This window comes from Actinoplanes sp. NPDC049681, from assembly GCF_044465265.1.
GTDB lineage: Bacteria > Actinomycetota > Actinomycetes > Mycobacteriales > Micromonosporaceae > Actinoplanes.
In genome coordinates, this window is record NZ_JBITLP010000002.1 from 753,838 (window position 1) to 810,429 (window position 56,592).

The 56,592-nt window shown below is 72.6% G+C and carries 49 protein-coding genes (1 of these 49 only partly in view); 31 read left to right on the forward strand and 18 right to left on the reverse strand.

The window, feature by feature from the left end; all coding sequences use genetic code 11:
- Positions 1 to 211 precede the first annotated feature (211 nt).
- The 7 genes from ACIBO8_RS08945 to ACIBO8_RS08975 all read left to right on the forward strand — a co-directional run bounded on the left by ACIBO8_RS08945 (position 212) and on the right by ACIBO8_RS08975 (position 7,882).
- Positions 212 to 1,186, forward strand: coding sequence for a MurR/RpiR family transcriptional regulator (locus ACIBO8_RS08945; protein ID WP_396114763.1), 975 nt, complete (start codon positions 212 to 214; stop codon positions 1,184 to 1,186).
- A gap of 67 nt (positions 1,187 to 1,253) precedes the next feature.
- Positions 1,254 to 2,561 carry an extracellular solute-binding protein gene (locus ACIBO8_RS08950; RefSeq protein WP_396114545.1) on the forward strand — a complete coding sequence of 436 codons (1,308 nt, stop codon included), beginning with the start codon at positions 1,254 to 1,256 and terminating at the stop codon, positions 2,559 to 2,561.
- Between the two features lie 57 nt (positions 2,562 to 2,618).
- A complete protein-coding gene (locus tag ACIBO8_RS08955) occupies positions 2,619 to 3,599 on the forward strand; it encodes a carbohydrate ABC transporter permease (RefSeq protein ID WP_396114546.1) in 981 nt (326 codons plus the stop codon).
- Entirely contained in the window at positions 3,599 to 4,498 is a 900-nt protein-coding gene (locus ACIBO8_RS08960; protein ID WP_396114547.1) for a carbohydrate ABC transporter permease, read from the forward strand. The genes ACIBO8_RS08955 and ACIBO8_RS08960 overlap by 1 nt, the downstream gene beginning before the upstream one ends.
- 35 nt (positions 4,499 to 4,533) lie before the next feature.
- Positions 4,534 to 5,967: an N-acetylglucosamine/diacetylchitobiose ABC transporter substrate-binding protein gene (gene ngcE, locus ACIBO8_RS08965; protein WP_396114548.1), complete on the forward strand. Its 1,434-nt coding sequence runs from the start codon at positions 4,534 to 4,536 to the stop codon at positions 5,965 to 5,967.
- A gap of 51 nt (positions 5,968 to 6,018) precedes the next feature.
- Positions 6,019 to 6,930 carry a carbohydrate ABC transporter permease gene (locus ACIBO8_RS08970; RefSeq protein ID WP_396114549.1) on the forward strand — a complete coding sequence of 304 codons (912 nt, stop codon included), beginning with the start codon at positions 6,019 to 6,021 and terminating at the stop codon, positions 6,928 to 6,930.
- Between the two features lie 19 nt (positions 6,931 to 6,949).
- The gene (locus ACIBO8_RS08975) at positions 6,950 to 7,882 is read left to right on the forward strand and encodes a carbohydrate ABC transporter permease (RefSeq protein WP_396114550.1); all 933 of its coding nucleotides are present in this window, start codon (positions 6,950 to 6,952) and stop codon (positions 7,880 to 7,882) included.
- Positions 7,883 to 7,889: 7 nt separating this feature from the next.
- Here the strand turns inward: ACIBO8_RS08975 and ACIBO8_RS08980 are convergent, their stop codons facing one another.
- Together ACIBO8_RS08980 and ACIBO8_RS08985 are read right to left on the reverse strand one after the other, a co-directional pair.
- The gene (locus ACIBO8_RS08980; protein ID WP_396114551.1) at positions 7,890 to 8,264 is read right to left on the reverse strand and encodes a response regulator; all 375 of its coding nucleotides are present in this window, start codon (positions 8,262 to 8,264) and stop codon (positions 7,890 to 7,892) included.
- A 99-nt stretch (positions 8,265 to 8,363) separates the two neighbouring features.
- The gene (locus ACIBO8_RS08985; RefSeq protein ID WP_396114552.1) at positions 8,364 to 8,984 is read right to left on the reverse strand and encodes a hypothetical protein; all 621 of its coding nucleotides are present in this window, start codon (positions 8,982 to 8,984) and stop codon (positions 8,364 to 8,366) included.
- A gap of 62 nt (positions 8,985 to 9,046) precedes the next feature.
- On the opposite strand from ACIBO8_RS08985, the gene ACIBO8_RS08990 reads away from it, so the two are divergent.
- The 4 genes from ACIBO8_RS08990 to ACIBO8_RS09005 all read left to right on the forward strand — a co-directional run bounded on the left by ACIBO8_RS08990 (position 9,047) and on the right by ACIBO8_RS09005 (position 13,832).
- Positions 9,047 to 10,786, forward strand: a complete 1,740-nt coding sequence (locus ACIBO8_RS08990; RefSeq protein ID WP_396114553.1) for a bifunctional 3'-5' exonuclease/DNA polymerase — start codon at positions 9,047 to 9,049, stop codon at positions 10,784 to 10,786.
- Positions 10,787 to 10,874: 88 nt separating this feature from the next.
- On the forward strand, positions 10,875 to 11,369 hold the full coding sequence (locus tag ACIBO8_RS08995; RefSeq protein ID WP_396114554.1) for a GtrA family protein: 495 nt from the start codon (positions 10,875 to 10,877) through the stop codon (positions 11,367 to 11,369).
- On the forward strand, positions 11,366 to 13,294 hold the full coding sequence (locus tag ACIBO8_RS09000) for an amylo-alpha-1,6-glucosidase (RefSeq protein WP_396114555.1): 1,929 nt from the start codon (positions 11,366 to 11,368) through the stop codon (positions 13,292 to 13,294). Before ACIBO8_RS08995 ends, ACIBO8_RS09000 begins: the two co-directional genes overlap by 4 nt.
- Before the next feature lie 10 nt (positions 13,295 to 13,304).
- On the forward strand, positions 13,305 to 13,832 hold the full coding sequence (locus ACIBO8_RS09005; protein ID WP_396114556.1) for an NUDIX hydrolase: 528 nt from the start codon (positions 13,305 to 13,307) through the stop codon (positions 13,830 to 13,832).
- Here ACIBO8_RS09005 and ACIBO8_RS09010 read toward each other — a convergent pair.
- Both ACIBO8_RS09010 and ACIBO8_RS09015 read right to left on the reverse strand, forming a co-directional pair.
- The gene (locus ACIBO8_RS09010) at positions 13,793 to 14,479 is read right to left on the reverse strand and encodes a response regulator (RefSeq protein WP_396114557.1); all 687 of its coding nucleotides are present in this window, start codon (positions 14,477 to 14,479) and stop codon (positions 13,793 to 13,795) included. The two genes, ACIBO8_RS09005 and ACIBO8_RS09010, sit on opposite strands and share 40 nt — an antisense overlap.
- Positions 14,476 to 15,708, reverse strand: a complete 1,233-nt coding sequence (locus ACIBO8_RS09015) for a sensor histidine kinase (RefSeq protein WP_396114558.1) — start codon at positions 15,706 to 15,708, stop codon at positions 14,476 to 14,478. Before ACIBO8_RS09015 ends, ACIBO8_RS09010 begins: the two co-directional genes overlap by 4 nt.
- Positions 15,709 to 15,936: 228 nt before the next feature.
- Between ACIBO8_RS09015 and ACIBO8_RS09020 the strand changes: the two genes are divergently transcribed.
- The 7 genes from ACIBO8_RS09020 (at position 15,937) to ACIBO8_RS09050 (ending at position 26,432) form a co-directional block, all read left to right on the forward strand.
- Complete coding sequence (locus ACIBO8_RS09020) at positions 15,937 to 16,386, forward strand: DUF1707 domain-containing protein (protein ID WP_396114559.1); 450 nt, start codon at positions 15,937 to 15,939, stop codon at positions 16,384 to 16,386.
- Between the two features lie 94 nt (positions 16,387 to 16,480).
- Entirely contained in the window at positions 16,481 to 17,302 is an 822-nt protein-coding gene (locus ACIBO8_RS09025; RefSeq protein ID WP_396114560.1) for a metal-dependent hydrolase, read from the forward strand.
- A 123-nt stretch (positions 17,303 to 17,425) separates the two neighbouring features.
- Positions 17,426 to 20,056 carry an MGH1-like glycoside hydrolase domain-containing protein gene (locus ACIBO8_RS09030; protein WP_396114561.1) on the forward strand — a complete coding sequence of 877 codons (2,631 nt, stop codon included), beginning with the start codon at positions 17,426 to 17,428 and terminating at the stop codon, positions 20,054 to 20,056.
- A gap of 1,320 nt (positions 20,057 to 21,376) precedes the next feature.
- Entirely contained in the window at positions 21,377 to 21,562 is a 186-nt protein-coding gene (locus ACIBO8_RS09035) for a hypothetical protein (protein ID WP_396114562.1), read from the forward strand.
- 188 nt (positions 21,563 to 21,750) lie between these two features.
- Positions 21,751 to 22,581 carry an LLM class F420-dependent oxidoreductase gene (locus ACIBO8_RS09040; RefSeq protein ID WP_396114563.1) on the forward strand — a complete coding sequence of 277 codons (831 nt, stop codon included), beginning with the start codon at positions 21,751 to 21,753 and terminating at the stop codon, positions 22,579 to 22,581.
- A complete protein-coding gene (locus tag ACIBO8_RS09045) occupies positions 22,578 to 22,961 on the forward strand; it encodes a TIGR03668 family PPOX class F420-dependent oxidoreductase (RefSeq protein ID WP_396114564.1) in 384 nt (127 codons plus the stop codon). The genes ACIBO8_RS09040 and ACIBO8_RS09045 overlap by 4 nt, the downstream gene beginning before the upstream one ends.
- Positions 22,962 to 23,018: 57 nt before the next feature.
- Entirely contained in the window at positions 23,019 to 26,432 is a 3,414-nt protein-coding gene (locus ACIBO8_RS09050; protein WP_396114565.1) for an SCO7613 C-terminal domain-containing membrane protein, read from the forward strand.
- On the opposite strand, the gene ACIBO8_RS09055 is transcribed toward ACIBO8_RS09050, so the two are convergent.
- The 5 genes from ACIBO8_RS09055 to ACIBO8_RS09075 form a co-directional block, all read right to left on the reverse strand.
- Positions 26,429 to 28,801: an ATP-binding cassette domain-containing protein gene (locus ACIBO8_RS09055; RefSeq protein WP_396114566.1), complete on the reverse strand. Its 2,373-nt coding sequence runs from the start codon at positions 28,799 to 28,801 to the stop codon at positions 26,429 to 26,431. The two genes, ACIBO8_RS09050 and ACIBO8_RS09055, sit on opposite strands and share 4 nt — an antisense overlap.
- 56 nt (positions 28,802 to 28,857) lie before the next feature.
- Positions 28,858 to 29,127, reverse strand: coding sequence for a hypothetical protein (locus tag ACIBO8_RS09060; RefSeq protein WP_396114567.1), 270 nt, complete (start codon positions 29,125 to 29,127; stop codon positions 28,858 to 28,860).
- Between the two features lie 76 nt (positions 29,128 to 29,203).
- The gene (locus tag ACIBO8_RS09065; RefSeq protein ID WP_396114568.1) at positions 29,204 to 29,782 is read right to left on the reverse strand and encodes a DsbA family protein; all 579 of its coding nucleotides are present in this window, start codon (positions 29,780 to 29,782) and stop codon (positions 29,204 to 29,206) included.
- A gap of 21 nt (positions 29,783 to 29,803) precedes the next feature.
- The gene (locus tag ACIBO8_RS09070; RefSeq protein WP_396114569.1) at positions 29,804 to 30,826 is read right to left on the reverse strand and encodes an aldo/keto reductase; all 1,023 of its coding nucleotides are present in this window, start codon (positions 30,824 to 30,826) and stop codon (positions 29,804 to 29,806) included.
- Between the two features lie 19 nt (positions 30,827 to 30,845).
- The gene (locus tag ACIBO8_RS09075; RefSeq protein WP_396114570.1) at positions 30,846 to 32,465 is read right to left on the reverse strand and encodes a DHA2 family efflux MFS transporter permease subunit; all 1,620 of its coding nucleotides are present in this window, start codon (positions 32,463 to 32,465) and stop codon (positions 30,846 to 30,848) included.
- A gap of 341 nt (positions 32,466 to 32,806) precedes the next feature.
- On the opposite strand from ACIBO8_RS09075, the gene ACIBO8_RS09080 reads away from it, so the two are divergent.
- Positions 32,807 to 35,086 carry an ATP-binding protein gene (locus ACIBO8_RS09080; RefSeq protein WP_396114571.1) on the forward strand — a complete coding sequence of 760 codons (2,280 nt, stop codon included), beginning with the start codon at positions 32,807 to 32,809 and terminating at the stop codon, positions 35,084 to 35,086.
- Positions 35,087 to 35,094: 8 nt separating this feature from the next.
- Here ACIBO8_RS09080 and ACIBO8_RS09085 read toward each other — a convergent pair whose 3' ends face one another.
- Positions 35,095 to 35,277 (reverse strand): hypothetical protein, encoded by a 183-nt coding sequence (locus ACIBO8_RS09085; RefSeq protein WP_396114572.1) that lies wholly within the window; start codon positions 35,275 to 35,277, stop codon positions 35,095 to 35,097.
- A gap of 74 nt (positions 35,278 to 35,351) precedes the next feature.
- On the opposite strand from ACIBO8_RS09085, the gene ACIBO8_RS09090 reads away from it, so the two are divergent.
- Positions 35,352 to 35,594, forward strand: coding sequence for a hypothetical protein (locus tag ACIBO8_RS09090; RefSeq protein WP_396114573.1), 243 nt, complete (start codon positions 35,352 to 35,354; stop codon positions 35,592 to 35,594).
- Here ACIBO8_RS09090 and ACIBO8_RS09095 read toward each other — a convergent pair.
- From ACIBO8_RS09095 to ACIBO8_RS09105, 3 genes are all read right to left on the reverse strand, one after another.
- Positions 35,591 to 36,871 (reverse strand): reverse transcriptase family protein, encoded by a 1,281-nt coding sequence (locus ACIBO8_RS09095; protein ID WP_396114574.1) that lies wholly within the window; start codon positions 36,869 to 36,871, stop codon positions 35,591 to 35,593. The genes ACIBO8_RS09090 and ACIBO8_RS09095 overlap by 4 nt on opposite strands.
- A gap of 242 nt (positions 36,872 to 37,113) precedes the next feature.
- Positions 37,114 to 38,919: an anthranilate synthase family protein gene (locus ACIBO8_RS09100; protein ID WP_396114575.1), complete on the reverse strand. Its 1,806-nt coding sequence runs from the start codon at positions 38,917 to 38,919 to the stop codon at positions 37,114 to 37,116.
- Between the two features lie 157 nt (positions 38,920 to 39,076).
- Entirely contained in the window at positions 39,077 to 39,664 is a 588-nt protein-coding gene (locus ACIBO8_RS09105; RefSeq protein ID WP_396114576.1) for a hypothetical protein, read from the reverse strand.
- 226 nt (positions 39,665 to 39,890) lie between these two features.
- Here ACIBO8_RS09105 and yiaA point away from each other — a divergent pair, with 226 nt between their 5' ends.
- Entirely contained in the window at positions 39,891 to 40,352 is a 462-nt protein-coding gene (yiaA, locus tag ACIBO8_RS09110) for an inner membrane protein YiaA (protein ID WP_396114577.1), read from the forward strand.
- A gap of 4 nt (positions 40,353 to 40,356) precedes the next feature.
- On the opposite strand, the gene ACIBO8_RS09115 is transcribed toward yiaA, so the two are convergent.
- Positions 40,357 to 40,596 carry a hypothetical protein gene (locus ACIBO8_RS09115; protein WP_396114578.1) on the reverse strand — a complete coding sequence of 80 codons (240 nt, stop codon included), beginning with the start codon at positions 40,594 to 40,596 and terminating at the stop codon, positions 40,357 to 40,359.
- A gap of 153 nt (positions 40,597 to 40,749) precedes the next feature.
- On the opposite strand from ACIBO8_RS09115, the gene ACIBO8_RS09120 reads away from it, so the two are divergent.
- The 5 genes from ACIBO8_RS09120 (at position 40,750) to ACIBO8_RS09140 (ending at position 46,355) form a co-directional block, all read left to right on the forward strand.
- Positions 40,750 to 41,139, forward strand: coding sequence for a response regulator transcription factor (locus ACIBO8_RS09120; RefSeq protein ID WP_396114579.1), 390 nt, complete (start codon positions 40,750 to 40,752; stop codon positions 41,137 to 41,139).
- A gap of 15 nt (positions 41,140 to 41,154) precedes the next feature.
- Complete coding sequence (locus ACIBO8_RS09125) at positions 41,155 to 43,146, forward strand: ATP-binding protein (protein ID WP_396114580.1); 1,992 nt, start codon at positions 41,155 to 41,157, stop codon at positions 43,144 to 43,146.
- Between the two features lie 126 nt (positions 43,147 to 43,272).
- Complete coding sequence (locus ACIBO8_RS09130; RefSeq protein ID WP_396114581.1) at positions 43,273 to 44,313, forward strand: LacI family DNA-binding transcriptional regulator; 1,041 nt, start codon at positions 43,273 to 43,275, stop codon at positions 44,311 to 44,313.
- A 32-nt stretch (positions 44,314 to 44,345) separates the two neighbouring features.
- On the forward strand, positions 44,346 to 46,028 hold the full coding sequence (locus tag ACIBO8_RS09135; RefSeq protein ID WP_396114582.1) for a glycoside hydrolase family 13 protein: 1,683 nt from the start codon (positions 44,346 to 44,348) through the stop codon (positions 46,026 to 46,028).
- Positions 46,029 to 46,076: 48 nt separating this feature from the next.
- The gene (locus ACIBO8_RS09140) at positions 46,077 to 46,355 is read left to right on the forward strand and encodes an SCO0607 family lipoprotein (protein WP_396114583.1); all 279 of its coding nucleotides are present in this window, start codon (positions 46,077 to 46,079) and stop codon (positions 46,353 to 46,355) included.
- Positions 46,356 to 46,358: 3 nt separating this feature from the next.
- On the opposite strand, the gene ACIBO8_RS09145 is transcribed toward ACIBO8_RS09140, so the two are convergent.
- On the reverse strand, positions 46,359 to 47,567 hold the full coding sequence (locus ACIBO8_RS09145; RefSeq protein WP_396114584.1) for a pyridoxal phosphate-dependent aminotransferase: 1,209 nt from the start codon (positions 47,565 to 47,567) through the stop codon (positions 46,359 to 46,361).
- Positions 47,568 to 47,659: 92 nt separating this feature from the next.
- Between ACIBO8_RS09145 and ACIBO8_RS09150 the strand changes: the two genes are divergently transcribed.
- The gene (locus ACIBO8_RS09150) at positions 47,660 to 49,360 is read left to right on the forward strand and encodes a methyl-accepting chemotaxis protein (protein ID WP_396114585.1); all 1,701 of its coding nucleotides are present in this window, start codon (positions 47,660 to 47,662) and stop codon (positions 49,358 to 49,360) included.
- Between the two features lie 162 nt (positions 49,361 to 49,522).
- On the opposite strand, the gene ACIBO8_RS09155 is transcribed toward ACIBO8_RS09150, so the two are convergent.
- Entirely contained in the window at positions 49,523 to 51,229 is a 1,707-nt protein-coding gene (locus ACIBO8_RS09155; protein WP_396114586.1) for an ATP-binding protein, read from the reverse strand.
- Between the two features lie 141 nt (positions 51,230 to 51,370).
- Between ACIBO8_RS09155 and ACIBO8_RS09160 the strand changes: the two genes are divergently transcribed.
- The 3 genes from ACIBO8_RS09160 to ACIBO8_RS09170 are packed head-to-tail and all read left to right on the forward strand — an operon-like array spanning position 51,371 to position 54,314.
- The gene (locus ACIBO8_RS09160) at positions 51,371 to 51,745 is read left to right on the forward strand and encodes a response regulator transcription factor (RefSeq protein WP_396114587.1); all 375 of its coding nucleotides are present in this window, start codon (positions 51,371 to 51,373) and stop codon (positions 51,743 to 51,745) included.
- Positions 51,745 to 52,860, forward strand: coding sequence for a HEAT repeat domain-containing protein (locus ACIBO8_RS09165; protein WP_396114764.1), 1,116 nt, complete (start codon positions 51,745 to 51,747; stop codon positions 52,858 to 52,860). The genes ACIBO8_RS09160 and ACIBO8_RS09165 overlap by 1 nt, the downstream gene beginning before the upstream one ends.
- Complete coding sequence (locus ACIBO8_RS09170) at positions 52,857 to 54,314, forward strand: glycosyltransferase (protein ID WP_396114588.1); 1,458 nt, start codon at positions 52,857 to 52,859, stop codon at positions 54,312 to 54,314. Before ACIBO8_RS09165 ends, ACIBO8_RS09170 begins: the two co-directional genes overlap by 4 nt.
- On the opposite strand, the gene ACIBO8_RS09175 is transcribed toward ACIBO8_RS09170, so the two are convergent.
- Complete coding sequence (locus ACIBO8_RS09175; protein ID WP_396114589.1) at positions 54,282 to 54,944, reverse strand: DUF3159 domain-containing protein; 663 nt, start codon at positions 54,942 to 54,944, stop codon at positions 54,282 to 54,284. The genes ACIBO8_RS09170 and ACIBO8_RS09175 overlap by 33 nt on opposite strands.
- 105 nt (positions 54,945 to 55,049) lie before the next feature.
- On the opposite strand from ACIBO8_RS09175, the gene ACIBO8_RS09180 reads away from it, so the two are divergent.
- Positions 55,050 to 56,210, forward strand: coding sequence for a PP2C family protein-serine/threonine phosphatase (locus ACIBO8_RS09180; protein WP_396114590.1), 1,161 nt, complete (start codon positions 55,050 to 55,052; stop codon positions 56,208 to 56,210).
- On the opposite strand, the gene ACIBO8_RS09185 is transcribed toward ACIBO8_RS09180, so the two are convergent.
- Positions 56,196 to 56,592: the 3' portion of a MarR family winged helix-turn-helix transcriptional regulator gene (locus ACIBO8_RS09185; protein ID WP_396114591.1), read on the reverse strand. Its footprint extends 44 nt past the window's final position; the window shows 397 of its 441 coding nt (coding positions 45–441); its start codon lies off the right edge, out of view — the gene reads right to left on this strand; it ends in the stop codon at positions 56,196 to 56,198. The genes ACIBO8_RS09180 and ACIBO8_RS09185 overlap by 15 nt on opposite strands.

Below are 56,592 nucleotides of genomic sequence, written 5' to 3' on the forward strand. Positions count from 1 at the left end.
GCAAAACGGCCTAAATCCCCGCATGTGACTGCGGTCACGTCGTATCGGCCATATGGGGATCGACGCATGTCAACCGACAGTGACGCAATGCGCCGGTTACCCGTCGCTCCAGGTAACGGTTTGAAAACTTCACCCACAGGCTTGACAGCAGGGGGCCCGCAGTAAGAACTTTTACCGCGACAGTTAACACACCTTGATGAGAGGACGGCCCATGGTCGAGCCGGACGTGGACGGCACCGCCTCTACCGTGGTGGCCGACCCGCTGGTGCGCGATCAGGCGCCCACTCCCGCGGTCTCCAACGCGAGCGACGGCGTGCTGCTGCGCGTACGCACGCTCCTGCCGGAGTTCACCGGGGCGCTGCAGCGCGTCGCCGAGCAGGTCCTCACCGATCCGGCGGCGGCCTCGCGCGCCACGATCGTCGAGCTCGCCGAGCGCTCGGGCACCTCGCCCGCGACGGTCACCCGCTTCTGCCGGGCCATGGGCTTCGACGGGTACTCGGACCTGCGGCTGGGAATCGCCGCCGAGACCGGCCGGGCCCGTTCGGCCGGCTGGACCGTCGACATCGGACGCGAGATCCAGCCCAGCGACCCGCTGGAGCGCGTCCTCGCCCAGATCATGGCCGCGGACACCCGGGCCATGCACGACACCGCCGCGCTGCTCGACCTCGCGGAGGTGGAGCGGGCCGCGGTGGCGATCGCGGCCGCACCGCGGGTCAACATCTTCGGCGCCAGCGGCAGCGCCCTGGTCGGCGAGGAGATGCAGTTCAGCCTCCACCGCATCGGCGTCGCGGCGTGGGCCTGGACCGACGTGCACAACGGCCTGGCCAGCGCCGCACTGTCGCGCGCCGGCGACGTCGCGCTCGGCATCTCGCACTCCGGCGAGACCGGCGAGACGATCGAGCTGCTCGCCGAGGCCAGCAGCCACGGTGCTACCACCATCGCGCTGACCAGCTTCCCCCGTTCGCCGCTGGCCGAGCTGGCGGACATCGTCCTGCTCACCGCCACCCAGGCCACGACCTTCCGCCCCGACGCGCTCTCCGCGCGCCACCCCCAGCTGGTCGTTCTCGACCTGCTCTATGTCGCCGTCGCCCAGCGGACCCACGAACGTTCGCACGCGGCCTTCCAGCGCACCGCCCAAGCCGTCAGCGGCCACAAAGCCGTCAAGGACGGCAGTTCCGCCCCTTAGCAATGCCCCGCAACACCAGCTCCCCTCTCTCTCACCCCCAGATGTGAATTCTTTCCAGGAGGAAAGCGTGAAGCGCAGACTCGCGGTCACCGCGACGCTCGCCGCGACGCTGCTGGCCGCCGCCGCGTGCGGTTCGAGCAGCGACAGCAGCAACACCCCCAACGCCAACGCGTCCGTCAACGGCGCCGGCAAGACCATCAAGGTGTGGCTGATGGTCGACGCCCAGGGCGGCTGGCCCGAGGTCGTCAAGCAGGCCAACGACCGCTTCACCCAGGCCACCGGCGCCCAGGTCCAGGTGGACTACCAGCAGTGGCAGGACCACCTCGCCAAGCTCGACACCACCCTCGCCGGCAGCGAGGTGCCCGACGTGGTCGAGCTGGGCAACACCGAGATGCCGAAGTACGTCTTCAACGGCGCCTTCGCCCCGCTGGACAAGTCCCAGTTCGAGAACTCCGGCCAGTGGCTGACCGGTCTGTCCGCCCCCTGTGAGCTGGACGGCAAGACGTACTGCGTGCCGTACTACGCCGGCGCCCGCGTCCTGCTCTACAACACCGACCTGTTCAGCAAGGCCGGCCTCTCCGCGCCGAAGACGTACGACGACGTCGTGGCCGCGGCGAAGAAGCTCAAGGAGAAGAACGGCAGCGACAAGCAGTTCTCCGCCTTCTACATGCCGGGCAAGTACTGGTACGCCGCGATGGCGTGGGTGCACGGCTCGGGCGGCGACATCGCCAAGAAGGAAGGCGACAAGTGGACCGGCACCCTGTCGGAGCCGGCCGCGCAGGAAGGCCTGACCAAGTGGGCCGAGCTGGCCAAGAACTACTCCAGCGGTGACCCCACCAAGGACGAGGCCGACCAGGATCCGGTGTTCGCCCAGGGCAAGACCGGCATGCTCTACGCCAACGGCTGGGAGCTGGGCGCCGTCCAGGAGCAGCCCAAGGACCCCAACAACCCGGCCTCGGCCAAGGTCAAGACCAAGGTGAACGGCAAGGTCGCCTCGGCGCCGATGCCCGGCGTGCCGTCCTTCCTCGGCGGCTCCGACGTGGCCGTCACCGCCAAGAGCCCGAACGCCGACCTGGCCGCGAAGTGGGCGCAGATCTTCACCGACACCAAGTCGCAGGAGGGCCTGATCGCCAAGGGCGCGCTGCCCAACGCGACCAACCTGCTCGACAAGGCCGCCGCCGTGAAGGGCAACGAGGCGACCGCGCAGGCCGCCAAGGAGACCTGGTTCGTGCCGATGGCGCCGAAGTGGTCCGAGGTGGAGTCCGCCAACGTCCTGCAGGACATGCTGGTCAGCATCGCGACCGGCAAGTCCACCGTGGCCGACGCGACGAAGGCCGCCGACGCCAAGATCAACGAGATCCTGAACGCCTCCTGACGCACCGGTGCCGCCCGCTCTCACCGGCGGGCGGCACCCCTCACCGCAGGAAGAGAGGTGAAGAGACAGATGTCGGTCGTCGACTCCCCGCCGGCGCCTCCCGCGACGGCTCCGGCCGCGGCGGACGCCGGTCGCAAGCGCCGCAGGACCACCGGCGGCCGGGCCCCGTACGTCCTGGTGCTGCCCAGCCTGCTGCTGCTGGCCGCGCTGCTCGGATACCCGCTGGTGCGGATGGGTGTGCTCTCCTTCCAGCAGCTCGGGCTGCGGCAGCTCTTCGGCAACCTGCCGCCGGAGAACGTCGGGCTCGACAACTACACGCGGGTCCTCAACGACCCGGTCTTCTACCAGGTGCTCGCCCGTACGGTCGCCTTCACGGTGGTGTCGGTGGTGCTGACCGTGCTGCTGGGCCTCGGCGTCGCCCTGCTCATGCGCCGCGTCTGGTGGCCCGTACGGATCATCATGATCGTCGCGATGATGTTCGTCTGGGCCGTGCCGCAGCTGGTCGCGACCCAGACCTTCCGCTGGCTCGTCGACTCCGACTTCGGCGTCCTGAACTGGCTGATCGACCGCCTCCCGGGCGTCGACTTCGCGAACCACAGCTGGTTCGCCGACCCGATCCAGGGCTGGAGCGTGATCACCACGATCGTCGTGTGGGCGGGCATCCCGTTCATCGCGATCACCCTCAACGCCGGCCTCACCCAGGTGCCCAAGGAGCTGCTGGAAGCGGCCATGATCGACGGTGCCTCCGCCTGGCAGGCGCTGCGCCGGGTGACCCTGCCGATCCTCAAGCCGCTGCTCGTGATCGTCACGACCCTGTCGGTGATCTGGAACTTCGGCCTCTTCACCCAGGTGTGGGCCGTGCGCAACGGCCGGCCCGAGGCCGAGTACCAGGTGCTGGCGACGTGGTCCTACAGCCTGGCGTTCAAGAACAACAACTACGGGCTGGGCTCCGCGATCGCGATCATCTCCGTCCTGCTCATGCTCGGCGTGATGGTGTTCTACATGCGCCAGATGTTCAAGATCGGAGATGTGGACTGATGGTCGCCGTCGCACCGCAAACCGCCGTCCGCACGCGGCGCCGCCAGTCGCGCGAGTCCGACACGCCCACCGTGGGGCGCAGCACGGCCGGCACGATCGCGGCGAACCTGGCCGGGCTGCTCTTCGCGCTGGTCATGTTCTTCCCGATCTACTGGGTGGTGAACACGGCGTTCAAGCCGGCGCCCGAGATCCTCCAGTACGACCCGACGTTCTATCCGCACGGCTTCACGCTCGACAACTTCAGGTCGGCGTTCAACGCGCCGTTCTTCCAGCGTGACCTGGTCAACGGCGTACTGATCACGGTCGGCGCGGTGTTCGGCGCGCTGGTCGTCGGATTCCTGGCGGCGCTGGCCATCGCGCGGTTCCGGTTCTACGGCCGCAAGGCGATCATCCTCATCGTCCTGTCGGTCCAGATGGTGCCACTGGTCGCGGTCCTCATCCCGCTGTTCCTGATGCTGCAGGACTACAACCTCACGAACAGCCTGCTCGGCGTCACGCTGGTCTACATCGTGCTGATCCTGCCGTACACGGTGTGGACGCTGCGCGGCTTCGTCCAGGGTGTGCCCCGCGAGCTCGACGAGGCGGCGGCGATCGACGGCGCCAGCCGCTTCCAGATCTTCTGGCGGATCATCCTGCCGCTCACCGGTCCCGGTTTGGTGGCGACTTCGGTCTACGGCTTCATTCAGGCCTGGAACGAGTTCATCATCATCAACACCCTCAACGACCAGGCGAACCAGAACCTCATGGCCTGGCTGATGCAGAACCAGACGAGCAAGGGCACCTTCTGGGGTCCGCTCATGGCTGGGTCGATCATGACCGCGCTCCCGGTGGTCATCTTCTTCCTGATCGTCCAGCGCAACATCGCCACCGGCCTGACGGCGGGCGCCGTCAAGGGCTGACCCCGCACCGCACCAACACCCTGAGGAGAAAGTGCATGACCGAGATTTTCAAGCCCGAGGTGGACCGCCGGACGCTGCTGCGCCGCGCGGCCGCCGTCGGCCTGCTGGCCACGCCCGCCGTCAGCATGCTCAGCGCGTGCGTCGGCGGTGGCAAGGACGACGACACCACGTCCGACAAGCCCAAGGGCACGGTCTCGGCGACCAACCCGCTGGGCATCAAGGAGGACGAGCCGCTGGAGATCATCATCTTCAACGGCGGCCTCGGCACCAAGTACGCGACCGACGTCGACATCCCGTCGTACAACAAGCTCTTCCCGAATTCCAAGGTCACGTTCAACCAGACCGAGGAGATCTCCACGGTCGTGCAGCCGCGGTTCACCGCCGGCAACCCGCCGGACATGATCAACAACTCGGGCTCGAAGCTGATGGACCAGGGCGCCCTCGTCCAGGCCGGTCAGGTGCAGGACCTCACCGACCTGTTCGCCGCGCCGTCGGTGGACATCGCCGGCAAGACCGTCAAGGACACCCTGATCCCGGGCACCGTCGAGCAGGGCACGTTCAACGGCAAGCCGTACGTCCTGAACTACGCGTTCACGGTCTTCGGCCTCTGGTACTCGGGCAAGCTGTTCAAGGACAACGGCTGGACCGCGCCGACCACCTGGGCCGACTTCACCGCGCTGCTCGACAAGATGAAGGCCAAGGGCATCACCCCCTACGGGTACGCCGGTGCCAACGCGCCGTACTACCAGTACACGGTGATCCTCACCAGCGCCGCGAAGATCGGCGGCGCCGACATCCTCAAGAACATCGACAACCTCGAGGACGGCGCCTGGACCAACGACGCCGTCAAGCAGGCCGCCGCGGCGTGGGCCGAGGTCGGCGCCAAGTACTCGGACAAGGCGTTCCTGGGCCAGAAGCACACCGAGGTCCAGCTGAAGCAGAACCAGTACAAGGTCGGCCTCTACCCGTCCGGCTCCTGGCTGGAGAACGAGCAGGCCAAGGACACCCCGGACGGCTTCGACTACCAGCTGATGCCGCTGCCGAGCGTGACCTCCGCCGACAAGCTGCCCGTCACCGCGCTCTACGCCGCGGCCGGTGAGCAGTACTTCGTCGCCAGCAAGGGCAAGAACCCGCGCGGCGGCATGGAGTTCCTGCGCCACATGCTCTCCAAGGCCGGCGCCGTGGGCTTCACCCAGCTGACCAAGACCCTGACCGTCGTCGCGGGCGCCACCGACGGCATGGAGATCAGCCCCGGCCTGACCTCGGGCAACAAGGCCCTTTCCGCAGCCGGTGCGGACACCTTCAGCTTCCGCTTCGACACGTGGTACAAGAAGCTCGACGACGAGGTTCGGGCCGCCACGAACGAGCTGATGTACCAGGGCGGCAGCGCCGACAAGTTCTGCGAGCGGGTGCAGAAGGTCGCCGACGCGATCAAGAAGGACTCCTCCATCGAGAAGTTCCACCGCTGACCCTCGACCACTTGACGACGTAAACCGCGATCACGGACGGAGCACAGAACCATGAAGCACGGCAGGTACCCGTTCATCATCGGCTTCCTGATCGTGCCGTTGGCCATCTATGGGACGTTCGTGGTCGCGGCTTACCTTCAGGCCTTCCAGCTGTCGTTCACCAACTGGCGGGGCTTCTCGCCGGACGTGCACTACATCGGGTTCGAGAACTTCAACCGGCTCTTCCACGACGACACGTTCTGGAAGGCGATCCGGCACCACGTGGTGCTGCTGATCTTCCTTCCGCTGCTGACGATCGTCCTGGCGCTCTTCTTCGCCTTCCTGCTCAACGTGGGCGGCGGTTCGAAGGGTGGCCGTACCCGGGGGGTCTGGGGGTCGAAGGTCTACCGCGTGGTGTTCTTCTTCCCCCAGCTGCTCGCCCTCGCCCTGGTCGCCGTGATCTTCGCGCGGGTCTACTCGCCCGACGAGAGCGGCCTGATCAACGGCATGCTCCACCAGTTCGGCGCGGGCCCCATCCTGTTCCTCGCCGACAAGAACCTGGCCCTCTGGTCGATCCTGGCCGTGCTGGTCTGGCAGGCCGTCGGCTTCTACGTGGTGCTCTTCTCCGCGGGCATGGGATCCATCCCCACGGAGATCTACGAGGCGGCGGCGCTCGACGGCGCCACCCGCGGCACGCTCTTCTTCAAGGTCACGCTGCCGCTGCTGTGGAACACCCTGCAGGTCGCGTGGGTGTACCTCGGCATCGCCGCCTTCGACGCGTTCGCCCTGGTCAACGTCATGTCCGTGGACCGCGGCGGCCCGGACGGGGCGACCACCGTGCTGGGCCTCGAGATCTTCCGCAACATGCAGGACTACGCACAGTTCGGCTACGCCTCGGCGATGGGCGTCGTGCTGTTCTTCCTGACCATCACCTTCGCGGCGCTGACCCTGCGGGTCACCCGGCGCGACGCCGTCGAGCTCTGAGCCGTACCGGGAGCCTGAGATGACCAACCTGCGTACCGATATCTCCGCACCGCCGCCCGGCACCGTGCCGTACCCCGGTGCCCGGCACTCCGCCTCCGCGGCTCGCGAGAAGGGTGAGATCAAGCTCTTCAGCGGTTTCGCCCACGTCGCGCTGGCGATCTGGGGGATCCTCGTGATCGCCCCGCTGATCTGGGTGATCCTCGCGTCGTTCAAGAGCAACACCGAGATCTTCACCCACGCGCCGTTCAGCCTGCCGAGCCGGATCTCCTTCGAGACCTACAAGACGGCCTGGACCGAGGCGCACATCGGCCGCTACTTCCTCAACAGCGTCTTCGTGGTGGCGATGAGCACCGCCGGCACCATGATCTTCGGATCGATGGCCGCCTACGTGCTGGCCCGCTACAAGTTCTTCGGCAACCGCTTCATCTACTACCTGTTCGTGTCGGGCCTGGCGTTCCCGGTCTTCATGGCGATCGTGCCGCTGTTCCTGATCCTGCAGAACCTCGGCCTGCTCAACACGTACACCGGTCTGATCCTGGTCTACATCGCCTACTCGCTGCCGTTCACGGTGTTCTTCATGACGGCGTTCTTCAAGACGCTGCCGAACCACGTCGCGGAGGCGGCGATCGTCGACGGCGCCTCGCACACCCGGCTGTTCTTCCAGGTCATGCTGCCGATGGCCCGGTCCGGGCTGGTCAGCATCACGATCTTCAACATCGTCGGCCAGTGGAACCAGTACCTGCTGCCGGTCGCGATCATGCAGGGCCAGGGCGCGGACCAGAAGTGGGTCCTCACCCAGGGCATCGCGAACATCTCGGTGTCGGCGGGCTACCAGGCCAACTGGGCGGCGCTCTTCGCGGCGCTCACCCTCTCGATCCTGCCGATGATCATCGTGTACGCGTTCTTCCAGCGGCAGATCCAGTCCGGCCTCACCGCCGGCGCGACGAAGTAGTTCGTGGTTACGCGGCGATCAGGCCCATGTAGGCGAGCTTCTGCTTGATGGTCTCGGGCGCGAACGGCTTGAGGACGTACTCGTGCGCCCCGGCCGCGAGCGCCCGGACCATCTGGCTGTGCTCGCCCTCCGTGGTGACCATCATCATGCACATGTCCCGCAGCGGCGGCATCTTGCGGATGTGACGGATCAGCTCGAGGCCGTCCATCACCGGCATGTTCCAGTCGATCAGCGCGACGTCGGGCACCGTGGGGATCTCCACGAGCAGGTCGAGGGCCTCCTGCCCGTTGCTCGCCTCGTACGCCGCGAAGCCGAGCTGGCCCAGGACGCGCTGCAGGATCCGGCGCATCGTGCTCGAGTCGTCGACCACCAGTGCAAGCATTCGGGTCGCCTTTCGAAGTCGGGGGGCAACGGAGTCCCATCGGCCGGTCCTTCGGCTTCCTGAGCGGACCCGCCGGAGAATCACAGCGCGGCAGCCGGCTCAGCGGGCGCAGCTGCGCCGGGCCGCCTCCGACGCCATCTCGTGCTTGCCGGCCGGCTTCTCGTCGCAGTCGAGCACGCCCGTGACCGGGGTCGTCCACGACGAGACGGTGCCGGTGACGTCCACGGCGCCGCAGCGGTAGCGGAACGTCGCCTCCCGCGCGTACACGCCGCGGTACACCACGATGCGGCCGGGCCCGTCCACGCGGGTGATCTTGCCGCCGGTGCCGGGATCGGAGCCCAGCTCCGGGTACACCGAATCGGGGCTGATCTTGTGCAGGAAGGCGTCGTACACCAGCTGCCGCGGCACGTTCCCGGGGGCGACGACCTCCGCGGTGTAGCGGCGCACCGGCTCGAACTCCGGATCCAGGCGGCCGCCCTTCGGCGCGGTGATGGTGATCTCGCGCGCCACGGCGGTCAGCACCTCGCGCCTGCGGACCGGCCCGAAGTCGACGTCCGGGTCGTCACATACCGAGGCGCTCGCCGGGAGCGAGGTGGCGGCGGTCGACTGCGGGCCGGGGCTCGCCTGCCGGGCATCCGGCGCCGGATCGGGGTCGCAGCCGCTCAGGGCCGCTGCGGCGGTCAGCAGGGCGAGAGCGGCGGTCGTCGGGCGGAGCAGCACATTCTGATCATGGACTACGCGATGAGGGGCTTTCTGTCGTACCCCTGTTCCAGAATGACGGGGTGCTGGTAGCGGCGGTCTCCGACGACGGGAGCTGGCACGGCCCCGGACATCTCCAGGTCGTGCACCCCGACGGCACGCCCGCGTCCGGTCCGCAGCCCGTGGCCGACCTGCCGGCCGCGATCGCCGAGCGCGAGGCCGCCGGGCGGGAGGGCGCCGGGCGGGAGGGCGCCGGGCGTGAGGTTGCGGGGCGCCCACGCTGGATCTGGGCCGCCACCGCCGACTGCTATCCCGCGCTGCTGCGGGCCGGGGTGCGCGTCGCCCGCTGCCACGACGTCGAGCTCACCGAGGCGCTCCTGCTGGGCCACGCCGGGCGATGGGGTGAGCCGCGGTCGCTCGCCGCCTCCTACGCGCGGCTCACCGGCGGTCCGGTGCCGCCCGACCCGCCGCCCCGGCTGCCGCAACCGCCGGGCTTCGCCCAGGGCGCGCTCTTCGACGCCGCCACCGGTCCGCCGCCCGCCGCCGGCCCGGTGGTCCTCGAGATCCTGACCCGGGTGTACGCCGACCAGCAGCGTCGCATCGCGGCCACCGGACAGCCGGGCCGCTTCGGGCTGCTCGTCGCGGCGGAGTCCGCCGGGGCGCTGACCGGCGCCGAGATGGGCCACACCGGCCTGCCCTGGCGCGCCGACGTCCACGACGAGCTGCTTCGCGACCTGCTCGGGCCGCCTCAGCCGGTCGGTCCGCCCCGCCGCCTCGCCGAGCTGGCCGCCGAGGTCAACGCCGCGTTCGGCATGCACGGCCTGCACCCCGACTCCCCGGCCGAGGTGCTGCGCGCGTTCGCCCGGGCCGGCATCGACATCCCGAACACCCGGGCCTGGGTGCTGCGCCGGGTCGAGCACCCCGCGGTCAAGCCGCTGCTGGAATACAAGGAGCTCTACCGCATCTGGACGGCGCACGGCTGGGCCTGGCTCGACGCCTGGGTGAGCGAGGGACGCTTCCGCCCCGAGTACGTCCCCGGCGGCGTCGTCTCGGGCCGCTGGGCCACCCGCGGCGGCGGCGCCCTCCAGGTGCCCAAGGTCGTGCGCCGCGCCGTGATGGCCGACCCCGGCTGGCGCTTCGTCGTGGCCGACGCGGGCCAGCTCGAGCCCCGGGTGCTGGCCGCCGTCTCGGGAGACGCCCGCCTCGCCGCGGCCGGCATCGCCGACGACCTGTACGCGGCCCTCGCCGCGGACGCCTTCGGCGGCGACCGGGCCCGCGCCAAGGTAGCCCTGCTGGGCGCCATGTACGGCCAGACCGGCGGCGCCGCGATCCCGGCCCTGGCGGTGCTGCGCCAGAGCTACCCGACCGCCTTCGACTACGTGGAGGCGGCGGCGCGCACCGGCGAGGCGGGCGGCCTGGTCCGCTCCTGGCTGGGCCGCACCTGCCCACCGGCCTCGACGGCCTGGCGCGACGCGGGCCTGGACCCGCCGGAGGAGGCCGGGTCCGCCGAGGTGCCGCAGGGCGGGGCGTCCGGCCGCGCCCGGGGCCGCTTCACCCGCAACTTCGTCATCCAGGCGACGGCGGCCGAGTGGGCCCTCGTGCTGCTGGCCACGCTGCGTACGGCGCTGGAAGGGCTGCGCGCCGAGATCGTGCTGTTCGTCCACGACGAAGTGGGGGTGCACTGCCCGGAGGAGGAGACGGAGCAGGTCGTGGCGGCGGTGCGGGCCGGGGCGGCGCGGGCGGGGGAGCTGCTGTTCGGGCGTACGGAGGTGCGGTTCCCGCTGGATGTGTCGGTGGTCGAGTGCTACGCCGACGCCGCATGACGCGCCGTGGCCCCTCGCACGGGGGATGCCGGAGTGGCGCAGCCGAATAGCCGTCCCGCCGCCGTGCCGGGGACCTAGGCTGTCGCGGATGTGGTTGACGGGGCTGCTGCGCAGGCACGACGAGTCGGCGAAGTTCGTGATCGTCGGCGCCATCTGCTTCGTGGCGACGGCCGTCATCAACTACGCGCTCAAGTTGACCGTCCTGCGTGCGAAACCGGTCACCGCCCTGGCCATCGCCACGATCGTCGCGACCGTTCTCTCGTACTGGCTCAACCGGGAATGGTCGTTCCGGCGCCGCGGCGGCCGGGAGCGGCACCATGAGGCCGCATTGTTCTTCGCCGTGAGCGCGGTCGGCGTCGGGCTCACCGTGCTGCCGCTCGCCGTCTCCCGGTACGTGCTGCATCTGCGCGTTCCCGACGTGGGCCGCCCGGTGCAGGAGATCGCGGACTTCGTCAGCGGCATGGTGCTCGGCACGCTCATCGCCATGGGGTTCCGGTTGTGGGCGTTCCGCCGGTTCGTGTTCCCGCACCCGGAGGGCCGTGCCCCGGCGCGGGCGAAGGCGACGGGGCCGGGGGCCCGGTGAGCCGCTACGACGGGAGGACCATCGCGTTCGGTCCGCAGGTGTGCGGGCGCCTCGAGGAAGGGGCGGCCCGGGAGTGGCTGGTCGCCGACGGCCGGGGCGGGTATGCCATGGGGACGGTCAGCGGGCTGCGTACCCGGCGGTATCACGGGCTGCTGGTCGTGGCGGGGGACACGCCGGCCGTGCGGCGGCTCGGGCTCGTGTCGCTCGATCCGGTCGTCACGCTCGGGTCGGGGGCCGTGGTGCGCCTCGGCACGCACGAGTGGGCCGACGGCGCCGTCGCTCCGCGGGGGCACGAGCTGCTGTCCGGGTTCGAGCTGGTGGACGGGTTGCCGCGGTGGCGGTGGCGGATCGGCGATGTGGTGCTCGAGCGGGAGCTCGCGATGGCGTACGGCCGCAGCAGCGTCGCCGTCGTCCACCGGCTCCTCACGGGCGGGCCGGTCAGTCTGCGCCTGGAGGCGCTGTGCACGTGGCGTGACGTGCACGGGGAGCGGACCGCCGCCGGCCCCGCGCCCGAGGTCACCGAGGTCGACGGCGGGTGCGTGGTCGACGAGGCGTACCGGTTGCGGGGGCCCGGATTCCGCGGCGCGGGGCAGTGGTATCGCGGCGTGCGGCACCGCGAGGAGGCGGCGCGCGGGCTCGACCCCGTCGAGGACCTCTGGTACGCGGGGAGCTTCCACGCCGACCTGCGCCAGGCCGGTGCCACGGCGTCGGTGTCGGCGTGGGCGGACGACCTGACCGTCGCGCCGGAGCCGGCGGAGGAGGTCGTCAGCGGTGCGCGTACCCGTAACAGAGCGGTCGTGGCGGCGGCCGCACCCGCCGACGATGCGCAGGCCACGCTGGCGCTGGCAGCCGACTCCTTCGTGGTGCGGACGGCGGCCGGACCCGATGTGGTCGCCGGGTACCCGTGGTTCGGGGCCTGGTCGCGGGACACGATGATCAGCTACGAGGGGTTGTTCCTCGCCACCGGTCGGGAGGATCTGGGCCGGTCCCTGCTGCGGAGCTACGCGGGGACGCTGTCGCAGGGCATGCTCGCCAACACCGCCGACACCGGCAGCGTGGAATACAACACCGTGGACGGCACACTGTGGTTCCTGCATGCGGTGGGCCGGCACGTGGCGCTCACCGGGGACACCGATCTGGCCGCCGAGCTGCTGCCGGATCTGCGCGCGGTCGTCGACGCGCATCTGGCCGGCACCCGCTACGGCATCGGCGTCGACCCGGCCGACGGGTTGCTTCGGCAGGGCGCCGACGGTGAGGCGCTGACCTGGATGGACGCGCGGGTCGGCGGGGTGGCGGTGACGCCCCGGGCGGGCAAGCCCGTCGAGGTCAACGCACTGTGGGTCAACGGGCTCGCGATGGTCATCAAGCTGGCCTGGCAGGCGCGGACCAACGCCGGTGCGGCGACCCGGGCGCATCCCGCGGCGCTCGCCTCGTTCGCGCGGCGGTTCCCGGCCGGTGGGGGACTCCTGTACGACGTGGTGGACGGGCCTCGCGGCGACGATGCGACGCTGCGGCCCAATCAGCTGCTGGCCTGGTCGCTGCCGTACGCGCCGCTGCGCCCCGAGCCGGCGGCGCTGCAGACGATCGGGGCGGCACTGATGACGCCGCTGGGGCCGCGCAGTCTCGCGCCCGGGGCGCCCGGTTATCGCGGCAGCCATCGCGGCACGCCCGCGCAGCGGGACACGGCGTACCACACGGGTACGGTGTGGCCGTGGCTGACCGGGCCGTACGTGGCGGCCTGGCACCGGCTCGGGGTGTCGGCCGAGCAGACCCTCTCCGACGCCGACGGCCACCTCGGCGAGTACGGGCTGGGCTCGGTCTCCGAGACCGCGGACGGGGACGCGCCGCACGGCGCCACCGGGTGCCCGTTCCAGGCCTGGTCGGTCGCGGAGGGCCTGCGCGCCCGGCGGCTGGCGGGGCCGTAGGGTTCTCCGCGTGCCGGCATCCGACTACGTCAAGAACCTGCGCGCCCGGGTGGGCCACGATCTGATCATGTTCCCTACGGTCAGCGCCGTCGTGCTCAACGACCGCGGCGAGCTCCTGCTCGGGCAGCGCAGCGACAACCACCGGTGGTCGCTGATCGCGGGGCTGATGGATCCCGGGGAGCAGCCCGCCGAGGCCGTCGTCCGGGAGGTTTTCGAGGAGACCGCCGTCCAGGTCAAGGTGGAGCGCCTGGCCGGGGTGGCCCTGCACGAGGTCACCTATCCCAACGGCGACCGCTGCCACATGGTGAACACCTGGTTCCGGTGCCGGGCCACGGGCGGCGAGGCCCGGGTCAACGACGAGGAGTCGCTCGCGGTCGGCTGGTTCCCGCTGGACGCGTTGCCGGAGCTGAGCGCGTTCGCGCACCAGCGGATCCGTACGGCCCTCGACGACGGCGCCCCGGCCTGGTTCGCCCAGCCGGGGGAAACGGTCGACGGCGGTCAGGCCAGCCAGCCCGGGCGGATCAGCCCGGCCTCGTAGGCGAGCACCACCAGCTGCGCGCGATCGCGGGCGCCGAGCTTGACCATCGTGCGGCTGACGTGCGTCTTCGCCGTCGCCGGGCTGATCACCAGGCGCGCCGCGATCTCGTCGTTGGACAGTCCCTCGCCGACCAGCACCATCACCTCCCGTTCCCGCTCGGTGAGCTGCGCCAGCGTGCGTTCGACGGCCTCGGGCGGGGCGGCGGGGCGGCCCCGGCCGCCGGGCGTGGCGAACTCGCCGATCACCCGCCGCGTGACGCTCGGCGACAGCAGGGCGTCCCCGGCCGCCACGGCGCGGATGCCACGGAGCAGCTCGACGGGTTCGGTGTCTTTCACCAGGAAGCCGGACGCGCCCGTACGCAGCGCCTCGAACACGTACTCGTCAAGCTCGAACGTGGTGAGGATGACCACCCGGGTCGCGGCCAGGGCGGGTTCGGCCGCGATCCGGCGGGTCGCCTCCAAACCGTCCACGCCGGGCATGCGGACGTCCATGAGCACCACGTCGGGGCGGGTCTCCGCGGCCAGGCGCACGGCGGCGAGGCCGTCGCCGGCCTCGCCCACCACCTCGATGTCGGGTTCGGCGTCCAGCAGGGCCCGGAAGCCCGCGCGGACCAGGGCCTGGTCGTCGGCGAGCAGCACCTTGATCACGGTTCCCCCTCGGTGGCAGCGGCGGTGGGCAGCGTGGCCGCCACCAGGTATCCGCCCTCGGGCAGCGGGCCGGCGCTCAGCGTGCCGCCGAGGCTCTCGGCGCGGGCGCGCATGCCCGCGATCCCGGAGCCCGAGCCGGCGCCTGAGCCCGCCCGCGTGTCCGGCCCCCCGCCCACGGCGTCTGGTTCGGCGGCGGTGCCGTCGTTGCGGATGCGCAGGCGCAGCTCGGCCGGGGCGTACTCGATCGCGACCTCGGCGGAACCCGCGGCGGCGTGGCGGCGCACGTTGGTGAGGGCCTCCTGCACGATCCGGTACGCCGCCCGGTCGACCTCCGCCGGAAGCGGGCGCCGCTGCCCCGCCGTGGTGGTGCTGACCGGCAGGCCGGCGTCCGCGGTCAGGTCCTCGAGACGGTCGAGCCCCAGCGCCGGCTGCCGGGGCGCCGCCTCCTCCTCGGGGCGCAGGACGCCGAGCACCGCGCGTACCTCGCGGAGCGCCTCCGCGCTCGCCGTCTTGATCGCGGTCAGCGCCTCGCGGGCCTGCTCCGGCCGGTTGTCCATCAGGTGCAGGCCCACCCCGGCCTGCACGTTGATCAGCGACAGGTGGTGGCCCAGCACGTCGTGCAGCTCGCGGGCGATCCGCAACCGCTCGTCGGAGGCCTGGCGGCGCTCCTGCTCCTGCCGGGCGCGGGCCCGCTCGGCGTTGACCTTCGTCATCTCGGCGATGTACGCCGCCCGCGACCGTGCGGCGTTGCCGAGCACCATGGCCAGCCCCAGGCCGAGTGCGGCGAGCACGGCGTCCCGCACTCCCAGCCGGGCCGCCTCGGCGATCCCGAGCCGCTCGGGGAAGATCCCGATGACCGCGACGTACGCCGCGTAGAGCCCGGCCGCCACGGCGCCGGCCGGGCGCCCGCAGCCGGCCCGGACGGCGGTGAACAGCGCGACGGCCGGGGCGACCGCGTACGCCCAGGAGGGCGGGAACAACGTCGCGAGCCCGATGGTTGCCGCGCCGGCGACCGCCAGCACCGCGAGCGGGGCCTTGCGCCGCCAGGCGAGCGCGAGCGGGCCGATCAGCAGGAGGACCCACGCGACGGCCTGGGTGGGCTGGGGGAGGGCGGCCGCCTCCGCGCGGTTGCCGAAGACGTGGAAACACAGCGCCCCGATGAGGGCGCCCGGCCCTGAGCCGTGCCGGGGCGGCCGCCAGGGGCCCGGATACCGGCGGTGGTCTCGCACGGCACCGACGCTACGGCACCCCGGCCGGGCGGGGCATCGGCACGAGGTGGGGTCAGCCCCTGCGCCGCCCGGAGTAGCGGCGCCGGGCGGCGTACTCCCACAGGCGTACGCCGGTGACCGCGGGTGCGCCGCTGACCGCGTACCGAATGCTCCGCGGGGTTGACGCGGCCCGGCGCCGGCGCGACCACGCTGGAATGCAGCATCCGCCGCCCCGCCCAGGAGGAGACCATGAATCCGAACCCCGCCGCCCGGCTCCGCACCTCCGACTCCGAGCGCGAGCAGGTCGCCGAGATCCTGCGGGCCGCGATGGGCGAGGGCCGGCTCACCCTCGAGGAGGGTGAGGAAAGGCTCGGCCAGGTGTACGCGGCCAGATACCGCGACGAGCTGGCACCGCTCACCGCCGACCTGCCCGACGGCGGCCGCCGCGCGCTGGCCGAGACGCCGCTCGCCCGGGCCGCGACACGCCGGGACGTCCGCCGCCACGCCGGCTTCGTGGTGTTCCTGGCGGCGCTGCTCACCGGCCTTTGGGCGCTCTCCGGCGCGCCCTTCTTCTGGCCCGCGATCCCGCTCGCGTTCCTGGTCATGGGCCTGATGAGGCACGCCCGCCACGGCGCGGACGCCCGGATCCGCCATTACCGCCGGCATGTCGCGCCGTGGAACGCGCCGGACTATCGGTGATCATGGCCACTCCACAGTAGACGTGGCGGTCGTTGCCCACCCCACCCCGCGGTGCGACAGTAATCGCCCAAACGCCGGAGGGGTGGCAACAACCATGATGGGTCCGTCGCACGCGTTGTCGGGCGCATCGGTCTGGCTGGCGGGCAGCTGGGCGCTGGACCATTTCGCCGGGTACGGCCAGAGCCCGCTGGCGGTCGCGGTGGGCGCGACGGTCTGCGCGGGCGGCGCGCTCCTGCCCGACCTGGACCTGTCCGGCAAGGTCACCCGCAACCAGGGCGGCGCCACGGTGGCCCGCACGTTCGGAGTCTTCTCGCTGTTCGTCGCCGAGGTGGTCGAGAAGATCTCGCTGGGCATCTACACGGCGACGAAGCTCAGCCGCGACCCCCGCCGCACCAACGGGCACCGGACGTTCACCCACACCCTGCCCTTCGCCGGGCTGGTGGGCTGGGGCACGACCAGCGCCTGCGCCGCGTACGGGAAATGGGCCGTCGTCGCGATCGTCTTCTTCATGGCCGGCCTGGCCCTGCGCGGGCTCTTCGACGAATGGGCGGAACGCGCCGGCTGGCTCATCGTCACCCTGGCGTCGGGCGTGGTCGCCTGGTCGACGGGGGCGAGCCTGCCGGGCGACCGCGGCTACCCGATGCTGGGCTTCGCGGTCGGGGTGGGCTGCGTGGTCCACCTCTTCGGCGACATGATCACCAAGAACGGCGTACCGATCCTCTGGCCCGTCCCGACCGGCCGCCGGATGTGGCGGATGGTGGGGGTGCCCAACGGGATGGCCGTCAAGGTCGGCGGCCGGGGCGAGACACTGGTGCTGCGCTCGCTGTTCACGCTGGTGGCGGTCCTGGCGGTGCTGGGCATGTTCGCGCCGCACGTCTTCCAGAACCTCGACCTGGAGAAGTGGGCAGACGGGTAGGTCGGGCCCGGACCGCCGTTCCGGTAGTGGATCTCCCACGAGACACCTTCGGTTAGTGTTCGTAACACCGGGGCGCAACAGTCTCAGGAGCGGCCGGCGGGGGACGAAGGTCGAGGTGTGCGGGTGAGCGACGGCGGGGCGGCGGAGCGCGAGCGCCTGGCGCAGGCGGACTCCGGGGCGCAGCCGTGGCGAGCCTGGGGTCCCTACCTGGCCGAACGCGCCTGGGGCACCGTGCGCGAGGACTACAGCGAGCACGGCACCGCCTGGGACTACTTCCCGCACGATCACGCGCGTTCCCGGGCGTACCGGTGGAACGACGACGGCATGGCCGGCGTGTGCGACGACCGGCAGACGTTCTGCTTCGCCCTGGCGCTCTGGAACGGCGTCGATCCGATCCTCAAGGAGCGGATGTTCGGGCTCGGCGGCGACGGCGGCAACCACGGCGAGGACGTCAAGGAGTACTGGTGGTACCAGGACTCGACGCCCACGCATTCGTGGATGGGGTGGCGCTATCACTACCCGCAGAGCCCTTTTCCGTACGACGAGCTGGTCGCCGTCAACGGGCGGCGCTCGCGGGAGGAGCCCGAGTACGAGCTGGTCGACACCGGCATCTTCGACGAGGACCGGTTCTGGGCGGTGACCGTCGACTACGCCAAGGCCGGGCCGCGGGACATGTGCGTCGTCGTCACGGTCGCGAACCGTGGCCCGGACGAGGCGACCCTGCACGTGCTGCCGACGCTGTGGTTCCGCAACACGTGGTCGTGGGGGCTGGCGAACCGGCCCGTACCGGTGCTGACCGGCACGCCGGGCCGGATCAGCGGTGAGCATCGCAACCTCGGGCAGCTGACCCTGGCCGGCGAGGGCGACCCGCCGGCGCTGATGTGCGACAACGAGACGAACTCGCAGCGGTTGTGGGGGCTGCCGGGCACGAGCATGTTCCCCAAGGACGGCATCAACGACTTCGTCGTGGCAGGCGCGCCGACCGTCAACCCCGCCGGGACCGGCACGAAGGGTGCCCTGCACTACCGGGTCACGCTGGGGCCGGGGGAGAGTCGGCAGATTCGGCTGCGGCTGACCGAGAGCGACGAGCCGGTGGAGCCGGACCTCGGCGAGGGCTTCGCCGCGGTGGTGGAGGCGCGCCGGGCCGAGGCCGACGCCTACTTCGCCGAGCTCGTGCCCGCGGCGGCGTCCGCGGAGGAGGCGGCCGTCGCGCGGCAGGCGATCGCCGGGCTGATGTGGGGCAAGCAGTTCTACCACTTCGACGTCAAGCAGTGGTTGCACGGCGACCCCGGGTCGGCGCCCCCGCCGCCGGGCCGGCGCTACGGGCGCAACAACGCCTGGTGGCACATGAACAGCTTCGACGTCATCTCCATGCCGGACCCCTGGGAGTATCCCTGGTACGCGGCGTGGGACCTGGCGTTCCACTGCGTCACCATCGCCCGCGTCGACCCGGGCTTCGCCAAGGCGCAGTTGCTGCTCCTGCTGCGCGAGTGGTACATGCACCCCAACGGCCAGATCCCGGCGTACGAGTGGGCGTTCAGCGACGTGAACCCGCCCGTGCACGCGTGGGCGGCGCTGCGGGTGTTCGAGATCGACGGCGGGCGCGACCACGAATTCCTCGCCCGGGTCATGCAGAAGCTGCTGCTCAACTTCACATGGTGGGTCAACCGCAAGGACGTCGGCGGCTACAACGTCTTCGAGGGCGGCTTCCTCGGCCTGGACAACGTCGGCCCGTTCGACCGCTCGGCGGCGCTGCCGGTGGCCGGTGTCCTCGAGCAGTCGGACGGCACCGGCTGGATGGCGATGTACGCCCTCAACCTGCTCGACATGTCGATCCGCCTCGCGCTGCACGACCGCACGTACGAGGACATGGCGACGAAGTTCTTCGAGCACTTCGCGTACATCGCGGAGGCCGCGTACCGGCAGGGGCTCTGGGACGACGAGGACTGCTTCTTCTACGACGTGCTGCGCCTGCCGGACGGCCACAAGGTGCCGCTCAAGGCCCGTTCGATCGTCGGCCTGCTCCCGCTGGCGGCCACCACCCGGCTGAGCGCCGCCACCCTGCACCACCTGCCCGAGCTGGGCGCCCGGCTGCGCTGGCTGCTCGCCAACCAGCCCGACTACGCCGACGTGATCAGCGCCCGCCGGCTGTCGCCGCAGGGCCGCCAGCAGCGCCTGCTGTCGGTGGTGGGTCAGGACCAGCTGGTGCGGATCCTGGCCCGGATGCTCGATCCGGAGGAATTTCTTTCCCCGTACGGGCTGAGAACGCTGTCGCGCGCACACCTGGAGAAGCCCTTCACGGTGTCGCTGGGCGGCTCGGACTTCACGGTGGGGTACGAGCCGGCGGAGAGCACGAGCGGCCTGTTCGGCGGCAACTCCAACTGGCGCGGCCCGGTCTGGATGCCGGTCAACTACCTGTTGATCGAGGCGCTGCGCGAGTTCGCCGCGTTCTACGGCGACGACCTGCTGGTGGAGTACCCGACCGGCGCGCAGACGAAGATGCCGCTGAGCAAGGTCGCCGACGACCTGTCGCGGCGCCTGGTCTCGCTGTTCGTCCCCGACTCGTGGGGCCGTCGGCCTATCTACGGCGCGTGTGAACTCTTCCAGAACCATCCGGACTGGAAAGACCTCGTCGTGTTCCCGGAATACTTCCACGGCGACAACGGCGCGGGGCTGGGAGCCTGGCACCAGACCGGCTGGACCGCGCTGGTGGTCGACCTGATCCTGACCCTGCATCGTCCGGAAGACTCCTAGCCGGAACGCCGAGGTAGGTCAGGGCCGCGGCCGCGGAGGTCATTCTGGGCAGCGTCGTGAGGAAATGCCGCCACCGCATGCGGTCGCGCCGCCACTTCGCGAGAAAGGTGACGCAGAGCCGCGGGCTGATCGTCTCGAGGCTGCGCAGCGACGCGGCCAGGGCCTGCTCGGCCTCCTGCTCGCGATCCGCCAGCCGCGGTGCGGTCGGTACGCGCTTGTGGATGGCCGCGATGAGGTCACGCCGCTGGTGGATGAAGCCGGCCCAGAACCGGGCCGTCGCCGCTTGCGCCTCGCGTCCGTTGTCGAGCAGGGAGAACAGTCCCTCGGCCAGGCAGTCGCCGAACTCCTCCTGCCGGGCCCGGTCCGGGTCCGCGTACGGGTCGAAGGGCTGCTGCTCGCAGACGCCGCCCACCGCCACGCTCCCGATCCGGCGGCCGTTGAGCAGGAAGAACCAGTCCTCGTTGTAGATGTGCGGGAAGAACGAGGTGGTGCGGGCCGCGGGGATGAGCAGCGCGCCGCCCCCGACGAAGGTGCCCTGGACGCCGCCGGTCGCCCGGTTGGCGTGGCACACCACCGAGTTGTCCTCGAACCCGGTGTTCTCGAGCCCGACCGCGTCGTGGTGGTCGAGCAGGGCGGCCGCGCCGGCCAGCAGGTGCGGATCGACCTCGCGGATGTCGTCGTCGAGGAACAGGACGCGGCGCCATCCGAGCATCCGGCCGACGGCGAGGCCGAGGTTGCGCTTGCCGGCCGTGTCCGTGGTGCGCCGCACCGGCTGGTCCCTCAGCAGCTCCGTCGTGCGGAAGCGGGGGAGGAAGGACTCACCCCGGTAGTCCGCGGCGGTCATGGTGACGCCGGTGCCCCGTGCCCGGTCGAGCGCGGCCGCGGCGTCGGCCCGCCGGCTGCACAGCACCACGAGCGGGCAGCCGAACTCGATCGCCAGGCGGACGGCCTGGTCCAGCATCGACACCGCCCGCGCCGTCGGGACGATGATCGCGTCCAGGGCGGCCGCATCCGGCAGGACGACCTCGCGGACCAGCAGCTTCTCGTGGGAGGGATGCTGGCCCGGGATCAGGAGTGACGCATCGAGGCCGGATTCCGCTCGGTCTTGACGCGCCAGTCTCATCAGTCCTCCGGCCAGCGGTACAGCCGGACGGAGTCCAGCTTCCAATCGGGGGTGACAATCTCACCGGCGACGACTCTGACGCGGCACAGGATGCAGTACGTCTGCTGACGGGGTCGGTGACCACGTTAGCTCCTGATGCCGCAGTCGTACACGGCATCGCGGTGGGGACTCTCGCGCAAGGGGAGCAGGAACCATCCATGGTGCTCCTGCTCTGGCTGTCCCTGATCTTGTCGTTCGTCGCTCTCTGGCACGTCCGTCGTGCGATGGCGCCCATCGGAGTGCTGGTTCGTGGGGTGATGTCGGCACTGGTGGCCACGTTGACCCTGTTCGGACTGATCGGACTCCTGGTGTGGCTTCTTGCCGTGTCGGCACTGCGTAACTAGGTACATCGGCACCGCGGCCCCGGCCGTCTCGCACGATCGGGGCCGCCTTGCCCGATGGACAGCCGAGCAGTGATCCTCGGCGCCGCCCGGTCTTCAGGCCGGTGTGACGGGTCAGGCCGACGTGACGACGTCGGTCCCCCGACTCGCGAGCGCCTCGGCCGGCCCGGATCCCGCTCTAGACTCGGGGGATGGAGTTCGGTGTCGGATATTTCCCCACCCATGACGGCGTCCGTCCCGGTGAGATCGCCCGGCGGGTGGAGGAGCGGGGCCAGGACGCGCTGTTCTTCGCCGAGCACACGCACATCCCAGCCAGCCGCGAGACGCCGTACGCCGGTGGCTCCGAGCTGCCGCGTAAGTACTGGCACACGTACGACCTGTTCGTCGCGCTGACCGCGGCCGCCGAGGCCACCACCCGGCTGCGCGTGGGCAGCGGTGTCTGCCTGGTGATCGAACGGGATCCGATCACCACCGCCAAGGAGGTCGCCTCGGTCGACCACCTCTCCGGCGGGCGCCTCGAGTTCGGTGTCGGCGCGGGCTGGAACCGCGAGGAGATGGCCAACCACGGCACCGACCCGCGGACCCGGATGCGGCTGCTCGGCGAACGGGTCCGCGCCATGCAGGCCATCTGGACCCAGGAGGAGGCGTCGTACGCCGGCGAGTTCGTCTCGTTCGACCGGATCTGGTCGTGGCCGAAGCCGGCGCAGCGGCCGTGGCCTCCCGTGCTGGTCGGTGGCTACGGACCCACCGTGCTCGACCGGGTGCTGGCGTACGGCGACGGCTGGTTCCCCAACTACGGCGCCGACGACCTGTTCGATCGCATCGCCGAGCTGCGGGCCCGGGCCGAGCGCCCGGTCCAGGTGCAGCTGCTCAGCGTCCCGCCCGACGCCGCCGTGCTGGAGAAGCTCGACAGCGCCGGCGTGCACCGGGCGTCGTGCTGGCTGCCGTCCGGCCCGTGGAGCGTGGTCGAGGCGGCCCTGGAGCGCTGGGAGCACGCGATCGGCGAGCTGACCGGGCGATGACGCCGGCCGAGCGGTTCGCCGCCGCCCGGGTCGCGCGGCTCGCCACGGTCGGTCCCGACGGCGCGCCGCACCTCGTGCCGATCGTGTTCGCGCTGGTCGGCGACGTGATCCACACCGCCGTCGACGCCAAGCCGAAGCGGCATCGGCGGCTGCGGCGGCTGACCAACATCGCGCACGAGCCGCGGGTGAGCGTGCTCGCCGACCACTACGACGACGACTGGTCGGCGCTGTGGTGGGTCCGCGCGGACGGCGTCGCCACCGTCACCGACGTGCCGGAGGCCGCGCTCATCGACCGCTATCCCCAGTACGGCGCCACGCCACCGCCCGGCCCGTTCCTGCGCATCGCCGTGCACCGCTGGACGTCCTGGTCGAGCACCTAGTAGTCCTGAGTACGCCGACTCAGGAGCCGACCCGGGGCCGGCCGCCATGATCTTCCGGTGACCGCGTACCCGTGCCCGTTCTGCCGTACCGAAGCCTCCCTCGCCACCGGCTGCCCGGGGTGCGGCCGGGGCTCGGACCCCGACGCCGCCGAGGTCGTCCGCCTGGACGCGGAGATCCCGGTGCTGACCGCGCGGCTCGCCGCCGCCCGGGAGGCCGTCGCGGGGGCCGACGCGGCACTGCGCCGGGCCTGGACCGGCCGGGAGGCCGCCGCGGCCCGGGTGCGCGCCGCGGTCGCCGCTGCGGCCAAGGCCGCGCCTCGGCCGTCGCACGCTCCCGCGATGACCGCACCGGTGACCACCGCGACCGCGGAGGCCTCGGCGCGGGTGCTGACGGAGACCTCCACGCGGCTCGTGCAGAACACGCTGTTCACGCTCGGCGGCCTGCTGCTGGCCGTGGCCGCGATCGTCTTCACCGCGGTGGCGTGGTCGCAGTTCGGCGTGCGGGGCCGTGCCGCCCTGCTGGCGGTCGTCACCGTCGTGGCGCTCGCCGCGCCGCTCGCCGCGCTGCGCCGGCGGCTCACCGCGACCGCGGAGACCTTCGCCGCGGTCGGGCTGCTGCTGGTCCTGCTCGACGGATACGCGGCCTGGTACGTCAACCTCTTCGGGATCGCCGACTACTCCGCGTACGGCTACGCGGGAGCCGTGTGCGCGGTGACCGCCGCGGTCGCTGCCGGGTACGAGCACGTCACCGGACTGGTCGGGCCCCGGTTCGCCGCCCTGGTGGTGGCCCAGCCGGTGTTGCCGCTGCTCGTCGCGCCGCTGCACCCGGACGCCGCGGGGTGGGCGTACACGATGAGCGCCGTCGCCCTCGTCGACCTGGCCGTGATCCACCTGCGCCGGTCCACGCTCAGCCCGGTGGGGATCGCCGCGTACGCGCTCGGCGGCCTCGCCGTGGCCGCCTCGGGCATCTTCGCGCTGACGGCGCTGGCGCTCGCCGGTACCACGGCGCAGGCGGCCCTGGCGGCGTCCGCGCTGGCCGCGGCGGCGCTGGTGGTGCTCGCCGGGGCGCTCGCAGCGCCGGTCCCGGGGGTGAGGGTCGGTGCCGGCGCGCTGGTCGTGGTGGCGTTCGTCATCGGGGGAGCCCGCTTCGCGCAGGTCGCGGGCGGTGCCCGCCTGGCTCCGGTGCTCGCGGCCGCGGTGGTGGCCGCGGCGGCCGCCGGGGTCCGGCTGCTTCCCGAGCGGGTACGCCGCGGGCCGCGCATCGGCGCGCTCATCACGCTGACGCCCGCGGTGCTCCTGGCAGCGTTGAGTACCGCCGTGGCCACGGTGACCGGGGACGCCGACTGGCGGTTGCCCGCTGTCCTCGTCGTGCTGACCGCGGGGGCGGCGGTGCTGCTGCCGTACGCCCCGGTCGGGCTGGGCGGGGCCACGCTGCTGGCGCTGGCGGCGCCCGCGGGTCTCGGGCTCGCGTGGTGGGCCGCGCCGCCCCTGGACCTGGCCGTGGTGATCGCCGGGCTGATCCTCGCCGCGCGCGGCACCCCCTGGGCGGCCGGCGCCGGATCGGCGGGGGCCGCGGGCGGTGGCGCCGGGTCGGGCGGTGGCGCCGGGTCAGCGGTGGCCGCGGGCGGTGGCGCCGGGTCAGCGGTGGCCGCGGGCGGTGACGCCGGGTCAGCGGGGGCCGCGGGCCGTGGCGGCTGGTCCGCGGAGGGCGTGCGCCGGGGCGGCTGGGCGGCTGTGGTCGCGGGGCTGCTGGTGGTGCATGCCGTGGTGGTGGCGTCCGCCGAGGCCGGGGTGGCCGCGGCGACGCTCGCGGCGGTGGCCGGCATCGCGCTGGTGACCGCCGGGCGAGGGCCGCGGTGGATCGGGGGCGTGGCCCTCGCCACCGGCCTCCTCGCGCTCGCGCCGGCCGCCTGGCAGGCTGCGGCGGCGCTGGGGTGGTCGGCCGCCGTGCAGGGGCGGGTGGTGCTCGCCGCCGCGGCCGCCCTGGTGGCGGTGCTGCACCTGATCCACCGGTATCGGCGCTGGGCGACCGCGGCGGTGCTGCTGGTCGTCGTGGCCGCGCCGCTCGGCGCGTTCGGGTCGGGGGATCCGCCGGCGATCTACGCGGCCGTCGGGCTGGTGCTGATCGCGGTGTTGGTGTCGCTGCTGGACGGGGAGGGCCGGTGGTGGGCGGCTGCCGGCTCCGCGCTGCTCGGCGTGGCGTGGCTGGCCGGGGTCGCGGAGGGCCTTGCGACCGTGTTCGCCGGACCGTGGGTGCACGTCGGCGATCGCTGGAGCGGGCCGGTGGCCTGGGCCGACGTCGCGGCAACGGCGACGGTCGCGGTCGCCGCCGGGGTCGGCGCGCGGTTGCTGCGCGGCTGGTCCGCGGCGCTGTGGGCCGGGCTGCCGGTGGTGGCGGTCGCGGCGGTCATGGGTACGGCCGCACTCCGCCTGCCGTGGCCGGGCGTTCCGGCCGCTGCGCTGGTCACCGGGATCGCGTTGCTGATCGCGGCGGCGCTGCGGGGGACTGCCCGGCGGGCCGTGGCGGCGGTGCCGGTGGGGGCCGGCCTGCTCGCCGCCGCCCTCGCGGGGGCGCTGGCGACCGATGCGGCGACGCTGGCCGCCTTCGGTGCCACCGTGGTCGCCGGGGTGGCCGCGGGGGCCGGCGGCCGGATGTCCGGGGCGCGGGTAGCCGGGTGGCTGGCGGCGGCCGGGTCCGCGTTCGTGACGGCGTACACGGCGGGGCGGGCGGCCGAGCTGAGCGTGGCGAGCACCGCCTTCGTCGTCCTGGCGGCGGCAGCGGCGGTGCTGGCGGGCGGTGCGCTGCTGCGGCGCCCGGTCGAGAGCCGGGTGCTGCAGGCGGCGGCGCACGGCGGGGCGCTGGTCGCGCTGCTGCTCACCGTCGGCTCGGCCCGGTACGCGGCCGCCGTCTGCACGTTCTGGGGCATCGCCCTGGGCCTGCGGGCGCTGGTACGCCACGCGGGCGGACGGCGGTTGCACGTGGTCGCCGCGGCGTCGGCCGAGGTCGGCGGCTGGTGGCTGCTGCTCGCCGCGGAGCAGGTGGCGGTCGTGGAGGCGTACACGATCCCGGCCGCCGGGGTGGCGCTCCTGGCCGGCCTGCTGGCGCGCCGGGCCGTACCCGCGGTGTCGAGCTGGGCCGCCTACGGCCCGGCGCTGGCGGCGGCGCTGCTGCCGACGCTGGCCTCGGTGCTGACCGGCGAGGGTGAGCCGCTGCGCCGGTTGCTGCTCGGCGTCGCGGCGCTGGCGGTGCTGCTGGCCGGGGCACGTGCGCGACTGCAGGCCCCGGTGGTGGCGGGCGGCGCCGTGCTCGCGCTGGTGGCGCTGCACGAGGCGGTGCTGGTGTGGGACCTGCTCCCTCGCTGGATCCCGCTGGCGGTCGCGGGCCTGCTGCTCGTCGGCCTGGCGATGACGCTGGAGCGGCGCCGCCGCGACCTGGCCCGGGTGCGCGCGGCCCTCACCCGGATGAGTTAGGCGCCCACGTACTCGGCGAGGTGCTCGCCGGTGAGGGTGGCGCGGGCGGCGACCAGATCGGCCGGGGTGCCCTCGAAGACCACCCGGCCGCCGTCGTGGCCCGCGCCGGGGCCGAGGTCGATGATCCAGTCGGCGTGCGCCATGACGGCCTGGTGGTGCTCGATGACGATGACCGACTTGCCGGCGTCGACGAGCCGGTCGAGCAGGCCGAGCAGCTGCTCGACGTCGGCCAGGTGCAAGCCGGTGGTCGGCTCGTCGAGGACGTACACGCCGCCGGTGCCGGCCATGTTGGTGGCCAGCTTGAGCCGCTGCCGCTCGCCGCCGGAGAGGGTGGTGAGCGGCTGGCCGAGGCTGATGTAGCCGAGCCCGACGTCGGCGAGCCGGCGCAGGATCGCGTGGGCGGCCGGGGTGCGCGCGTCGCCGGCGCCGAAGAATTCCTCGGCCTCGGTGACCGACATGGCGAGGACCTCGCTGATGTCGCGGCCGCCGAAGCGGTACTCCAGGACGGACGCCTGGAACCGCTTGCCCTCGCACTCCTCGCAGACGGTGGCGACCCCGGCCATCATCGCCAGGTCGGTGTAGATGACGCCGGCGCCGTTGCAGGCCGGGCAGGCGCCCTCGGAGTTGGCGCTGAACAGGGCCGGCTTCACGCCGTTGGCCTTCGCGAACGCCTTGCGGATCGGCTCGAGCAGGCCGGTGTAGGTCGCCGGGTTGCTGCGCCGCGAACCCTTGATCGCCGCCTGGTCGACCGACACCACGCCGTCGCGGCCCGACACCGAGCCGTGGATCAGGGAGCTCTTGCCCGAACCGGCCACACCGGTCACCACCACGAGTACGCCGAGCGGGATGTCGACATCGACGTCCCGCAGGTTGTGGGTGGCGGCGCCGCGGACCTCTAGCTTGCCGGACGGGGTGCGTACCGACGGCTTGAGGCAGGCGCGGTCGTCCAGGTGCCGGCCGGTGAGCGTGCCGCCGTTGCGCAGCCCCTCGACGGTGCCCTCGAACACCACCTCGCCGCCCTTGGTGCCGGCGCCCGGGCCCAGGTCGACGACGTGGTCGGCGATCGCGATCGCCTCCGGCTTGTGCTCCACGACCAGCACGGTGTTGCCCTTGTCCCGCAGCTGCAGCAGCAGGCCGTTCATCCGCTCGATGTCGTGCGGGTGCAGGCCGATGGTCGGCTCGTCGAACACGTACGTGACGTCGGTGAGCGACGACCCGAGGTGGCGGATCATCTTGGTGCGCTGCGCCTCGCCGCCCGACAGCGTGCCCGACGGCCGTTCGAGGCTGAGGTAGCCGAGGCCGATCTCGACGAACGAGTCCAGCGTGTGCTGCAGCTTCTCCAGCAGGGGGGCCACGGACGGCTCCTTCAGCTTCCGCACCCACGCGGCGAGGTCGCTGATCTGCATCGCGCAGGCGTCGGCGATGCTGATCCCCTTGATCTTCGAGGAGCGCGCGGCCTCGGTGAGCCGGGTGCCGCCGCACTCCGGGCAGACGGCGAATGTGATGACCCGCTCCACGAAGGCGCGGACGTGCGGCTGCATCGCCTCGACGTCCTTGGCCAGCATCGTCTTCTGGATCTTCGGGATCAGCCCCTCGTACGTGAGGTTGATGCCCTCGACCTTGATCTTCGTCGGCGCCTTGTAGAGCAGGTCGTCGAGCTGGCGCTTGGTGAACTTGCTGATCGGCTTGTCCATGTCGAAGAAGCCGCTGCCGCTGAAGATCCGGCCGTACCAGCCGTCCATGCTGTAGCCGGGGATGGTGAGGGCGCCGTCGTTGAGCGACTTGCTGTCGTCGTACAGCTGGGAGAGGTCGAAGTCGGAGACCCGGCCCATGCCCTCGCAGCGTGCGCACATGCCGCCCGTGATGCTGAACTCGCGGCGCTCCTTGACGGTGCGTCCCGCGCGTTCCGTGGTGACCGCACCCGCCCCGCTGATCGAGGCGACGTTGAACGAGAACGCCTGGGGCGAGCCGATGTGCGGCTTCCCGAGCCGGCTATAGAGGATGCGCAGCATCGCGTTGGCGTCGGTGGCGGTGCCCACGGTCGAGCGCGGGTTGGCGCCCATCCGCTCCTGGTCCACGATGATCGCGGTGGTGAGCCCCTCGAGCACGTCGACGTCGGGCCGCGCCAGCGTCGGCATGAAGCCCTGCACGAAGGCGCTGTAGGTCTCGTTGATCAGCCGCTGCGACTCGGCGGCGATCGTGCCGAACACCAGCGAGCTCTTGCCCGAGCCGGACACGCCGGTGAACACGGTCAGCCGGCGCTTCGGGAGCTCGACGCTGACGTCCTTGAGGTTGTTCTCCCGCGCGCCGTGCACGCGGATCAGGTCGTGGCTGTCGGCGACGTGCGGCGCGGCCTTCTTCGAGTCCATGGCGCTCACGCTAGCCGCGGCGCCGCCGTCCCTGCTTCTCTATTCGTGATCGGCTTTCACCGGTCGTGGACGATCGCCTCGGCGACACGCCGCAGCTCGCGCTGGTCGGGCACGAATCCCGCGGCGATGTCGCGGTGCAGGCCCGACTTCGTCTCGTCGAGCAGCTCGGTGGCGACCTCGTCGACGGGCTCGCCGGCGTACTCGTCGGAGACCCGGTCGGCCGCCGCCTGCAACGCGGACGTGAGCTGGTCCTCCAGGGGACCGCGCAGCTTCTCCTCGACCGGTCCGAGGCTGTCCGGCTGCAGAGTGACGTGCGGCTCGACCATGGCGGGCTCCCCCCGTACGAAAGGCTGACGGCGCGACGCCTGTACCCACCGGCGCCCCGCCGTCAAACCCGGAATGTCAGGATCGGCCGCGCTTGAGTTCGAAGAACGTGCCGCTGCGGGCCAGCGGCACGACCGCGTCCCAGATCGCGAGGGCCTCCTCGGAACCGGGGACCTCGCCGATGATCGGGCCGTGCACGCCGCGGGCGGCGCCCTCGACCAGCAGGACGGGCGAGCCGATGTCCGGGCCGGCCGAGCCGAACGCCAGCTCGTGCGACTCGCGGACCGCCTCGTCCCAGGCCGCGTCGTCCAGGATGGCCTTGGGATCCGCGATGCCGGCCGCCTCCGCCGCCTGCACCACGACGTCGTCGCTCAGCGGTACGCCCGCCTCGTGCGTCCGGTTGCCGAGCTCGGTGTAGAACGTACCGATGTCGTCGTCACGGTGATCCGCCCGCAGCGCCTCGACCAGTCGCAGCGCCTTGCTGGACGCGGCCATCATCGGCTTGTACTGCTCCGGGACGTTGTCACCGTTGAGGATGGACAGGCTGAACGCGCGCCAGCGCAGAGTCACGCCGCGCTCCCGTGCCACGCCGACCAGCCACCGCGAGGTGCGCCAGGTGAACGGGCAGGCCGGGTCGAAGAAGTAGGTGGCCTCCATGCCACCGATCCTATGCCGCTCTCAGCCCAGTTCGCGGCTGCGCTGGTCGATGCCGAGCGGCCCGTACGGGTAATCCGGCGCGTGCAGGTCGCTCGCCGCGTCCAGGGCCGCGGTCTCGGCCTCCTCGAGGTGCAGGTCCGCGGCCCGCAGGTTGGTCTCGAGCTGCTCGACCGTGCGGGCGCCCAGGATCGTCGAGGCCACCGCGGGACGGTCGGTGACCCAGGCGAGCGCCACCTCGGCCATCGAGATCCCGCGCGCCTCGGCGACCCGCTGCACGGCGTCGATGACCTCCCACGTGCGGTCGGTGCCGCGCCGCTCCCACGCCTCCATGCCGCGGCCCGGGTCCTCGCCCAGCCGGGTGGCGCCCGAGGGCCGCTGGTCGCGCCGGTACTTGCCGGACAGCCAGCCGCCCCCGAGCGGGCTCCACGGCAGCAGGCCCATTCCGGCGTCCCGGGCGGCGGGGACGATCTCCCACTCGATCTCCCGTACCAGCAGGCTGTACTGCGGCTGCAGCGTGACCGGGCCGGCGATCCGCAGCTCGCGAGCGAGGTGGACGGCCTTGGTGAGTTGCCATCCGGTGAAGTTGGAGAACCCGTAGTAGCGGATCTTCCCGGCCTTCACGAAGCCGTCGAGGGTCAGCAGGGTCTCCTCGAGCGGCGTGACCGGATCCCAGGAGTGCGCCTGGTAGAGGTCCACGGTGTCCAGGCCCAGGCGGTCGAGGGAGGCGTCCAGTGCCCGGGTCAGGTGCCGCGCGGACAGGCCCACGCCGTTCGGGTCGCCGGCCGTCGGGAAGCGCCCCTTGGTGGCCAGCACGATCCGGTCCGTGAGGTCGGCCGGGCGGTCGGCGAACCAGCGCCCGATGATGCGCTCGGACTCGCCGGCCGCGTACACGTCCGCGGTGTCGACCAGGGTGCCGCCCGCCTCGGCGAAGCGGTCGAGCTGGGCGTGCGAGACCTTCTCGTCGGACTCGGCGCCGAAGGTCATCGTGCCCAGGCAGAGGCGGGAGACGGCGCAGCCGCTGCGCCCGAGGGTTGTGTACTCCATGTCCGAAACGTAGCTCGATTCAGTGGAGCACGACCGGGGCGGCCGCGGCGGGCTGCTGGTCGTCGAGCAGGTGCGACACCTCACGCTTGCGCGGCAGGAAGAACGCCGGGACGAAGGTGACCAGCACCAGCACGAAGCCCACCCAGAACGTCGTGCCGAACGAGTCGGCCACGAAGTGCAGGCCACGCTCCACGATCCCGGGGCCGCCCGGGATCTGCTGAGCCAGCGCGGGGTTCTGCTGGGCGCCGATCGCCAGGCCGGCCTCGGTGACCGGCGCGCCGGTCTGCGGGTCGACGACGCCCGGTATGGCCGGCGAGTCGTTGAGCTTGCTGGTCAGGATCACCGACATGACCGCCGAGCCGACCGAACCGGCGATCTGCTGCAGGATGTTCAGCAGCGTGGACCCGCGCGCCACCTCGTGGTGGGTGAGGGTCTTCAGCGCGGACGTCATGATCGGCATCATCGTGCCGCCCATGCCCAGGCCCATCACGAACAGCGCGCCGCACAGCAGCACGTACGAGGTGTCCGTGCCCACCTGCGTGAACGCGAAGAAGCCGGCCGCGATGAGGATGAGCGCGAACGGCACCGTACGCCCGACGGGAATCCGGTCGGCCAGCATGCCCGCGATCGGCATGGTGACCATCGCGCCGATGCCCTGGGGCGCCATGAGCAGGCCCGCGTCCAGCGTGGACTCGCCACGCACCTGCAGGAAGTAGCTGGGGAAGAGCAGGCCGGCGCCCATGAAGGCGACCATGAACACGGCCATCGTGATGGACGCCACGGACAGGTTGCGGTTGCGCAGCAGGCGCAGGTCGAGCAGCGGGTGCTTCGGCTTGAACGAGTAGAGCACGAAGCCGATAACCAGCAGGCCACCGGCCAGCATCGGCAGCCACACCTTGGTGTCCGTCACGGTGCCCGCCTCGGGCAGCGAGGACACGCCGTACAGGAAGAGGGCGAGACCGGGCGAGAGCATCAGCATGCCGAGGAAGTCGAAGGACTCGGACGGTTCCGGGGCGTCCTTGGGCAGCGCCCAGGCCGCGTAGGCCAGCGCCAGCGCGCCGATCGGCAGGTTGATCCGGAAGATCCAGGGCCACCCGGCGGTCTCGATCAGCCAGCCGCCGAGGATGGGGCCGGCGATCGGGCCCAGCAGCATCGGGATGCCGAGCACCGCCATGAGCCGGCCGATCCGCTCCGGTCCGGCGGCACGGGTCATGATCGTCATGCCGAGCGGCATCAGCATGCCGCCGCCGAGGCCCTGAAGGACCCGGTAACTGATGAGCTGGCTGATGGAGTCCGCGGTGGCGCACAGGCCGGACCCGAGGGTGAACAGCAGCAGGGCCGTCATGTAGAGCCGCTTGGTGCCGAAGCGGTCGGCCGCCCAGCCGGTCAGCGGGATCACCGTCGCCAGCGCCAGCGTGTACCCGGTCATCGTCCAGGCGACCTCGGCGTACGACGCCTTGAACTCGTTCTGGAACGTCGGCAGGGCGACGCTCACCACGGTCACGTCCAGGATCGACATGATCGCGCCGAGCACGATCACCCCGGCGATCTTCAGCACGGCGGCGTCGAGCTTGCCCGGGGCGGCCACGGGTTGACTGGTCACAGCGAAATCTCCTGGTAAGGCGGCCGCGCGCCGCATGGCACGCGGGTCCCTGCCATTGTCGGGGTTGAACGATCAGCTGTGGTTGCGGGTCCCGGAATCGGCGCGGTTCCGGCCTCGCCGTCCCCTTGCAGGGACACCCGCGACCACTTCCCCGGGCCACCCTTCCGGGCGCCGGATGATCTCGCAATCGCTTTTCCGGTACGGCCACCGCGACGCGCCAAAGCGGGGCGACCGGCACGCGTGCACGACATGCCGGGCCGGCCCGCTCCGCCCCCGTTACGTCCGCCGGTGGGGGGCCGCCGGCGGACGTACCGATACGGTCGTCGATGATCGGGCCCGGGCCCAGGGCGCCCGCCGGGCGTTCACCGGGCGTTGCGGTGACAGCGGGGGAGGGCGGCGAGGTGTTCGGCGAGAGGGTCCGTTCGCGCCGGCGGGAACTGGGGCTCACCCAGGAGGAACTGGCCGCGGCGGCCCGCATCGACGTCAAGACGGTACGGATGATCGAGACCGGCCGGCGTACGCCCCGCCCGGCCACCGTACGCCTGCTCGCCGACGCCCTGCAGCTGGTCGGCGACGCCCGGACCCGCTTCCTGGCCAGGGCCGCCGTGCCGCGGCCCGCCCCGGTACCGGCGCGCCCGGTGCCCGCCCAGCTGCCCCCCGACGTATACGGCTTCGTCGGCCGGGTGGCCCAGCTGAGCGCGCTCGAGGAGATCACGGCCAGCGCCGCCGACCGGCCGCCCGCGGTCATCATCTCCGCGGTCTCCGGCTCGGCCGGGGTGGGCAAGACCGCGCTCGCCGTGCATTGGGCACACCGCAGCCGGGAGCGCTTCCCCGACGGCCAGCTCTACGTGAACCTGCGCGGCTTCGACCCGGCCGGCGCCGCCCTGGACCCGTCCGAGGCGCTGGCCGGCTTCCTGGACGCGCTCGGCGTCGGCTCGAAGCACCTGCCGGCCGGCCCGGACGCACGCGCCGCGCTCTATCGCAGCCTGCTGGCCGACCGCCGCATGCTGGTCGTGCTCGACAACGCCCGCGACCCCGACCAGGTACGCCCCCTGCTGCCCGCGGCGAGCGGCTGCCTCACCCTGGTGACCAGCCGCGACGACCTCGCGGGCCTGGTCGCCGCACACGGCGCGCGTCCGCTGGGCCTGCACCTGCTCAGCGACGACGAGTCCTTCCAGCTGCTGGCCCGGCGCCTCGGCGGCGTACGGCTCGCCGGGGCACCCGCCGCGGTCGAGGAGATCATCGCCTCCTGCGTGGGCCTGCCGCTGGCCCTGACGGTCGTCGCCGCCCGCGCCGCCACCCGGCCGGAGCTGCGGCTGGACGAGCTCGCGGCGCAGCTGCGGGACGCCCGCCGGCGGCTGGACGTGCTGGCGGTCGGCGACGCGGCGAGCGACGTACGGGCGGTGTTCTCCTGGTCGTACCGGGCGCTGAGCGCCGATGCGGCCCGGCTGTTCCGGCTGCTCGGACTGCACCCCGGACCCGATGTGTCGGTCGCCGCCGCGGCCGGCCTGGCCGGGGCGCCGATCGTCGCGACCCGGCTGCTGCTGGACGAGCTGGCCGCCGCCAGCCTCCTCACCGAGCGGACCCCGGGGCGGTTCGCGTTCCATGATCTGCTGCGGGCGTACGCATCGGACCAGGTCCGGGACGACGAGCGCGAGCCCGCCGTCCGCCGGATGCTCGACCACTACCTGCACACGGCCCTGGTGGCCGACAGTGCCCTGGCGCGCCACCGCAACCCGGTCCCGCCACCCGCGCCGGCCCCCGGCACGCTGATCGAGCAGCCGGCCGGCGTGGACGAGGCGATGACCTGGTTCGGCGCCGAGCACGAGGTGCTGCTGGCCGTCGTGGAACACGCCGAGCGGCTCGGGCACGACGTCCATGTCTGGCACCTGGCGTGGGCGCTGGCCACGTACTTCCACCGCCGCGCACACTTCCACCACTGGGTCGCCACCCAAGAGGCGGCGATGGCCGCGGCCGTGCGCCTCGGCGACCGCGAGCGGCAGGTCCGCACCCACAACGAGCTGGCCGGCGGCTATTTCAACGTGGGGCGTGTCGAGGACTCGGTCAGCCACCTGCGCCGGGCCGCCGCGCTGTTCGAGGCGCTCGGCGACCGCACCGGCCAGGCGGCCGCCAACATCAACCTCGGCCAGGTGTTGCTGGGTCTGGACCGCACCCGGGAGGCCCTCGCCCACGACGAGAAGGCCCTGGAGCTGTACCGCGCGGCCGGGCTGGGGTCGCACGAGGCCAGCGCCCTCAACGCGGTCGGCTGGTGCCACGCCCTGCTCGGCGACTACGCCCGCAGCCTCGAATTCTGCGGCGAGGCGCTGACGCTGCACCTGCGGCACGGCGACAACTCGGGGCTGGGCGAGGTGTGGGACAGCCTCGGGTACGCCCATCACCACCTGGGCGACTTCCCGGAGGCGGCCCGGTGCTACGGCGAGTCGCTGGGGGCGTACCGGGCGGCGGGTGACCCGTACAACGAGGCGACGGTCCTGACCCACCTCGGCGACACCCACCGGGCCGCGGGCGACACGGTCCGGGCGGCCGACGCGTGGCGGCGGGCCCTCACCCTGCTGGAGAGCCTGGACCACCCGGACGCCGCCGGCGTCCGCACCAAGCTGGACGCCCTCCCCGGCGCGGAGCCCGGTCTCGGCTGAAGCCGCGCTCAGACGGGATCGGGCTCGCCCGCGGGGACGTTGCCGGGGTCGTCCGGCCCGGGCATCGGCTCGACCGGGGCCGGCGGCAGGGTCTCGGGCGTGTCCGGCGACAGTTCCCCCGGGTCGTCCGGTACGGGCTCGTCGGGGTCGATCGGCGGGTAGGTGTCGGGATCGGGTCCGGGTAGCACCATGATCGGTACAGTGCCCGGCCCGCGGCCCCGGCAATCATCCAGCCCGGTCGACGGCACGGCCTACGATCCGGCTCATGATCGACTACGAGTGTTCCCGCTGCGGCGGCCGGGGTCGGGTCGCCGGCCCGGATCAGCTGTCGCAGCCGTGCTCGGGCTGCCGGGCGGACGCGACGTGGGCCGCTCTTCCGGCGGAGACACGGCGGCTCGTGGAGGAGGAACTCGCCCGCGGGAGGATGCTGCACGGCATCAAGGCGTTGCGGGACGCGCATCCGTCGATCCCCTTGGCGCACGCGATCGAGGTGGTCGCCCGCCGCTAGATCGCCGAGTGCTCCGGCGGGTCGGCCGCGAGGGCGGCGGTCAGCAGGGTGTGCAGCTTGGCGGCCCGGCCGGGATGGCGGTGGGCGACCCAGGCGACGCGCCCGCGCAGGTACGCCGGGAAGTCGTCGTACCGCTCCCGGTTGGCCGCTTCGAGTCCGCGGCGGGCGGCGTCGTGCAGCATCGCCCGGAGGCGGTCGTAGTCCTCGCGGGCGACGGCCGGGTGATCGTTGACGACCAGGCCCGCGAGGCGTTGCCGGTCGCCGCGACCCCGGATGCGGGTCTTCGCCGGGTGGACGCGGAAACCTTCGTCCGTGATGACGACCTGCGCCGCGGCGATCAGGCGTGCCGCCTCACCGCGGTGCAGGTCTCCCGAGAAGGCCAGGTCGTCGGCGTACCGGGTGTAGCGCACGCCGAACCGGCCGGCCAGCCCGCTCAGCCGCCGGTCGAGCCGGTACGCGACCAGGTTCGCCAGCGCCGGGGACGTGGGCGCGCCCTGCGGCAGGTGCGGCCGGCGCAGCAGGGCGGCGCGATGCGGGTCGGGTGACCGCCGCAGCACGGTCGCCGGCGTGCGGGTGGTCATCAGGGCGGTGAGCGTGTGCGCGACCGGTTCCGGGTAGCCGGCGGTGCGCATCAGGCCGTAAATGCGCCCGGCGGTGACGGAGCTGAAGAAGGCGGCCAGGTCCATCCTGATGACCAGCCGTTGCCCGCTGTGCGGCGCCGCGAACGTGTGCACGCCGCGGCCCGGGACGAAGCCGTGGGCGGCCGGGTGGACCGGGAGGCGGCCCAGGACGTCGTCGAGGAGCCGGCGCTGGAGGGCGCGCAGGCGGGGTTTCGGGGCCTCGATCAGGCGGTGGGGCAGCCATGCGTACCGGTAGTGGCGCAGGCGTTCGTCGCGGGCGTGACGGTTGATCTCGCGGCGGTCGGCGAACCAGTCGAGCTCGTCGCCGCCGAGGTCCAGGAACGCCGCCAGCGCCGCGAGGTCGTCGATCGGCGGGGTCTGCCAGCGCATCCGGACCACGCGGACGGGTGTGGCGCGCCGCAGCCGGATCCGGTGCCGCCGGACGAGCGGGTGCCCGGCGGGCGTCTCCAGCGCCGCGAGGAAGGCGGCCAGCTCGCGGGGGCGGTCGGCCGGTGGATGACGGTACGCCCGCAGCACCGCGAGCACCACGGTGGCGAGCCAGCGCGGCCGGCTACCCAGCACCGCCGTACCGATGCGGACGAGGCCGCCGGGGCGCCAGCGGGTGGTGAGGAAAGCGTCGGCGAGCGCGGCCGACACCCGTACCGATGGAACAGCGTGCCCCGACGATGCCCGGTCGTGCCTGCGCCGTCTCGCGCGAAGCGCGGTAGCGCGCCGGCGATGCGCTGCGTGGCTCACTGTCTCGCCCCCGGGGGTGCCCCGGAGAGACCGTCGGCTTACCGGCGGTCGAGCTCGGGGACACGCTGCCACCAGCGGCCACTATAGGGCCGGTGGTCCAAGAGGAGGCTCTCGATCCGCTTGAACCACCGACGCCTTTGTCGCTACCCGCTCACTGCCGGACTAATCACCCGGGAGAGAAGTGGTGGGAGAAGTTCTGCGAGGACGGTGAGCCCGTCCGCGCTGAGCACCGATTCCGGGTGGAACTGCACGCCGGCGAAGCCGTCCCCGCGTAGCGCGTGGACGCTGCCGTCCGGGTCGGCGGCGATCTCCACGCCGGGCAGCGGCGCCGCCACGGCCGTGAAGCTCGAGTAGAAGCCGACCCGGCGCGGCGTGCCGAACAGGTCGATGTCGCGGGCCATCCCCTGGTACGTCGCCTCGCGCCGCCGCAGCGGCAGGCCGAGCGTGCCGGCGAGGATCTGGTGACCCAGGCATACGCCGAGCAGCGGCCGGCGGCCGGCGAGCAGGTCGGCCACCAGGCCGCGCAGCATGACCATCTTGGCGTCGTCCGAGGCCGGGTCGCCGGGGCCGGGGCCCGCGACGACCAGGTCGGCCCCGGGTACGGCGGTCACGGTCCACGGCACCACCGTCACCGCCAGCCCCAGCGCCCGCAGTTGGTGGGCGAGCATCGCGGTGAAGGTGTCCTCGCCGTCCACGACGACCGCCGTCCGGCCGTCGAGCGCCGGGACGGTCAGGGCGCCCGGGCGGCGCTGGTCGAGCCAGAAGCGGGCCAGGCCGTCGTTGCGGGCCGCCAGCGCCGCCCGGATCTCGGGGCTGTCCGGCTCCGGGCGTACTGTCGTCGCCCGGGCCCGGGTGGCACCCAGCGCGGCCAGGACGCCCGCGGCCTTGGTGTGGGTCTCGGCGACCTCGCCGTCCGGCGTCGAGTGCCGGACCAGGGTCGCCCCGACCGGCACCCGCAGCTCGCCGGCGGGGGAGATCTCGGCGGTGCGGATGAGGATCGGCGCGTCCAGGGTCTGCCGGCCCTCGTCGTCGTGCCCGAGCAACGCGAGCACGCCCGCGTAGTAGCCGCGGCCGCGGCGTTCGTGGCGCGCGATCACCCGGCTGGCGTTCTCCACCGGGCTGCCGGTCACGGTCGGCGCGAACATGGTCGCGCGCAGCACGTCGCGCACGTCGAGGGAACCGCGCCCGGCGAGCAGATACTCGGTGTGGGTGAGATGGGCCATCCGCTTCAGGTACGGGCCCACGACCTGGCCGCCGTGCTCGGCGACCGCGGCCATCATCTTGAGCTCCTCGTCGAGCACCATGTAGAGCTCGTCGATCTCCTTGCGGTCGGCCAGGAAGCCGAGGAGGTCCCGCTCGCCGTCGTGGCGGAACGTGCCGCTGATCGGGTTCATCATGGTCAGGCCGTCGGCGACGCTGACGTGCCGTTCCGGGGTGGCGCCGACGAGCGTACGGGTCCCGGTGTGCACCAGGAACGTCCAGTACGCGCCCCGCTCGCCGGTGAGCAGGTTGCGGAACGCCGCCCGCGCCGCGTCGACCGGGTCGCCGTCGACGGTGGCTTCGAAGACCCGGTGGATGACGAAGTTGGCACCCTCGCCGCGGCCGATCTCGTCGCGCAGCACCGTCCGCACGATCGTCGCGTAGTCGTCGTCCGAGATGTCGAAGCCCTGGCCGGTCAGGCGCAGCGGGGCGGTGGGCAGGGAGGCGATCGTCTCGGCCAGCGGCGCCGTGCGTACCGAGGTGATCCGCAGGCATTCCAGCGGCGCGCCGTCGTCGACGCAGGCGAAGCCGCGCTCGGCCACCTGCCGGTACGGCACGAGGGCGAGCGTCCGCGGTCCCGCTCCGGCGGGCAGCGGGATGTCGGCGAGCCGGGCCACGGTGACGACGTCACCGGTCAGGATCTCGACGTGGTCGGCACCGTCGCGGTGCAGCAGGGCGAAGGGTTCCATGGGTCCTCGATCTGGCGGGGACCGCCGCCGAGGATGTGGCCACATGACGACGGCCGCCTCGTCGGAGGCGGCCGCGGTGGATGGTTACGCGCGGAAGGGTGTGGCCGCCGGTGAGGCGGGCCACCACATGCTCAAACGCGCGTGCATGGCGGTGAGCTTACGGCCCGTCGCGATAGCAGCGCCAGCCCGCGGGCCGGGTGTCGTCGATCTGATCGGCCCAGGCGTCCGGGCCGTAGCGCCACCGGCAGGCCGCGTCCATGTCGATGGGCACCGGGTCGCGCCGGAACCGGCCGCACATCCAGCCGCCGTTGGCCGAGAGGGCGAGGGTGTGTTTCCCGACGGTGGCCCGGCAGTACGCCGACAGCAGCTGGGCCAGCCCGGCGTCGTCGGCGGGACCGAGCAGCACCGGGGGCGCCTCGGACGAGGGTGCGGGGGAGGGGCTCGATCTGCGCTGCTGGGCGACCGCGCGAAGGGGCCGCCGGGACGCCGGCGGCGCGGGGTTCGCCGCGGCGGGCGGCGGGGGGATCGAGATCGCGGGCAACGGTACGGCGGCCTGCGGCGTACCGGCGTCGTGCAGGAGCGGGGGAACCGTGGCCGTCAGCGTCAGCACCGCGGCGGCGACGACCGCCCAGGGCCACCGGTGCGGCCGGGCCAGCGACAGGAGGTGGCGCGGGGCCGCCGTGCGCAGCGCGAGGTAGCGGCCGTGCCCGGTGGCCCGGTGCCGGCCGTTGACCTGCTGAGGCACGCGTGCCGCTCCTCCCTGTGAAACGCCGCTACCGGCCGGAAACTTAACCCACGGTAATCGGGCTGGGGGAGTGCGACGTCAGTCGTTCAGTCGGCTGCGGACCCGCCGTCCGTACCGTTCGGGCGCCCTACCCAGCGCGGTTGAGTACCGCTACTCACGGTCACGAGTCGGGCGCTGCCGCAGACTTTTGCAGGTCAGACCCCACCTACCTCGTTCGGAGCGCCCGATGTCGTACCAGCCGTCTTCCCCGGCCAAGCCCACCGCCGCCTTCGTCGGCGCCTCCTGGGCCGTCCTGTTCCTCGGCGTCCTGTCGTTCGCGACCGGCTTGTGGAACGCCACGATGACCGTCAGTGAGAAGGGCTTCTACGGCGCCGTGCTGCTCCTGGGGCTCTTCGCCGCGGTGTCGCTGCAGAAATCGGTGCGCGACCGCGCCGAAGGGCTCCCGGTCTCGGCCCTGTACCTGGGCCTGTCGTGGTCCGTCGTCGGCATCGCGACGGTGATGCTGGCGGTCGGCCTGTGGAACAGCGACATGGCTCGCAGCGAGAAGGGCTTCTACGGCCTCGCGTTCGCGATGACGATGTTCGCGGCGGTCGCCGTGCAGAAGAACGTCCGGGACATGCTGCAGCACCGGGCGCCGTCGCACGCCGCGCCCGCACCGGCGGTCGCGCCGACGATCGTCGCGCGGTGACGGCTCAGGCGGCCTTGTACGCCGACTGCACCGCCCGCCGGGCCCACTGCATACGGCCGAGCGCGCAGTCGGGGTGCTCGCCGAACTCCTGGGCCACCAGGGCGGCGCAGCCGTCCTCGCCGAGCCGGTCGACCGTCTCCGTCACGACCGCCCGGATGACCTCTGGGGTCGGGTGCTGCGAACGCTGCAGGTCGGAGACGAACAACGCCTCGATGCGGACGTCGTCGGAGTCGATAGCGGTCATCGGGTCCTCCTGCCGGGGGTCGAAGCGGGCGTCTGGGTCCAGGACACCGGTCCGGAGCTGCAGTCGCGCTGCGCGAGAGTTGCCATGCGGTTGCGGAGAGCGGCATTCAAAGAGCGGACCAAACGGATATCGTGCTGATAACGAGCGAAACGCATGGGGGGAACAGCCGTGACGGTGGTCCTGGTCGCCGACGACGACGCCGACATCCGTGACCTGGTCGCGTTCAAGCTCGAACAGGCCGGCCTCGAGGTGATCGCCGTCGAGGACGGCCAGGCCGCCGTGGAGCAGGCCCGGGCGCGGCGTCCCGCGCTGGCCGTGCTCGACGTGTCGATGCCCGGGCTGTCCGGGATCGACGTCTGCCGGATGCTGCGTGCGGAGCCCGCGACCTCCGGAATGCTGATCATCATGCTGACCGCCCGGGTCCAGGAGCAGGACGTCGAGGGCGGCTTCAGCGCCGGCGCCGACGACTACGTCACGAAGCCGTTCAGCCCTCGCGAGCTGGTCTCGCGGATCCAGGCCCTGCTGAGCCGGGCCCGGGCCTGACGGGACCCGACGCCCATGCCCCGGGACCGGTCCGTCGGGCGCCTGCTGACCGGGGCGTTCGGCGTACTGGTGGTGCTGATCGTGTGCTCCGGGGCGGCCCAGACCGTCGCGCTGCTCATCCAGCACCGGGTGGTCCGGGAGCTGTCCACGTACGTCCAGCCGCTGCAGCTGGCCAACACCGAGATGCGGGGTGCCCTCGCCGACGGCCAGCGGGCCCTGCGCGGCTATCTGCTCACCGGCGACGGCCAGCTGCTGGACGCGTACTACGTGGGGCACAGCGACTACGAGGTCGCCCGGGGCAAGCTGCGCGACCTCGCGCGTAACCGGGAGGCCGGGGTCGTGAACCGGCAGGTGGCCGACGCGGACACCTGGTGGGTCTTCGCCGAGCGGCAGCGCCAGGCCCCGCCGCGCAGCGCCGTGGCGGCCGATTACATCACCCACGGCAGACCCTTGTTCCAGGCGTTCGTCGTCGAGAACCGGGCCCTCGACGCCGACCTCGCGGCCCGCGCCGCCGACCTGCACCAGCGCAGCACCCGCCTGAGCACCGCGACGACGGCCGTCGTGATCGTCCTGACGCTGCTGGCCGCGGTCACCGCGGTGCTCGCGGCCGGCGTCATCCGGCGCCGGATCACCGGCCCGCTGGCCCGGGTCGTGTCGGTGATCGACCGGCGGCGCGCCGGGGAGCTGGACGTGCGCGCCGATGCGTCCGAAGGGCCGACCGAGGTGCGGGCGGTCGCGCGCGCGATCAACGAGATGGCCGTGGAGGGCGACCGCATCCGCGGCGCCGAGCAGGACGTCGCGCGCCTGCAGACCGAGATGCGGCAGCTCGGCTACCGCATCCGGGCGCACCTCAAGGTCGAGGAGGCGCTGCAGGAGGCCGTACGGGGCCTGGCCGACATCGTCCGCGCCGACCACGTGCTGATCCGGATGTCGCCGGGCCAGACCGACGTTCCCGCGCTGGTGAGCCTCCGCGACGAGCACGTCGGCGGTGTGCTCGAGGAGCTCGCCGGCTGCGATGTGGCCTGGCTGCGACGTGGCGACGTGTGGTCGTCCGACGACGCCGTGGCCGGCCAGCAATGCGAGCCGCCGGAGCACGAGCGGCTCGCCTGCGCGGCGGCCTGCGCCGGAGCGGTCCTGACCGTCGCGGTGAGCGGCAGCGAGGAGTGCCTCGGCGCGCTCACCCTCATGCGCGACGCCGGGCCGGCCTGGTCGCAGGTGGAGATCCGGCTGGTCGAGTCCGTCGCCGGCGACCTCGGCCGCGGCGTGCACCACGCCCGGTTGTACGAGCGCGAGCAGCACCTGGTGGCCCGCCTGCAGGAGCTGGACACCGCGAAGACCGACTTCATGTCGACCGTCTCGCACGAGCTGCGTACGCCGCTGACCAGCATCGCGGGCTACGTCGAGCTGCTGCTCGACGCGGAGGCCGGCGAGCTGACGCCGCCGCAGAAGAAGATGCTCGACGTGATCGGGCGCAACACGCGGCGGCTGCGGGAGCTGATCGAGGACATGCTGATCCTGTCCAAGATCGAATCAGGCTCGTTCCGCCCCGCGCGGCGCCCGGTGGACCTGGCGGAGCTCGCCGAGCACGCCATGACGGCGATCGCGCCGGCCGCGGCCAAGGGGCGGGTGACGCTCCGTACCGAGGTGGAGGGGCCGCTCGAGCTCAGCGCCGACCCGGAGCAGATCGACCGGGTCCTGATGAACCTGCTGTCCAACGCGGTCAAGTTCAGCCGGCCCGACGGTACGGTCACCCTCACCGCCCGGCGCGAGGACGAACAGGTGCACCTCACGGTCGCGGACGACGGCATGGGCATCCCGCCGGCCGAGCAGCAGGCCCTGTTCGCCCGCTTCTTCCGCGCCAGCAACGCGATCCACCAGGCGATCCCGGGCACCGGCCTGGGCCTGGCCATCGTGCGGACCATCGTGGACAACCACGGCGGGCGCATCGCGGTGGACTCCACGGAGGGCGTCGGCACGACCGTCACCGTCCGGCTTCCGGTGCAGTGAGGATCATTCAGGGCGGTGGAGACCTCTGTGCCAGACCTGCGGCAAATGCCGATCAAGGCCGGCCCTGAATAACCCTCAATGACTGGGATATCGTAAGCGCCCACCCACGACAGCGAGGTGTGACGCATGCCGTCGAGACGGGCCGGCGGCAAGCCGACGTCCAGCGATGTCGCCGCCGCGGCCGGGGTCTCCCGCTCCGCCGTGTCGTTCGCCTTCAACAACCCCCGGCGGATCTCCGCCGCCACCCGCGAGCGCATCCTCACGGTCGCCGAGGAGATCGGGTACGCGCCCAACACGCTGGCCCGGATGCTGCAGGCCGGCACGACCAACTCCCTGGGCGTACTCCTGCCGCAGCGGCTCGCCCGAGTGCTGGACAACCCGTACTACGCACGTTTTCTCATGGGCGTCGGGCAGGTCTGCGACCAGGAGGGCTACACCCTGCTGCTGTCGCCGCCGCTGCAGGACTCGGTGCTCAAGGCCATCCCGTACGCGGCGGTCGACGGCTTCGTGGTCTGCGGCCTGGAGGCCGACCGCGGCGAGGTCGCCGAGCTGGAGCGGCGCGGGATCCCGTTCGTCCTCATCGACAGCGACCGGTACGAGAACGCGCCCAGCGTCGACGTCGACGACCACGGCGGCGCCCGGGACGTCGCCCGCTACCTGCTGGAGCTGGGGCACCGGCGGATCGCGGTCCTGTCGATGGATCCGGGCCCGGACACCGCCGTCCGCGGCTACCGGGGACCGCTCGCGCGGCGCATGGCCGGCATCGCCGAGGCGCTGTCCGGCGTGGGGCTGAGCATGGCGGACGTGAAGCTGGCCGAGGTGCCGGTGACGCGCACCGACGGGTATCGCGCCACCCGGGAGCTGATGGCGCAGGACCCGCCCACGGCGATCCTCGCCCTGTCCGACGTGCTCGCCTACGGCGCCGTGGACGCGCTCAAGGAGCTCGGGATCGACGTGCCGGGGCAGGTCTCGGTCACCGGGTTCGACGACCTCGCCGAGTCCGCGTGGTTCCGGCCGCGGCTGACCACCGTGCGCCAGCCGATCGTCACCAAGGGGCGTACGGCCGCCGACTTCCTGATCTCCGCGATCCGCGGCGAGGACCAGCATCCCCATCAATCGCTGAGCACCTCGCTCATCGTCCGGGATTCGGCGGCCGCACCCGTGTAACACGTGTTAGTAACGTGCTAGCGTTCCGCGCCATGACCGATCAACTGATCGCACGGCCGGACCGCGCCGTCGCCGCGCCCGTCTCCTGGTGGCGGGACGCGGTCATCTACCAGATCTACCCGCGCAGCTTCGCCGACTCGAACGGCGACGGCATCGGGGATCTGCCCGGCATCCGCAGCCGGCTGCCGTACCTGCGTGACCTCGGCATCGACGCCGTGTGGCTCTCGCCCTTCTACGCCTCCCCGCAGGCCGACGCCGGCTACGATGTGGCCGACTACCGCACCGTCGACCCGGTCTTCGGCGAGCTCGCCGACGCGCAGGGCCTCGTCGCCGACGCCCATGACCTCGGCCTGCGCGTCATCGTCGACCTCGTCCCGAACCACTCGTCGGACCAGCACGAATGGTTCCGGCGGGCGCTCGCCGAGGGGCCGGGCTCGCCGTTGCGCGAGCGCTACCACTTCCGTCCCGGCCGCGGCGCGGACGGCGAGCTGCCGCCGAACGACTGGCCGTCGATCTTCGGCGGACCGGCCTGGACCCGGACCACCGACCCGGACGGCACCCCGGGCGAGTGGTACCTGCACCTGTTCGCCCCCGAGCAGCCGGACTTCAACTGGGACCACCCGGCGGTCGCCGACGAGTTCCGGACGATCCTGCGCTTCTGGCTCGACCTCGGCGTCGACGGCTTCCGGATCGACGTCGCCCACGGGCTGGTCAAGGCCCAGGGCCTGCCCGACCTCGGCGTCGAGACCCAGTGGCACCTGCTCGACGTCGGCGTCAGCCCGTGCTTCGACCGCGACGGCGTGCACGACATCTACCGCAGCTGGCGGCGCATCCTCGACGAGTATCCCGGCGAGCGGATCGCCGTGGCCGAGGCGTGGGCACCGACGCTGGAGCGGGTCGCCGCGTACGTACGCCCGGACGAACTGCACCAGGCCTTCAACTTCAGCTACCTCGGCACCGCCTGGGACGCGGCGGAGCAGCGCCGGATGATCGACGCCTCGCTGGCGGCCATGCGGGCCGTCGGTGCCCCGGCGACCTGGACCCTGTCCAACCACGACGTCGTCCGGCACACGACCCGCCTGCTGCAGGCCGCCGAGGGCGAGGTTGCGGGGCGTCGCCCCGAGGAGGTCGACCCGGTCGCCGGACTGCGCCGGGCGCGTGCCGCGTCGCTGCTGCTGCTGGCCCTGCCCGGGTCCGCGTACCTGTATCAGGGCGAGGAACTGGGCCTGCCCGAGGTCGTGGACCTACCGCCGGAGGTGCGGCAGGATCCGGCCTTCCACCGGGCCACCGGCCAGGACGGCTACCGCGACGGCTGCCGGGTGCCCATCCCGTGGCACGGCGACCGGGCACCGTACGGATTCGGCCCGGAGGGCGGGCCGAGCTGGCTGCCGCAGCCGGCCTCGTGGGCGCGGCTCAGCGTGGCCGCCCAGGAGAACGACCCGGGATCGACGCTGTCGCTGTACCGTGCGGCCCTTGCCGTCCGCCGCTCGCACCCGGACCTCGGGGCGGCCGACAACCTGCGCTGGTCCGACGCCGGCGACGGGGTGCTCGCCTTCGACCGCGGCGGCTTCCACTGCACGGTGAACATGGGCGCCGCGCCGGTGCGGCTGGCCCGGCCCGGCGAGCTGCTGCTGGCCAGCGGCCCGGTCGAGGCGGACCCGGACACCGTCGTCCTGCCGCCCGACACGACCGTCTGGTGGCGCGTCCGGCCCTGAGTACGCGTACGGATGGCAGCCGCCGATGCGGCCGGAAGACTGACCGGCATGCGAATGACGACTGCGATCCTGACCGCGACCGCGCTGGCCACAGTGGTGCTGACCGGCGGCTGCAGCCTCCACGACGCGATGTGCTCCTCGGGGGAATACCCGGTGAAGGCGATCCGGAGCACGACCGGCGGCGCCTGCGTCAAGGACGGCGAGGAGCCGCCGGCCGGTTACGTGCGCTATCCGCAGGGCAAGGTCCCGAAGCACGTCGACGACGAATGGGACCGTTACTGGAGCACCCACATGCTCGACGCCGACGGCAACGAGGTCTCCTCGTGACGGCTACTGCTCGTACGTCTCCAGGAAGCGGCGCAGCCGGTCGGTGGCGTCGTCGAGCACGTCGACCGGCGCCAGGAACACCATCCGGATGTGGTCCGGGGTCGGCAGGTTGAAGCCGGTGCCGTGGGACAGCAGCATCAGCTGCTGCTCCAGCAGGTCGATGATGAGCCGCTGGTCGTCGCGGATCTTGTGGACCTCGGGGTCGAGGCGGGCGAAAAGGTAGAGCGCGCCGTCCGGCTTCACGCAGTCGACGCCGGGGATCTCGTTGATCTTCTGCCAGGCGTGGTTGCGCTGCTCGTAGAGGCGGCCGCCGGGGCGGATCAGCGTGGTGATGCTCTGGAAGCCGCCGAGGGCCGTCTGCACCGCGTGCTGGGCCGGCACGTTCGGGCACAGCCGCATGTTCGCCAGCAGCTGCAGGCCCTCGAGGTATTCGGCGGCGTGGGTGGTGGGTCCGCTGACCGCCATCCACCCCGACCGGAAGCCCGCCGCCCGGTACGTCTTCGACAGCCCGCCCATGGTGAGCACCAGCAGGTCCGGGGCGAGCGCCGCCGCGCAGACGTGCTGGGCGTCGTCGTACAGGATCTTGTCGTAGATCTCGTCGGAGAGCACGAGCAGCTGGTGCCGCCGGGCGATCTCGAGCAGCCCCAGCAGGGTCTCCCGCGAGTACACCGCGCCGGTCGGGTTGTTCGGATTGATGATCACGATGGCGCGCGTGTTCGGGGTGATCTGCGCCGCCACGTGCTCGAGATCCGGCTGCCAGCCCAGCGACTCGTCGCAGCGGTAGTGCACCGGCCGGCCGCCGCACAGCGTCACTCCGCCCGTCCACAGCGGGTAGTCCGGGCTCGGCACGAGCACCTCGTCGCCGGTGTTGAGCAGCGCCTGCAGCGACATGACGATCAGCTCGGACACCCCGTTGCCGAGGAAGACGTCGTCGGGCTGGACGTTCTCGACGCCGAGGGTCTGGTAATACTGCGCCACCGCGACCCGCGCCGAGTAGATGCCCCGGGCGTCGCTGTAGCCCTCGGCGTCGGGCAGGTTGTGCACCATGTCCGCGACGATCGGCTCCGGCGTGTTCAGGCCCCACGGCGCCGGGTTGCCGAGGTTGAGCTTGAGGATGCGGTGGCCCGCGTTCTCCAGCTCCTGGGCCCGCCGCAGCACCGGGCCGCGGATGTCGTATCGGACATTCTTCAGCCTGCTCGCCTGGGAGACCATACGATCGAGCCTAGAGCCCGCCAGGGCGTGAGCCGCGTCATGGGCGCCGGTTCCTCACTCAACTCGTTCGCGAGCCCGCCGACAGGTCACCTGTGCGAGGAAAGTTCAGACGCTTCGTCCCGGCCGTCGCGGCCCTCATCGGCTGCGCGGGAGCTTTCCTGTTCATGCAGCAGGTCACGACCGGTGCGTTCGACGGCCTCGAGGCCCGGCAGGTGGCGCAGGACGCCGATCGCATCCGCTCGGGCCTGGACACGCAGGCCCGGCTGCTCACCACGTTCGGCGCCACCAATGCCGTGTGGGACGACACGTACCAGGACATCGCGAACCGGGACAAGGAAGCCTTCGTCGAGGACTTCCCGCCGGACGCCGAGGAGAGTGCGGGCAACTACGACGCCATCCTCGGCGTGGATCTCGACGGCCGGTTGGTCGCCGGTGGCATGACCGGCGGCGCGGCCTTCGTGGCGCCGCCCGACGGGCTCACCGACCCTCAGGTGCTGAGCCGCCTGTACGACCCCGCCGCGGACGCCGGCGCGGCCCGCTGCGGCATCGTCTCCGCCGACTTCATGTACCTGTTCTGCGGCCTCGGCGCCTTCCCCAACGACGGCGAGGGGCGCCCGTCCGGCGGCCTGGTGCTCCTGCAGCGGCTGTCCCCGGAGCGGATGAAGCTGTTCAGCGCGGACATCAACCTGCCCACGGTCGTCGCCAAGCAGCGGCGCGGCGACGCGGACGTGCAGAAGCCGGTCACCAGCCTCGTGGGTGCCGTGGACGTACGCACCAGCGTGCTGAGCGCGGACCGGATAGCGTTGGACGCGAGCATCAAGACCGCCGACGGCGCCGAGCTGGTGCTCGAGTCGGTCCGCGCCCGGCCGATCCACGCCGCCGCCACCGCCACGGCCGGCAAGCTCTTCGCCTTCATCGCGGTCGCCACCCTGCTCATCGTGGCGTTGATGACCTGGTCGGGGCGGCGGGCCGTGCGCCGCCGGGTGCGCCCGCTGCGGCAGACGACCGAGCAGATCGTGACCTCGGGGAATTACGACCTGCGGGTCGGCGTCACCGGCAACGACGACATCGCCGCGCTGGGCCGGACCATCGACGCCATGCTCGACACGATCAGCAGCCGGGACCGCCTCCTGGAGAGCGAGCAGCAGGAGCGCCGACGCGAGCTCCAGGAGACCCACGAGCGGCAGACCGCGGCGGAGCGCGAGGCCCAGGAGCACGCCCGGCAGCTCGTCGACGAGACGTCGTCGTTCGTCGCCCGGCAGCTGGCCGGCGTCTCCGAGCAGGCCGCAGCGGTCGGCGCGGCGGCCGGCCGCATCGACGAGCGGGTCCGTGACGCCCGGGTGGCCGCGGGTCACCTGCTGGAGAACAACACCGAGGCCAGCCGGGCCGTCGGCACGCTGCACGACAGCCTGCGCAAGGTCGACGAGGTGGCCCGCTTCATCGGCGGCATCGCCCGGCAGACCAACCTGCTCGCGCTGAACGCCACCATCGAGGCGGCCCGCGCCGGCGCGGCCGGCCAGGGCTTCGCCGTGGTGGCCAACGAGGTGAAGACGCTGGCCGGCACGACCGCCGAGTCCACCGAGACGATCAGCGCCACCCTGGACGAGCTGAACCGGCACGTGACCGCGGTCGTGGAGATCATGACGACCATGAGCACCACCATCGCGGCGATCGACCACACCACGGCGAACGCCCAGCGGATGACGGAGGAGCAGGAGGCCGTCGTGGCCGACCTGACCGCCCGGGTGGCGGACGCCGGCGAGCGCCTCGAGGCGCTCGTCTCCCGCACCTGACCCGCCCCACTCGTGTTCACCCGGCCACGCGGGTCGATCAATCCCTCAACTCCTGGGTCCACTCCAGGCCGCCGGTTCCGTGCACCAGGATGCGCCCGGACTCCTCCCGCAGGTGAAGGCTGATCACCGGGCCACCTACCGGCCGGTGATCGCCGGCTCGGGTCAGGCGAGGTCGGCCGCGAGGAGCTCGGTGCCGGGGTCCGGGGCGACCGGGGAAGCGGCGACGGTGAACCAGAAGATGCTGCCGCCGCCCGGGTTCGGGCGTACACCGATCTCCCCGCCGTGCAGGGCGACGATGCGCCGGCACAGCGCCAGGCCCAGGCCGGCGCCCGGGTAGGTCTCGGCGGCCGGGGCCCGGTGGAACGGGGCGAAGATCCGGTCGCGGTGGTCCTCGGGTACGCCGATCCCGCGGTCCGCGACCTCGATACGCCACCAGCCGGGGGCGTGCTCGTGGGCGTCGACGGCGATGCGGGCGACCGAGCCCTGCCGTACGAAGCGGGCGGCGTTGTCGACCAGGCGGCCTACTACCTCGCCGAGCAGTCCGGCGTCGGCCAGGACCGCGGGCAGGTCGCCGACCTCGATGCCCGGGCGCCGGCCGTCGATGCGGTCCAGCCGGTCGGCCACCACCTCGAGGGCCAGGGCGGTGGCGTCGACGGCCTCGAGCTTGAGCGCGGCGTCCGGCGCCGACGAGTACGCCAGCAGCTCGTCGACCAGCGTGAGCATCCGGCGGGTGTTGGTGCCGATGCGGGCGAGGAATTCGCGCGACTCGGGGTCGAGCTGAGGCGCGGCGTCCTCGAGCAGCAGGTCGGTGAAGCCCGCGATGCTGTGCAATGGGGCGTGCAGGCGGTCGCCGGCCGCGGTGGCGAAGCCGCGGAGTTCGGCCTCGCGCTCGCGGAGGGCCTCCCGGGCGGCGGCAGCGGACTCCTCGGCGGCGCGTGCCCGGTCGAGGGCGGCCCGGTGGTCCGCGTCGTCGTGGTGGGTGGCGGCGCGCCGGCGGCCGGCCGAGAGGGCGAGGATGCCTGCGGTCAGGGCCAGGCTGAGGAGCGTGGCGCCGAGCATGGTCAGCGGCGCCGCGGCCGAGAGCTCCGGGGCGACGAGTGCGGTGGCCGGGCGTACGGACACCTGCCATGAGAGCCCGGCGAAGGGCAGGTCGACGGTCGCGTGCCGGGCGCCGAGGGGTGCGCCGCCCCAGCGGCTCACCTCGTGGACGACGCCGTCGGGTGCGGCGACGCTGAGGACGGCGGCGACGCCGGTGACGCCCGCCGCCCGCAGCGACTGCTGGAGCAGCGCGGGCGCGCGTACGGCGACGACGACCCAGCCCTGGAACGTGGTGCCGTACACGGGGGCGACGAGGTCGAAGGCGAGTTCGCGCTGGGCCGGGGGCAGGGCGCGGTCCGCGGGCAGGACGTGCGCCGGACCGGCCACCAGGCGGCCGTGGTCGCGGGCGAGTGCGAGGGCGCCGGCGAGGTCCGGTCCGGCGTTCAGGGTGGTGCGCGGCGGCGGGGTGCTGCCGTCGACGGTGTGCTGGGCGAGGATCGTGCCCGCGGCGTCGGCCACGACGACCTGGTGGGCGCCGGGAAGCCGCTCGCCGACGACGCGGGACACGACGGGGGAGAGGCCGGCGGCGGGCGGGGTGGCGGCGGTCGCGACCAGGGTGCGCAGGGTGTCGGCGTACCGCTGGAAGGTCGCGTCGAGGGCGCCGCGCACGCTCGTGGTCCGCGTGGTGAACGCCGCGGTGGCGGCGTCTTCCTCGGCGGCGGCGAGGCCGGATGCGGCCGCGGCGCCGGTGCCGAGCCCGAGCACGAGCGTGGCCGCGGCCAGTGCCACTCCCCGCCGGCCCACGGCCTCGAACCCCCTGGTGAACTTCATGGAGCCTCTATCGGACGCGGCGACGACGGGGTTGAGCAGCGCGGGACCGGTTGCAGCTTTGCTACCCGTTCTCGGCGATGGATGCTCGCATAACGGATATGTTGGACAGGTCAGCGGCCGGTTCGGCACCCCGGGGGGACGATGAGCACGGTTCTGCTCGTCGAGGACGATCCGGACATCCGGCATCTGGTGGCGTACAAGCTGGGCAAGGGCGGCATGGACGTGATCGCCGTGGCCGACGGGGTGGCGGCGCTCCAGGAGGCTCGCGCACATTCTCCGGACCTGGTCCTGCTCGACGTCCGGATGCCGCACATGTCCGGCATCGAGGTCTGCCGCGAGCTGCGGGCCGGGCCGCTGGCCGCCGACGTACCGATCATCATGCTGACCGCCCGGTCCCGCCCGCAGGACCTGGAGCAGGGGTTCGCCGCCGGGGCCACCGACTACATCGTGAAACCGTTCAGCCCCCGGGAGCTGCTGGAACGCGTGGAGGCTGCGCTGGCGCGGGTGAGCCGGTGATGCTGCACGTCTTCACGGTCGTCATCGCGGTCCTGGCCGGGATCGTCGCCGTGACCGCCGTGGGCATCATCGTGGTCCGGCTCGTGCGCCGCACCCGGCACCGCAAGCGGGCGCAACTGGCCACGCTGCCGCGCCGCGCGCTGCTCGCCTTCGTGGCTGAGAACGGCGAGGAGGGCGGCGACGAGCTGGTCGCCATCCCGGACGACGCCTGGCGTGCCGCCGAGCCGCACGCTCTCGCCCTGCTCGGCAAGCTGCGCGGCGAGGCTCACCTCGGGCTGGTCTCGGTATTCCTGCGCCGGGGCACCGCGCGTACGGCCCTCGCCCGGCTGCACTCCCGCAGCCCGGTCCGGCGTGCGCGGGCCGCTCAAGTGCTCGGCGATCTGGAACTGCGCCAGGCCGTTCCCGAGCTGTGCCGGCTGCTCACCGACCGGCATGCCGAGGTGCGCGTGGTCGCCGTACGCGCGCTCGGCCGCATCGGTGACCCGGCCGCGGCCTGGCGCATCATCGGCAGCCTGGACCGGTCGGATCCGATCCCGTCGCTGCTGGCCAGCCAGAGCCTGGCGCAGCTCGGCCCCGAGGCCGAGGTCACCCTCTCGGCCGCGCTGGACCATCCGCAGGCCCGGGTGCGCGCCGTCTGTCTCGACGCGCTCGGGCTGCTCGGCGCCACCGGCTCGGTCAACCGCGTCGCCCGGGTGCTGCGCGAGGACACCAACCTCGACGTCCGGGTAGCCGCCGCGGCGAACCTGGGCAAGCTCGGTACGCGCAGCGCTCTGGACCCGCTCACCCTCGCCGTGCACAGCTCCCGCCCCACCGTCCTGCGCGCCACCGCCGCCCGGGCGCTGGGCGACATCGGGGCGCCGGCGGCGATCCCGGCGCTGGTGGCACTGCTCGACGACGAGGCGTACCAGGTGGCGCACGAGGCCGCGCACGCGCTGCGCCGGATCGGCCCGGCCGGGCTCGACGCGCTGCGCGAGATCGTCGAGCGGGACCGCGCCCGCGCCGAGGCCGACGGGGTGGGCGCGCACGCACAGCGGTCGGCGGCGGTCCTGCACGCCGAGGAGGCGCTCGCGCTGGCCGGGGTGCTCGGCGAGGAACGGGTCGGGGCCGCCCGGTGAACCACGTGGTACGCGAGCTGCTGCGGTACACCGACTTCGGGATCTTCGCGTACTTCATCGCGCTCAACAGCGGCTATCTCGTGCTGATCGTGCTGGCCGGGCTCGAGTTCCGCCGGCACCTGCGGCGGCTGCCGTTCGCCGGCGCCGACGACATGTTCCGCAGCCCCCTGACCCTGCCGGTGTCCGTCATCGTGCCCGCGTACAACGAGGGGGCCGGGATCGTCGCCGCGGTCCAGGCGATGACCGCGCTGCGCTATCCCCGCTACGAGGTGGTGGTCGTCGACGACGGCTCCAGCGACGACACGTTCGAACTGCTGCGCAAGCGGTTCGACCTCGTCGCCGTGCCGCGGGTGGTGCCGGCCGAGATCCCGTACCGGTCGCAGGTGCTCTCCGTGCACGTCGCGCGCGCCAATCCGCAGACCCTGACCGTGGTCCGCAAGACCAACGGCGGCAAGGCCGACGCCCTCAACGTCGGCATCAACCTGGCCCGTCACCCGCTGGTCTGCATGGTCGACGCGGACTCGGTGCTCGACCCCGACGCGCTGCTCTCGGTCGCCAAGCCGTTCGGTGACGACCCGCTGCGCGTCGCCGCCTGCGGCGGGGTGGTCCGCATCGCCAACGGCTGCAAGGTGGTCGGCGGCCGCGTCGTCGACGTCCGCATGCCGAAGCCGTGGCTGCTGCGGGTGCAGGTCGTCGAGTACCTGCGCGCGTTCCTGATGGGCCGCACCGGTTGGTCTCGCCTCGGCGGGCTGGTGGTGATCTCCGGCGCGTTCGGCATCTTCCGCCGCGACCTGGTCGTGCAGATCGGCGGCATGGACCCGGACACCATCGGCGAGGACGCCGAGCTCGTCGTGCGCCTGCACCACCACCTGCGCCAGGCCAAGGCCGACTACCGCGTCATCTTCGTCGCCGAGCCGGTCAGCTGGAGCGAGGCGCCGTCCAGCATGCGGGTCCTGGGCCGGCAGCGGCGGCGCTGGCACCGCGGCATCGCCGAGATCCTCAGCAAGCACCGCGGCATGATCCTCAACCCCCGGTACGGCCGCATCGGCCTGCTCGCCCTGCCGTACTACGTCGTGTTCGAGCTGCTCGCGCCGTTCGTCGAGCTGCTGGCGGTGGTGCTGCTGCCGCTCGGACTCTGGGTGGGCGCGGTCAACATCGGCTTCGCGTGGCGCTTCGTGCTCGTGGCGTACGGCTACGGCCTGCTGGTCAGCCTGGTGTCGCTGTTCATCGAGGAGGTGTCCTTCCACCGCTATCCCCGCTGGTCGGACATGGTCCGCGGGGTGGCCGCGGCGATCCTGGAGAACTTCGGCTACCGCCAGGTGCTGGCCGTGTGGCAGGCCGCCGGCGCCATCGGGGCCTGGCGCGGGCGCAAGGCGGTCTGGGGCGTCATGCAGCGCGAGGGCTTCGGCGGCGACATGGACTCACCCGAGATGGTCGGCGTCAGCCGGGGCTGAGCTTTCCGCGCGCGGGTGGCGCAGGCCCGGGTGATCGGCGGGCAGGCTGCGGCGGATCACCCACCAGCTGACGGCGAGGCAGGCCGCTACCAGCGGCCAGGTCAGCACCGCCCGCGCCACGCCCAGCGCCACGACCGCGTGCGCGGCCCAGAGCGGTACGAAGACCGCCAGCCGCAGCACGTATTGCAGAACCCAGACCCAACTGCCTTTCCCGTACGCCCGCAGCAGCGCCGGATCCCGCCGCCACCGCGTCTTCTGCCCGAGGACCGTGCCCACGACGACGCCGAGCAGCGGCCACCGGATCACGATGCTGACCGCCCAGGCCAGCGCGCTCAGCGCGTTGGTGACGATCTGGAGCAGGAAGAAGTCCTCGGCGCGCCCGGTGCGCAGCGCGATCAACGCGGCCACACCGACGCCCAGCAACCCGATGAGCACGGCGCGCGGACGGTCGCCCTGCCGCAGCCGCAGCGCCGCCACCACCAGTGCCGCCACCAGCGCGGCCGCCGTGCCCGTCCCCAGTGACCGGCCGCCGATCACCCAGCCGGCGACGAAAGCCACGGGCGGCACGGTCGCGTCGAGCGCGGCCCGCCGTCCTCCCAGCACCTCGGCCAGCGACTCCGGTTCCGCCACGCCCCACCCCGTTCTCGAAGTTAGGTCAGCCTACCTTTCCGCCATGTGCTCGTGGGGGTTGCGCGAGCGCCGGTTGCGGGTAGGAACCCGGGCATGGTGGATCCGATGGAAGCGGTGCGTCGCCTGCTGGATCTACGTCACCGCAGCCGTCCAGAGGATCTCCCGCCCGCGCTGGCCGCCGTGGCGCCGCTGCTGGGCGCGGACCGGCTCACCGCCCTGATCATCGACTACGAGCAGATCTCGCTGTGGCCGCTGCAGGGCACCCTGGGCGATCAGGAACCGCGCAAAGTGGACGATACGCTGGCGGGCCGGGCGTACTGCACCGCCGAGACCACGCACGCCGACTCGCGCATGTGGCTGCCGCTGCTGCACGGCGCCGAGCGGCTGGGAGTCCTCGAGGTCGCGCTGGACGGCGACCCGGACGTCCGCCTCCACCGCGACCTGCGCGTCATCGGTGCGCTGGTCGCCGAACTGATCGCCAGCCGCCGCTTCTACGGCGACGCCGTCGAGCGCACCCGCCGCCGGCTCCCCATGCAGCTGGCCGCGGAGATCATCTGGAACCAGCTGCCCCCGCTGACCTTCGCGGCCAACGACGCACTCGTCACGGCGGTGCTGGAACCGTGCTACGACGTGGGCGGCGACGCCTTCGACTACGCGGCGAACGGCGACGTGGTCCACGTGGCGCTCTTCGACACCGTCGGCCACGGCATCAGCGCGAGCGCCCTGACCACGCTGACGCTCAACACGTACCGCAACGCGCGGCGCTCCGGCCTCGGGCTCGCCGACACGTACCGGTCCATCGACAAGTGGATCCGCGCCCAGTTCCCTGGGGCGTTCGTCACGGCGGTACTGGCCGAACTGGACACCACCACCGGTGCGTACCGGCGGATAGCGGCGGGACATCCTGCGGAGCTCCACCTGCGCGGCGGCCGCACGATGGCAGCCCTGCCGACCCCTACGGCGCTGCCGCTCGGCCTCGGGCACATGCTCGACCGCCCGCCCGGCGTCACCGAGGTGATGCTGGAGCCGGGCGACACCCTCCTGCTGTATACCGACGGCATCACCGAGGCCCGGTCGGCGGACGGGGAGCTGTTCGGACTGGAACGGCTGAGCGCCTTCGTCGGGGAGGCGATGCGGCTGCGGATCCCGGCGCCCGAGGTGATGCGGCGGCTGATCCACGCGATCGTCTCGTACGAGAACGGCGAACTGCGCGACGACGCCACCGCCGCCCTGGTGCAGTGGCGACCGGATTCAGGGCCGGCGTAGCGCGCGCAGCGCGGCGGTGAACGTCGGCAGGTCCTCGCCGAGGCCGGCGAAGAAGGCCGCGTCGCACGCCTCCACCTCGACTACCGTCCGGTTGGCGAGGTCGCGGCCGGCCGGCGTGACCGCCACGGCCCGGGCGCGCCGGTCGGAGGGGTGCGCGGGACGGTGGACCAGCCCGCGGCTCTCCAGCGTACGCAGCACCTGGGAGGTCATCATCGGGTCGGTGGCGGCCATGTCCGCGAGGGTCTTCTGGGTGACCGGCTCGGACGACTCGAGATAGGTGAGGGTGGCGAGCAGGACGAACTGGACGTGGGTGATGTCGAACGGCTTGAGCGCGGCCCGCTGGGCGGCCTGCCAGCGGTTCGTCACCTGCCAGAGCAATAGT

Excerpts from the sequence above, each read along its gene's own strand:
- ACIBO8_RS09140 (WP_396114583.1), top strand. The coding sequence starts at position 46,077 with ATGCGAATGACGACTGCGATCCTGACCGCGACCGCGCTGGCCACAGTG.
- ACIBO8_RS09145 (WP_396114584.1), bottom strand. The coding sequence starts at position 47,567 with ATGGTCTCCCAGGCGAGCAGGCTGAAGAATGTCCGATACGACATCCGC.
- ACIBO8_RS09100 (WP_396114575.1), bottom strand. The coding sequence starts at position 38,919 with ATGGAACCCTTCGCCCTGCTGCACCGCGACGGTGCCGACCACGTCGAG.
- ACIBO8_RS09025 (WP_396114560.1), top strand. The coding sequence starts at position 16,481 with ATGATGGGTCCGTCGCACGCGTTGTCGGGCGCATCGGTCTGGCTGGCG.
- ACIBO8_RS08980 (WP_396114551.1), bottom strand. The coding sequence starts at position 8,264 with ATGCTTGCACTGGTGGTCGACGACTCGAGCACGATGCGCCGGATCCTG.
- ACIBO8_RS09085 (WP_396114572.1), bottom strand. The coding sequence starts at position 35,277 with ATGGTGCTACCCGGACCCGATCCCGACACCTACCCGCCGATCGACCCC.
- ACIBO8_RS09115 (WP_396114578.1), bottom strand. The coding sequence starts at position 40,596 with ATGACCGCTATCGACTCCGACGACGTCCGCATCGAGGCGTTGTTCGTC.
- ACIBO8_RS09035 (WP_396114562.1), top strand. The coding sequence starts at position 21,377 with ATGGTGCTCCTGCTCTGGCTGTCCCTGATCTTGTCGTTCGTCGCTCTC.
- ACIBO8_RS08960 (WP_396114547.1), top strand. The coding sequence starts at position 3,599 with ATGGTCGCCGTCGCACCGCAAACCGCCGTCCGCACGCGGCGCCGCCAG.
- ACIBO8_RS09070 (WP_396114569.1), bottom strand. The coding sequence starts at position 30,826 with ATGGAGTACACAACCCTCGGGCGCAGCGGCTGCGCCGTCTCCCGCCTC.
- ACIBO8_RS09135 (WP_396114582.1), top strand. The coding sequence starts at position 44,346 with ATGACCGATCAACTGATCGCACGGCCGGACCGCGCCGTCGCCGCGCCC.
- ACIBO8_RS09130 (WP_396114581.1), top strand. The coding sequence starts at position 43,273 with ATGCCGTCGAGACGGGCCGGCGGCAAGCCGACGTCCAGCGATGTCGCC.
- ACIBO8_RS09090 (WP_396114573.1), top strand. The coding sequence starts at position 35,352 with ATGATCGACTACGAGTGTTCCCGCTGCGGCGGCCGGGGTCGGGTCGCC.
- ACIBO8_RS08945 (WP_396114763.1), top strand. The coding sequence starts at position 212 with ATGGTCGAGCCGGACGTGGACGGCACCGCCTCTACCGTGGTGGCCGAC.
- ACIBO8_RS09055 (WP_396114566.1), bottom strand. The coding sequence starts at position 28,801 with ATGGACTCGAAGAAGGCCGCGCCGCACGTCGCCGACAGCCACGACCTG.
- ACIBO8_RS09045 (WP_396114564.1), top strand. The coding sequence starts at position 22,578 with ATGACGCCGGCCGAGCGGTTCGCCGCCGCCCGGGTCGCGCGGCTCGCC.
- ACIBO8_RS09040 (WP_396114563.1), top strand. The coding sequence starts at position 21,751 with ATGGAGTTCGGTGTCGGATATTTCCCCACCCATGACGGCGTCCGTCCC.
- ACIBO8_RS09065 (WP_396114568.1), bottom strand. The coding sequence starts at position 29,782 with ATGGAGGCCACCTACTTCTTCGACCCGGCCTGCCCGTTCACCTGGCGC.
- ACIBO8_RS09120 (WP_396114579.1), top strand. The coding sequence starts at position 40,750 with ATGGGGGGAACAGCCGTGACGGTGGTCCTGGTCGCCGACGACGACGCC.
- ACIBO8_RS09060 (WP_396114567.1), bottom strand. The coding sequence starts at position 29,127 with ATGGTCGAGCCGCACGTCACTCTGCAGCCGGACAGCCTCGGACCGGTC.
- ACIBO8_RS08970 (WP_396114549.1), top strand. The coding sequence starts at position 6,019 with ATGAAGCACGGCAGGTACCCGTTCATCATCGGCTTCCTGATCGTGCCG.
- ACIBO8_RS09165 (WP_396114764.1), top strand. The coding sequence starts at position 51,745 with ATGCTGCACGTCTTCACGGTCGTCATCGCGGTCCTGGCCGGGATCGTC.
- ACIBO8_RS09180 (WP_396114590.1), top strand. The coding sequence starts at position 55,050 with ATGGAAGCGGTGCGTCGCCTGCTGGATCTACGTCACCGCAGCCGTCCA.
- ACIBO8_RS09075 (WP_396114570.1), bottom strand. The coding sequence starts at position 32,465 with ATGCGGCGCGCGGCCGCCTTACCAGGAGATTTCGCTGTGACCAGTCAA.
- ACIBO8_RS08975 (WP_396114550.1), top strand. The coding sequence starts at position 6,950 with ATGACCAACCTGCGTACCGATATCTCCGCACCGCCGCCCGGCACCGTG.
- ACIBO8_RS09160 (WP_396114587.1), top strand. The coding sequence starts at position 51,371 with ATGAGCACGGTTCTGCTCGTCGAGGACGATCCGGACATCCGGCATCTG.
- ACIBO8_RS09125 (WP_396114580.1), top strand. The coding sequence starts at position 41,155 with ATGCCCCGGGACCGGTCCGTCGGGCGCCTGCTGACCGGGGCGTTCGGC.
- yiaA (WP_396114577.1), top strand. The coding sequence starts at position 39,891 with ATGTCGTACCAGCCGTCTTCCCCGGCCAAGCCCACCGCCGCCTTCGTC.
- ACIBO8_RS09020 (WP_396114559.1), top strand. The coding sequence starts at position 15,937 with ATGAATCCGAACCCCGCCGCCCGGCTCCGCACCTCCGACTCCGAGCGC.
- ngcE (WP_396114548.1), top strand. The coding sequence starts at position 4,534 with ATGACCGAGATTTTCAAGCCCGAGGTGGACCGCCGGACGCTGCTGCGC.
- ACIBO8_RS09155 (WP_396114586.1), bottom strand. The coding sequence starts at position 51,229 with ATGAAGTTCACCAGGGGGTTCGAGGCCGTGGGCCGGCGGGGAGTGGCA.
- ACIBO8_RS08995 (WP_396114554.1), top strand. The coding sequence starts at position 10,875 with ATGTGGTTGACGGGGCTGCTGCGCAGGCACGACGAGTCGGCGAAGTTC.